The 45,312-nt window shown below is 63.2% G+C and carries 39 protein-coding genes and 1 pseudogene (1 of these 40 cut by a window edge); 23 read left to right on the forward strand and 17 right to left on the reverse strand.

What is annotated here, in order from left to right:
- Positions 1-126: the final stretch of a glutamate--tRNA ligase gene (gltX, locus tag NKH03_RS18840; RefSeq protein ID WP_352969754.1), read on the forward strand. The gene continues 1,248 nt to the left of window position 1, outside the view; 126 of the gene's 1,374 nt are visible here — the last part of the coding sequence; its start codon lies beyond the left edge, outside the window; the stop codon is at positions 124-126.
- On the opposite strand, the gene NKH03_RS18845 is transcribed toward gltX, so the two are convergent.
- The 3 genes from NKH03_RS18845 to NKH03_RS18855 form a co-directional block, all read right to left on the reverse strand.
- A complete protein-coding gene (locus tag NKH03_RS18845) occupies positions 44-1,252 on the reverse strand; it encodes a DUF2865 domain-containing protein (RefSeq protein WP_352969755.1) in 1,209 nt (402 codons plus the stop codon). The two genes, gltX and NKH03_RS18845, sit on opposite strands and share 83 nt — an antisense overlap.
- A gap of 90 nt (positions 1,253-1,342) precedes the next feature.
- On the reverse strand, positions 1,343-3,667 hold the full coding sequence (locus tag NKH03_RS18850; RefSeq protein WP_352969757.1) for an NADP-dependent malic enzyme: 2,325 nt from the start codon (positions 3,665-3,667) through the stop codon (positions 1,343-1,345).
- A 177-nt stretch (positions 3,668-3,844) separates the two neighbouring features.
- Positions 3,845-4,624 (reverse strand): SDR family oxidoreductase, encoded by a 780-nt coding sequence (locus NKH03_RS18855; protein WP_352870872.1) that lies wholly within the window; start codon positions 4,622-4,624, stop codon positions 3,845-3,847.
- A 122-nt stretch (positions 4,625-4,746) separates the two neighbouring features.
- On the opposite strand from NKH03_RS18855, the gene NKH03_RS18860 reads away from it, so the two are divergent.
- Positions 4,747-5,562 (forward strand): UDP-2,3-diacylglucosamine diphosphatase, encoded by an 816-nt coding sequence (locus NKH03_RS18860; protein ID WP_352969758.1) that lies wholly within the window; start codon positions 4,747-4,749, stop codon positions 5,560-5,562.
- A 125-nt stretch (positions 5,563-5,687) separates the two neighbouring features.
- On the forward strand, positions 5,688-6,902 hold the full coding sequence (locus NKH03_RS18865; RefSeq protein WP_352969759.1) for an MFS transporter: 1,215 nt from the start codon (positions 5,688-5,690) through the stop codon (positions 6,900-6,902).
- Here NKH03_RS18865 and dgcA read toward each other — a convergent pair.
- On the reverse strand, positions 6,873-7,856 hold the full coding sequence (gene dgcA, locus NKH03_RS18870; protein ID WP_352969761.1) for an N-acetyl-D-Glu racemase DgcA: 984 nt from the start codon (positions 7,854-7,856) through the stop codon (positions 6,873-6,875). The two genes, NKH03_RS18865 and dgcA, sit on opposite strands and share 30 nt — an antisense overlap.
- A 76-nt stretch (positions 7,857-7,932) precedes the next feature.
- Here dgcA and NKH03_RS18875 point away from each other — a divergent pair, with 76 nt between their 5' ends.
- The 4 genes from NKH03_RS18875 to NKH03_RS18890 all read left to right on the forward strand — a co-directional run bounded on the left by NKH03_RS18875 (position 7,933) and on the right by NKH03_RS18890 (position 12,019).
- Positions 7,933-9,120: an MlaE family ABC transporter permease gene (locus NKH03_RS18875; RefSeq protein ID WP_352870878.1), complete on the forward strand. Its 1,188-nt coding sequence runs from the start codon at positions 7,933-7,935 to the stop codon at positions 9,118-9,120.
- Between the two features lies 1 nt (position 9,121).
- Positions 9,122-9,943 carry an ABC transporter ATP-binding protein gene (locus NKH03_RS18880; RefSeq protein WP_352877798.1) on the forward strand — a complete coding sequence of 274 codons (822 nt, stop codon included), beginning with the start codon at positions 9,122-9,124 and terminating at the stop codon, positions 9,941-9,943.
- A gap of 14 nt (positions 9,944-9,957) precedes the next feature.
- Entirely contained in the window at positions 9,958-11,331 is a 1,374-nt protein-coding gene (locus NKH03_RS18885) for an MlaD family protein (protein WP_352969762.1), read from the forward strand.
- Positions 11,332-11,425: 94 nt separating this feature from the next.
- On the forward strand, positions 11,426-12,019 hold the full coding sequence (locus NKH03_RS18890) for an ABC-type transport auxiliary lipoprotein family protein (protein WP_502913527.1): 594 nt from the start codon (positions 11,426-11,428) through the stop codon (positions 12,017-12,019).
- A 35-nt stretch (positions 12,020-12,054) separates the two neighbouring features.
- Here the strand turns inward: NKH03_RS18890 and NKH03_RS18895 are convergent, their stop codons facing one another.
- On the reverse strand, positions 12,055-12,669 hold the full coding sequence (locus NKH03_RS18895) for a 3'-5' exonuclease (RefSeq protein WP_352969763.1): 615 nt from the start codon (positions 12,667-12,669) through the stop codon (positions 12,055-12,057).
- Between the two features lie 158 nt (positions 12,670-12,827).
- Positions 12,828-19,130 carry a kinesin gene (locus NKH03_RS18900; protein ID WP_352969764.1) on the reverse strand — a complete coding sequence of 2,101 codons (6,303 nt, stop codon included), beginning with the start codon at positions 19,128-19,130 and terminating at the stop codon, positions 12,828-12,830.
- Between the two features lie 272 nt (positions 19,131-19,402).
- Here NKH03_RS18900 and NKH03_RS18905 point away from each other — a divergent pair, with 272 nt between their 5' ends.
- The 3 genes from NKH03_RS18905 to NKH03_RS18915 all read left to right on the forward strand — a co-directional run bounded on the left by NKH03_RS18905 (position 19,403) and on the right by NKH03_RS18915 (position 21,335).
- Positions 19,403-19,771: an Hpt domain-containing protein gene (locus tag NKH03_RS18905; RefSeq protein WP_352870886.1), complete on the forward strand. Its 369-nt coding sequence runs from the start codon at positions 19,403-19,405 to the stop codon at positions 19,769-19,771.
- Between the two features lie 112 nt (positions 19,772-19,883).
- A complete protein-coding gene (locus NKH03_RS18910; RefSeq protein ID WP_023674833.1) occupies positions 19,884-20,204 on the forward strand; it encodes a 2Fe-2S iron-sulfur cluster-binding protein in 321 nt (106 codons plus the stop codon).
- Positions 20,205-20,300: 96 nt separating this feature from the next.
- Entirely contained in the window at positions 20,301-21,335 is a 1,035-nt protein-coding gene (locus tag NKH03_RS18915; RefSeq protein WP_352969765.1) for an NAD(P)/FAD-dependent oxidoreductase, read from the forward strand.
- Between the two features lie 51 nt (positions 21,336-21,386).
- On the opposite strand, the gene NKH03_RS18920 is transcribed toward NKH03_RS18915, so the two are convergent.
- Together NKH03_RS18920 and NKH03_RS18925 are read right to left on the reverse strand one after the other, a co-directional pair.
- Complete coding sequence (locus NKH03_RS18920; RefSeq protein ID WP_352969766.1) at positions 21,387-22,862, reverse strand: MDR family MFS transporter; 1,476 nt, start codon at positions 22,860-22,862, stop codon at positions 21,387-21,389.
- 217 nt (positions 22,863-23,079) lie between these two features.
- Complete coding sequence (locus NKH03_RS18925) at positions 23,080-23,715, reverse strand: DUF922 domain-containing Zn-dependent protease (protein WP_502913528.1); 636 nt, start codon at positions 23,713-23,715, stop codon at positions 23,080-23,082.
- Between the two features lie 103 nt (positions 23,716-23,818).
- Between NKH03_RS18925 and folP the strand changes: the two genes are divergently transcribed.
- From folP to folK, 3 genes are read left to right on the forward strand one after another with little or no spacing between them, the layout of a single operon-like run.
- The gene (gene folP, locus NKH03_RS18930) at positions 23,819-24,670 is read left to right on the forward strand and encodes a dihydropteroate synthase (protein WP_352969767.1); all 852 of its coding nucleotides are present in this window, start codon (positions 23,819-23,821) and stop codon (positions 24,668-24,670) included.
- Positions 24,671-24,673: 3 nt separating this feature from the next.
- Positions 24,674-25,033, forward strand: a complete 360-nt coding sequence (folB, locus tag NKH03_RS18935) for a dihydroneopterin aldolase (protein ID WP_352870891.1) — start codon at positions 24,674-24,676, stop codon at positions 25,031-25,033.
- Positions 25,017-25,529, forward strand: a complete 513-nt coding sequence (gene folK / locus NKH03_RS18940; protein WP_352870892.1) for a 2-amino-4-hydroxy-6-hydroxymethyldihydropteridine diphosphokinase — start codon at positions 25,017-25,019, stop codon at positions 25,527-25,529. The genes folB and folK overlap by 17 nt, the downstream gene beginning before the upstream one ends.
- Positions 25,530-25,556: 27 nt before the next feature.
- Here folK and NKH03_RS18945 read toward each other — a convergent pair whose 3' ends face one another.
- Positions 25,557-26,102: a DUF924 family protein gene (locus NKH03_RS18945; RefSeq protein WP_352870893.1), complete on the reverse strand. Its 546-nt coding sequence runs from the start codon at positions 26,100-26,102 to the stop codon at positions 25,557-25,559.
- 14 nt (positions 26,103-26,116) lie between these two features.
- On the reverse strand, positions 26,117-27,952 hold the full coding sequence (locus NKH03_RS18950; RefSeq protein WP_352969768.1) for a monovalent cation:proton antiporter-2 (CPA2) family protein: 1,836 nt from the start codon (positions 27,950-27,952) through the stop codon (positions 26,117-26,119).
- A gap of 161 nt (positions 27,953-28,113) precedes the next feature.
- On the opposite strand from NKH03_RS18950, the gene NKH03_RS18955 reads away from it, so the two are divergent.
- From NKH03_RS18955 to NKH03_RS18965, 3 genes are all read left to right on the forward strand, one after another.
- Positions 28,114-29,100 (forward strand): AraC family transcriptional regulator, encoded by a 987-nt coding sequence (locus tag NKH03_RS18955; protein ID WP_352969784.1) that lies wholly within the window; start codon positions 28,114-28,116, stop codon positions 29,098-29,100.
- Positions 29,101-29,159: 59 nt separating this feature from the next.
- Positions 29,160-30,368 carry an MFS transporter gene (locus NKH03_RS18960; protein ID WP_352969769.1) on the forward strand — a complete coding sequence of 403 codons (1,209 nt, stop codon included), beginning with the start codon at positions 29,160-29,162 and terminating at the stop codon, positions 30,366-30,368.
- Between the two features lie 91 nt (positions 30,369-30,459).
- Positions 30,460-30,618, forward strand: a complete 159-nt coding sequence (locus NKH03_RS18965; RefSeq protein WP_352969771.1) for a hypothetical protein — start codon at positions 30,460-30,462, stop codon at positions 30,616-30,618.
- 88 nt (positions 30,619-30,706) lie between these two features.
- Here the strand turns inward: NKH03_RS18965 and NKH03_RS18970 are convergent, their stop codons facing one another.
- The 4 genes from NKH03_RS18970 to NKH03_RS18985 all read right to left on the reverse strand — a co-directional run bounded on the left by NKH03_RS18970 (position 30,707) and on the right by NKH03_RS18985 (position 34,563).
- Positions 30,707-31,261, reverse strand: a complete 555-nt coding sequence (locus tag NKH03_RS18970; RefSeq protein ID WP_352969772.1) for a hypothetical protein — start codon at positions 31,259-31,261, stop codon at positions 30,707-30,709.
- A gap of 135 nt (positions 31,262-31,396) precedes the next feature.
- A complete protein-coding gene (locus NKH03_RS18975; protein ID WP_352969773.1) occupies positions 31,397-32,521 on the reverse strand; it encodes a YcjF family protein in 1,125 nt (374 codons plus the stop codon).
- The gene (locus NKH03_RS18980) at positions 32,518-33,996 is read right to left on the reverse strand and encodes a YcjX family GTP-binding protein (RefSeq protein ID WP_352969774.1); all 1,479 of its coding nucleotides are present in this window, start codon (positions 33,994-33,996) and stop codon (positions 32,518-32,520) included. Before NKH03_RS18980 ends, NKH03_RS18975 begins: the two co-directional genes overlap by 4 nt.
- Positions 33,997-34,059: 63 nt before the next feature.
- Entirely contained in the window at positions 34,060-34,563 is a 504-nt protein-coding gene (locus NKH03_RS18985; protein ID WP_352870901.1) for a SixA phosphatase family protein, read from the reverse strand.
- A 332-nt stretch (positions 34,564-34,895) separates the two neighbouring features.
- On the opposite strand from NKH03_RS18985, the gene dksA reads away from it, so the two are divergent.
- The gene (dksA, locus tag NKH03_RS18990; protein WP_013531862.1) at positions 34,896-35,312 is read left to right on the forward strand and encodes an RNA polymerase-binding protein DksA; all 417 of its coding nucleotides are present in this window, start codon (positions 34,896-34,898) and stop codon (positions 35,310-35,312) included.
- A 245-nt stretch (positions 35,313-35,557) separates the two neighbouring features.
- Here dksA and NKH03_RS18995 read toward each other — a convergent pair whose 3' ends face one another.
- A complete protein-coding gene (locus tag NKH03_RS18995; RefSeq protein ID WP_352870903.1) occupies positions 35,558-36,295 on the reverse strand; it encodes a hypothetical protein in 738 nt (245 codons plus the stop codon).
- A gap of 223 nt (positions 36,296-36,518) precedes the next feature.
- Here NKH03_RS18995 and cckA point away from each other — a divergent pair, with 223 nt between their 5' ends.
- Both cckA and NKH03_RS19005 read left to right on the forward strand, forming a co-directional pair.
- Positions 36,519-39,092: a cell cycle histidine kinase CckA gene (gene cckA, locus NKH03_RS19000; protein ID WP_352969776.1), complete on the forward strand. Its 2,574-nt coding sequence runs from the start codon at positions 36,519-36,521 to the stop codon at positions 39,090-39,092.
- Between the two features lie 85 nt (positions 39,093-39,177).
- Entirely contained in the window at positions 39,178-39,888 is a 711-nt protein-coding gene (locus NKH03_RS19005; RefSeq protein WP_352969785.1) for a purine-nucleoside phosphorylase, read from the forward strand.
- Here NKH03_RS19005 and NKH03_RS19010 read toward each other — a convergent pair.
- On the reverse strand, positions 39,885-40,190 hold the full coding sequence (locus NKH03_RS19010; protein WP_352870912.1) for a ribbon-helix-helix domain-containing protein: 306 nt from the start codon (positions 40,188-40,190) through the stop codon (positions 39,885-39,887). The two genes, NKH03_RS19005 and NKH03_RS19010, sit on opposite strands and share 4 nt — an antisense overlap.
- A gap of 225 nt (positions 40,191-40,415) precedes the next feature.
- Between NKH03_RS19010 and NKH03_RS19015 the strand changes: the two genes are divergently transcribed.
- The 3 genes and pseudogenes from NKH03_RS19015 (at position 40,416) to NKH03_RS19025 (ending at position 43,090) form a co-directional block, all read left to right on the forward strand.
- Positions 40,416-40,811: a VOC family protein gene (locus NKH03_RS19015; RefSeq protein ID WP_352969777.1), complete on the forward strand. Its 396-nt coding sequence runs from the start codon at positions 40,416-40,418 to the stop codon at positions 40,809-40,811.
- A gap of 168 nt (positions 40,812-40,979) precedes the next feature.
- Positions 40,980-41,510 (forward strand): gluconate 2-dehydrogenase subunit 3 family protein, encoded by a 531-nt coding sequence (locus tag NKH03_RS19020; RefSeq protein ID WP_352969778.1) that lies wholly within the window; start codon positions 40,980-40,982, stop codon positions 41,508-41,510.
- 46 nt (positions 41,511-41,556) lie between these two features.
- Positions 41,557-43,090, forward strand: a pseudogene (locus tag NKH03_RS19025) (GMC family oxidoreductase).
- A 64-nt stretch (positions 43,091-43,154) separates the two neighbouring features.
- On the opposite strand, the gene NKH03_RS19030 reads toward NKH03_RS19025, so the two are convergent.
- Positions 43,155-43,568: a hypothetical protein gene (locus NKH03_RS19030; RefSeq protein ID WP_352870908.1), complete on the reverse strand. Its 414-nt coding sequence runs from the start codon at positions 43,566-43,568 to the stop codon at positions 43,155-43,157.
- A 313-nt stretch (positions 43,569-43,881) separates the two neighbouring features.
- Here NKH03_RS19030 and urtA point away from each other — a divergent pair, with 313 nt between their 5' ends.
- Positions 43,882-45,192, forward strand: a complete 1,311-nt coding sequence (gene urtA / locus NKH03_RS19035; RefSeq protein ID WP_352870909.1) for an urea ABC transporter substrate-binding protein — start codon at positions 43,882-43,884, stop codon at positions 45,190-45,192.
- Positions 45,193-45,312: the final 120 nt, after the last annotated feature.

Below are 45,312 nucleotides of genomic sequence, written 5' to 3' on the forward strand. Positions count from 1 at the left end.
GGCCGCAAGGGCAAGGCGTTGTTCATGCCGCTCAGAACAGCCCTTACCGGACTGCCCTCGGGGCCGGAGCTTGCAGATCTATTGCCGCTGATGGGTCGGGAAGGAACGTCGGCCCGACGACCCTGACCTTGCGCTGTTCCGGCGGCAGCGCGGACACCGGCGACGTCACCGGCTTGGCGGAAAGCCGTTTGATCGCCTCGCGGTCGAGTCCCCCTGCCAGATTGGCCAGGGTTTCCGGATCAGCGCCCGGGATGGAAACGGGGACTGGGATGAACGGTGCAGCGTCCGTTTCGGGCTGCGATTGCTCCTGATATGGCGGGTTACCGGCGATGATCTGGAAGCCTTGCGCGGCGGCGTTGCAACCGCAAGCCGGTGGCCGCGACATGTCGGGCTGCTTGTAGAGATAGGCGGTCGGCAATTCGCTGTAGGGCCGGCCGGTGACCGATGACGTCATCGAGGCCGAATCGTCATCCATGCCGCGCGAGTAGAAAACCTCCATCTCGGTGCCTGGGCAGCTCGATTCGCAATTCTTCTGGTCGCGTTCGAAATCGCTCGCCGAGGCCGAGTTGGACATCGGGAAGAAGTAGCCGTCGCAGGTGCGCACACAGGAGGTGTGGAATTCACCGCCGACGCTCGGAAAGTCCGGTACGCCGGGCCGGTTGAGCACCCGGCGGACGCTGCGCTCCTCGCCAGGATCGCCAAGCTGGTCAAGTGGATCTGGCGTATCGAGCTGCTGGCTGTTGCCGCCGAAAAGCTGATCGAACAGGTTTGTGCCGCCGCCTTCGCGGTCCGCCTCCTGCAAGGGCGCGCGCCGTGGCGCAACGGTGTCGTCGCGGCAGCCATTGGCATCAAGTGCCGCCACGACGCGCTCGCGGTCACGGCGCGAGCCACCGCCGGCCATCCGCTCGCGCTTGTTTTGCAAGGCGTCGAGATTGGCATTCATGCGGTCGATGGTGGCGTTGAGCCCGGCGCATTGATTGAGGTTGCGGTCAAACAGGGAAAAGCCGCACCCGGCCCGGCTCGCTTGGCCGCGGGCCTTGGAAATCTGCTCATGCTGCCTGGCAATTGCGGAATCGTATTTCCGGATCAGTGCCGGACCGCCGCCACCGCCGCGTGAGGCCGCGGCAAGATCGGCTTCCAACTGGCGGCAGACCCGCGAGGCGGCCCGTGGCTCGGCTACCCCCCATGTTGCGGACAACAGGAGGCCAAGCAGCACGGCAGCATGCGCTTGCTTCCACCCTCCGCTTGCCATCCGCCCAAACTCCGCCTGCCCAAATCCCGCCCGTTGGCCCGCAAGGCTACCGTGTTCGCGGTTAACCGCAGTTTACCGCGAAATCCGCGTTCAGCCCAGATTGACGACCGCCTGCGCCTTGTGAGCGGCTTCGACCACGGCAAGCGCCGTCATGTTGACGACGCCGCGTGAGGTCACCGATGGGGTCAATATGTGCGCCGGCATGTCGGTGCCGAGCAGGATCGGCCCGACATGCAGCGCATCCATCATGGTTCTGAGCGCGGTCAGCGTGATGTTGGCCGAATCGAGGTTGGGGAATACCAGCAGATTGGCTTCGCCCTTCAGCCGAGAATGCGGATAGACGCGCTGACGCAGATGCTCCGACAAGGCGGAATCGGCATGCATCTCGCCGTCGCACTCCAGTTCGGGTGCAATACGCGCCAGGATCGCCGCCGCTTGCCGCATCTTGAGCGCGCTGGGTGAATCGCGCGAGCCGAAATCGGAATGCGACAGGAGTGCTGCCTTCGGCTCGATGCCGAAGCGCTGGATTTCTTCCGCCGCCAGCACCGTCATCTCGGCGATCTCCTCGGCCGTGGGATCGACGGAGACATGCGTGTCGGTCAGGAAGATGATGCCGCGCTGCGAGATCAGCATCGACAGCGTCGAGAGGTCGCGATCCCTGACGCCGGTGCGCGGACCGATGATCAGGGTGACGTTGCGCAGATGCCGCTCGAAGCGGCCTTCGAGGCCGCAGACCATGGCATCGGCATCGCCGCGCTTCAGCGCAAGTGCTGCGATCACCGTGTTGTCGGTGCGCACCATGGTGCGCGCGGCCTCCGTCGTCACGCCGCGCCGGCCGGCGAGTTCGATCAGCAGGTCGACATAGTGGCGATAGCGCGGATCGTCTTCCGGATTGATCAGGCCGAAATCGACACCGGGCTTGATGCGCAGCCCGTAGCGCTTCAGGCGCACTTCGATGACATGTGGGCGGCCGATCAGAATCGGTTCTGCGATGCCTTCCTCGAGCACCACCTGGGCGGCGCGCAGCACGCGCTCGTCCTCGCCGTCGGCATAGATGACGCGCTTGGCGGTCGATGCCTTGGCCGACGAGAACACCGGCTTCATCACCAGGCCGGAGCGGAAGACGAAGCGATTGAGCTTGTCGATATAGGCGGCGGAGTCGGTGATCGGCCTTGTCGCGACACCGGTGTCGCAGGCGGCCTTGGCGACCGCCGGGGCGATGCGCAGGATCAGGCGCGGATCGAAGGGCGAGGGGATCAGGAACTCGGGGCCGAAGATCGGCGTCTCGCCGGAATAGGCGCGGGCCGCGACATCGGAAGGTTCTTCACGAGCGAGCGCTGCGATGGCCCGCACCGCGGCCATTTTCATCTCCTCGTTGATGGCGCTGGCGCCACAGTCGAGCGCACCGCGAAAAATGTAAGGAAAACACAGTACGTTGTTGACTTGATTAGGAAAATCGGAGCGGCCGGTGCAGATCATCGCATCGGGACGCGCCGCACGCGCCACTTCCGGCATGATCTCCGGATTGGGGTTGGCCAGCGCCAGGATCAGTGGCTTCGGCGCCATGTGCTGGAGCAGTTCCGGCTTCAGCACGCCTGCCGCCGACAAGCCGAGGAAGACGTCGGCGCCTGATATGACATCGGCCAGCGTGCGCGCCTCTGTGTCTTTCACATAGGGGTCCTTCCAGCGGTCCATCTCGTCGACGCGGCCCTTGTAGGCGACGCCGAAACGGTCGGTGACCCAGATGTTTTCGACCCGCGCGCCGAGCGAGACCAGCAGGTTGAGGCAGGCAAGGGCGGCAGCGCCGGCGCCTGAAGTGACGATCTTGATGTCCGATATGGTCTTGCCGGCGAATTCCAGCCCGTTGAGTACGGCGGCAGCGACGATGATCGCGGTGCCGTGCTGGTCGTCGTGGAACACCGGTATGCCCATGCGGGCCTTCAACTGCTCCTCGACCTCGAAGCACTCCGGCGCCTTGATGTCTTCGAGGTTGATGCCGCCGAAGGTCGGCTCGAGCGCCGAGATCGTCTCCACCATGCGCTCGATGCCGGGCGCGTCGATCTCGATGTCGAAGACGTCGATGCCGGCGAATTTCTTGAACAGGACAGCCTTGCCCTCCATCACCGGCTTGGAGGCCAGCGGGCCGATATTGCCGAGGCCGAGCACCGCCGACCCGTTGGAGACGACACCAACCAGATTGGCGCGCGCCGTATAGTCGGCGGCGGTCGCCGGATCGTCACGGATTTCCAGGCAAGGGGCGGCGACACCAGGCGAATAGGCGAGCGCGAGGTCGCGCTGATTGCCGAGCGGCTTGGTCGCCTGGATCTCGAGTTTTCCCGGCCTTGGGTGCTTGTGGAAGTAGAGGGCGGCTTCGTCGAGGTCCGAACGTGCCGTCTTTTTGCTCTCGCCTTCCATGCGGCCGCTCCTCCGAAATCTGCCTGGAGATTCCCTTTTAGCATGCAGCCGACGTTTTTCGCGACGCTAATTGACGCGCTGGCGGCTTTACCCTGCGGCGCTTCGAAAGTCATTATCTATCAAGCGCTTATGCCGACTTGGCAGCAAATGATTGCTGCTGGTTGGCAGGCGCGTCGATCAAAAGGCGCTGACGTAGAGACCGCCATCGACCGGTATGTTCTGCCCGGTCAGATAGCCCGCATGGACCGAGCACAGGAAGGCGCAGATCTGGCCGAATTCCTCCGGTGTGCCGAGACGCTTGGCCGGAACATCGGCACTGATGCGTGTCTTGCGGGCCGCCGCGGCGGCGGGATCCTCTGACGTGCCGGCCTCGTGCGGCCCGCGCAGCCGGTCGGTGTCGAGCTTGCCCGGCAAAAGACTGTTGATGGTCACGTTGCGATCGACCACCGTTCGCGCCACGCCGGCCAGGAACGAGGTCAGGCCGGCGCGTGCGCCGGACGACAGGTCCAGGCCGGGGATCGGAACATAGACCGACAGCGAGGTGATGTTGACGATGCGGCCGAAGCCGCGCGCCGCCATGCCGTCGAGGACAGCCTGCACCAGTTCGATCGGCGTCACCATATTCTGGGTGACGCCTTCGAGAATCTTTTCGCGGTCGAGCGTGCGGAAATCGCGAAGCGGCGGTCCGCCATTGTTGTTGACGAGGATATCCGGTTCCGGGCAGGCCGCGAGCAGCGCCTTCTGCACCTCGGGCCTCGAGACGTCGCCAACGACTTCCGTCACCGTGACGCCATAGCGCTGGCGCAGTTCCGCAGCGGTTTTCGCCACCAGTTCGGCATTGCGCCCGTTGACGACGACGTCGCAGCCGGCTTCCGCCAGCGCCATGGCACAACCGCGCCCAAGTCCCTTGCTCGAAGCGCAGACAATGGCCTTCTTCCCGCTGATACCGAGATCCATGATGATTTCTCCTTGTGAGCCGGCGGCAAGCTAGTCCTTCGGCTGGACCAATCGCAACCGTCATACGTTTGTTGCATGAATCGGGGCATAGGCTCTCGCGAAGGCAACGGTGAAAAATCGCGATGTCCGGCCAAGAGCCCCGCACTTTCCGCAGCATGTTCATTTCCGACGTCCATTTGGGCTCGAAGGCGGCCAAGGCCGAATTCCTGATCGATTTCCTTAGACATCACGACGCCGACATCATCTATCTGGTCGGGGACATCGTCGACGGCTGGCGGCTGCGGCGGAACTGGCACTGGCCGCAAAGCCACAACGACGTCGTGCAGAAATTGCTGCGCAAGGCGCGCAAGGGCGCCAACATCACCTACATCGCCGGCAACCATGACGAATTCGCCCGCCAGTTCCAGGGCGTGCATTTCGGCGGCATCGTCGTGGCCGACCGTGCCATCCACGAGACCGCCGACGGCAAGCGCCTGCTCGTCATCCATGGCGACCAGTTCGACACCGTCGTCCACAATGCGCGCTGGCTGGCCTATCTTGGTGATCACGCCTATGACGCGGCCATGCTGGTCAACCGCGTGGTGACGCGGCTGCGCCAGCTGCTCGGACTGCCTTATTGGTCGTTCTCCTCCTGGGCCAAGGTCAACGTCAAGAAAGCGGTCAACTTCATCGGCTCGTTCCAGACGATGCTTGCCGAAGAGGCGCGCCGCTCGCATGTCGACGGCGTCGTCTGCGGCCACATCCATCATGCCGTCATCGAGAATTTTGGCGATGTCCAGTACATCAACACCGGCGACTGGGTGGAAAGCTGCACGGCGGTGGTCGAGCATTTTGATGGCCGGATGGAAATCCTGACCTGGGCACAGGTGCTGCCCGAGGCGCCGGACGAGCCCTTTATCCCGTTGCTCATCGAAGACCGGGTAGGGCAGGCGGCATAGCGCCGGCGTTCCTTCCCGCTCCGGCGGCAATCGATTGGTCCAACCGGTTTCGCCCGGTTTTCGCGCATGTTAAGGGATCGACACGCGTTGCCGTCCGGCCAAGTGCAGCGTGATTGGATCGATTCATGTCCCTGCCGCCGCTTTCGCCCGAACAACTCGTCAAGCCGCGTCATTTCGAACTGCGCATGAGCTTGATCTTCGCGACGCTGTTCGTGCCGCTCGGAACGCATCTGCCGTATTTCCCGCTGTGGCTGCAGGCCAAGGGTTTTCATGCCGAGCAGATCGCCGTCATCCTGGCGGCCCCCATGTTCCTGCGCGTGGTGACGACGCCGTTGCTGACCGCGCTGGCCGACCGTGCCAGGGACCGCGCCGATGTCTACGTCGCGCTGGTGGCTGCGTCGCTGCTTTTGTCGGCCGGTTATTTCCTGACGCCGACCTACGCGATGGTGCTGGCGGTGTCGCTGGCGCTGACCATCGTCTGGACGCCGCATTCGCCGATCGCCGATTCGCTGGCGCTTTCAGGCGTGCGCCGCTTCGGATCGAACTATACGAGCATGCGCAAATGGGGCTCGATCTCCTATCTGCTCGCCAATGTCGCCGGTGGCTTCATCCTGTCGGCAACCGGCTCGCGGGCGGTTCCGGTGATCATTCTCGTGGCGTTTGTCGCGGCCCTTGCCGCCGGGCTGCTGGCGCCGCGTCTTGGCCGTCCGCGGCGCGCTTCGCCGCTGTCGGCCACCGACATCCAGCATTCAGCACCGAAGCTTCTCAACCCGTATTTCCTGTATTTTTCCATCGGCGTCGGCGTCATCACCGCCAGCCACGCATTTCTCTACGGCTTCGTCTCCATCTACTGGAAATCGATCGGCATCAGCGATTCGGTTGTGGGCTTTTTGTGGGCGTGGGGCGTGGTTTCGGAAGTCTGCATGTTCATGATGTTCACCCGCTTTTTCGACCGGTTCTCCGTCGTGTCGATCATGGTGATGGCAGGGATCGGCTCGATCGTGCGCTGGATCGCCTTTCCGCTGGTCTGGCCGCTCGGCCTCGGCGTTGCCGGATTTTTCGGCGTCCAGACGCTGCACTCGGTCTCTGTGGCGCTGGTGCTGATCGGCCTGCAGAAGATGATCGGTGAAACGGTGTCCGAAGAGCGGACAGGTGCCGCGCAAGGCATCGCCTATTTCTCCAACGGCTTCTTCATGGCGGTGGCGACGTTGGCGTCCGGCCCGCTATACGAGCGTTTCGGCGTCGACGGCTTTTTTGCCATGATTCCGATCGCCTTGATCGGCCTGGTGCTGATCGGGCTTGCGGCGCGCTCAGCCCCACAGCGCCTTATCAGGCGGTGACACCAGCGAGCCCTGGTAGACAAGGCCGGGCACACGGTCGCGAGCAAGCAGCAGCGGACCGTCGAGGTCGACGAAATCGGCATCCTGAGCAAGCAGCACCGCCGGCGCCATCGCCAGCGACGTACCGACCATGCAACCGACCATCACGCCGAAACCGAGTTCGCGGGCGCGATCGCGCAACACAAGGGCAGCTGTCAGGCCGCCCGACTTGTCGAGCTTGATGTTGATGGCGTCGTAAAGGCCGATAAGAGCTCCGAGATTCTTCACCTCGTGCACGCTTTCATCGGCGCAGATCGGCACCGGATGCGCAATATGGCGCAGGATCTCGTCATGGCCGGCCGGCAGCGGCTGTTCGATCAGCGCGATGCCTTGCTCGGCGGCAAAAGCGAGGTTTGCCACGATATTATCGTCGGTCCAGCCCTCATTGGCGTCGAGGACGATGCGGCTGTCGGGCGCCGCTTGGCTGACCGCGCGGATGCGGGCGATGTCGTTGTCGCCGCCGATCTTGACCTTGAGCAGGGGTCGCGCCGCATTGGCGCGGGCCTGCGCCGCCATCGCTTCCGGTTCGCCGAGCGACAGCGTGTAGGCGGTTTCGAGCGCCCGTAGTGGAGCGGCACCGATGCTGGATGCCACCGGTTTGCCGCTCAGCTTGGCTTCGAGGTCCCACAGCGCGCAGTCGATAGCGTTGCGGGCGGCTCCGGCCGGCATGGCCGTGAGCAAGGCGGTTCGGCTGATGCCGCCGGCGATCCGGTCGCGCATGGCTTCGATCGCCTCGAGCACGCCGTCCATCGTCTCGCCATAGCGCTTGTAGGGAACGCATTCGCCGCGGCCGGCGTTGCCGCCGTCGCTGATCGTGCAGGAGATCACTTCGGCTTCGGTCTTGGAACCGCGCGAAATCGTAAAGGTTCCGGCGATTGGAAAACGCTCGGCCTCGACCGAAATGACACGCGCCATATTTTTCTGCTCCTGCTATGCGACAAGCGTTGTCGGCAAATCGACAGGTCAGACCCGTCAGGCTAAACAGGACGCCATGTTGACCATTGGCAAGCGCGACGCAAGCGGCACGACCGCGGGGGAGGCTGACCACGAACCGCGCGTGGCAATCGGCGAGGAGGACGGCGTTCTCGGCTGCGCCTTCTCCGGAATCTGGACGACACGGACCGTCGCGCTGATCGACGCCGACATGCGCAAGATCGAAAAACGAAGCGGCTTCAAAACTTTGGCGCTCGATCTTTCCAAGATCGAGAAGATGGACACCGCCGGCGCCTGGCTGATCGACCGGCTGGTAAGCGCCTTCGAGAAGAAGGGCGTCGAGATCCAGATGCAAGGCCAGAGCGAGATCGCTTCGATCCTGCTCGACGCTGTGGGCGAGGCCGTGCGACGCGAACCCGAATCCGGCGCCGCCGGTCCGCCCAATATCGTCATCCGCGCGCTGGAGGCGGTCGGCCGCCGCGTCTACGAGATGCGCGACGACTTCCTCGCCTCGATGAACATCCTCGGCGCCACCATCCGCGGCGCGCAGATGAAGCTCGGTCGTGGTCATGCCGTCAATCCGGCGGCGATCTTCAACCAGATCGACCGCATGGGCGTCGGCGCCATTCCGGTGGTGGTGCTGATGTCGGCGATCGTCGGCGCCATCGTCGCCCAGCAAGGCGCCTATCAGCTCAGCTATTTCGGTGCCGATATATTCGTCGTCGACCTGGTCGGCGTGCTGATCCTGCGCGAACTCGGCGTGCTGATGACGGCGATCATGATCGCCGGCCGCTCCGGCAGCGCGATCACCGCCGAGATCGGCTCGATGAAGATGCGCGAGGAGGTCGACGCGCTGAAGGTCATCGGGCTCAACCCGATCGGCGTCCTGGTCTTTCCACGGCTCGTGGCGCTGGTCATCGCCTTGCCGTGCCTGACGATCATCGCCAATTTCGCCGCTCTCGGCGGCGGCATACTGGCTGCCTGGCTCTATTCCGACATCGCGCCGGCCGCCTTCATCGACCGGCTGCGCGTCGCCATCGATCTCAGCACGATTTTCGCCGGCCTGATCAAGGCGCCGTTCATGGCCATGATCATCGGCACGATTGCCTCGGTCGAAGGCATGAAGGTTGGCGGCAGCGCGGAATCGCTCGGCCAGCACGTGACAGCCTCGGTGGTGAAGTCGATTTTCGTCGTCATCATCCTCGACGGGCTTTTCGCCATGTTCTACGCAGCGATCGAGTTTTGAGATGAAGCTGCGAGACCGGAAAAAGGCAAGTGCGCTGACTGACGACACGGGCGAGGGCGACATCGTGCTTTCCGCGCACGACATCAGCGTGTCCTTCGCCGACAAGCTCATCCTCGACAAACTGTCGCTCGATATCAGGCGCGGCGAGATCCTTGGCTTTGTCGGCGCCTCGGGCGCCGGCAAGTCAGTTCTGCTGCGAACCATTCTCGGCCTGACGCGCAAGCAGTCGGGAACGATCAAGCTGTTCGGCGTCGATGTCGAGAAGATCAGCGAAGTGGAGCGTCTGCGCATCGACATGCGGCTTGGCGTGCTGTTCCAGCACGGCGCCCTGTTTTCGGCATTGACGGTACAGGAAAACGTCCAGGTGCCGATGCGCGAATATCTCGACCTGCCCAAAAAGCTGATGGATGAGCTGGCGCTGCTCAAGATCGAACTGGTCGGATTGCCGCCTGACGCGGCACAGAAATTCCCTTCCGAACTTTCCGGCGGCATGATCAAGCGCGCCGCGCTGGCGCGGGCGCTGGCACTCGACCCCGATATCGTCTTCCTCGACGAGCCGACATCCGGCCTCGATCCGATCAGCGCGGCCGAATTCGACGAACTGGTGGTCAAGCTGCGCGATACGATGGATCTGACCGTTTATATGGTGACGCATGATCTCGACACGCTTTTCACGGCGTGTGACCGGGTGGCCGTGCTCGGCAAGAAGAAAGTGCTGGTCGAAGGCACCATCGACGACATGCTGAAGAGCGAGGAACCGTGGGTAAAGTCCTATTTCCGCGGAAAACGCGCCCGGCAACTTGATCTTGCGGCGCGCGCATAGCCATAAGTGGGACAATGGAAACCAGAGCCAACTACGTCATTGTCGGCATTTTCACGCTGGCCGCGATCCTGGCGGCGTTCGCCTTCGTCTACTGGACGGCTGCGATCGGCGACAAGGGCGAGACGACGGTGCTGCGCGTGCGCATTCCGGGTTCGGCGTCCGGACTAGGCCGCGGCAGTTTCGTGCTGTTCAACGGCGTCAAGGTCGGGGATGTCAGGCGCGTCTATATCGACGTCGACAATCCGACCGTCGCCATCGCCGATACCGAGATCGATCGCCTGACGCCGATCACCAAGTCGACGCAGGCCGATATCGGTCTTGCCGGCCTCACCGGACAGGCCAACATCGAGCTCAAGGGCGCCGATCCCAAGGAAGTGAAACTCCTCGACCAGGCGGAAAAGGAAGGCAAGGTCGCCGAGATCGTCGCCAATCCCTCTGCCGTGACCAACCTCCTGCAGACAGCGCAGAACATCTTCACTCGCGCCGACAAGGTGCTCACGGAGCTCGAAGGCTTCACCAAGGACGTTCGTGGGCCGCTGACGCAGACCGTGCAGAACGTGCGGACCTTCTCCGACGCGCTGGCCAAGAATTCCGACGGCATCGACAAGTTCCTGTCCGCCGCCAGTGCGCTGTCCGATGAGCTGAAAGGCGTTTCCGGCAAGCTCGACGGCACGCTGAAGGCAGCCGAAGGCCTGCTCAACGCCGTCGACAAGGACAAGATCAAGAGCATTGTCGCCAACGTCGATACGGTGACAGGCAACCTCAAGGAGACTTCGAAACAGCTCGACGGCGTGATCAAGAACGTCGACACGGCGGTCGGGTCGGTCAACGATTTCGCCAAGCAGACGCAAGGCACGCTGGCCAAGGTCGACGGCGTGCTCGACGGCATCGATCCGGCGCAGGTGCGCACGGCGCTTGCCAACATCCAGAAGGCCAGCGAAAACGCCAACAAGGCCGCCGCCGACATCGCGGAGGTGACCGAGAAGTTCGCCAACCGCGCCGACGACATCAACCAGACGATCAAGGACGCCAAGCAACTGGCGCAACGCCTCAACGACGCCTCGGTGCGTGTCGACGGCATTCTCGCCAGGGTCGACCACTTGCTCGGTTCAGGGCAGGCCGATGGGGTGATGGCCGACGCCAGGGCCACACTGAAATCGTTCAAGCAGGTTGCCGACACGCTGAATGCCCGCCTTGGCGTCATAACCGACAATCTGACGCGTTTCTCGGGCCAGGGGCTGTCGAATGTCGAAGCACTGGTGCAGGACAGCCGCCGCTCGATCAGCCGCATCGAGGAGGCGGTGACCGATCTCAGCCGCAATCCGCAGCGCATCCTTTCGGGTGGCGAGGGCGAGGTTCGGCAGTTCAATGGCAGGGCGCGGCGTTGACTTCGGCGTCGGCGCGCCGCAAGAACATGAGCCGCGAAAGCGGGTTGATCTTACGATCCGGGGACAACGGGGATCGCGTGTGAAGTCTGTGTGGGTGAGAACGGGCGGGTTGACATCGGCTGCGGCTCTGCTTGCCCTAACGCTGGCCGGCTGCGCGGTGTTGGGCGGCAAGCCTGCGCCACTCGACACCTTTGAGCTGTCGGCGCCTTCGGTCGATGCGCATGGCCACAGCCGCCGTCAGATCCTGATCGCGCAGCCATCGGCGCTCAAGGCGCTGGACAGCCAGAACATCGTCATCAAGCCGTCGGATCGCTCGATCCAGTATCTCAAGGGCGCGCAATGGGCCGACCGGCTGCCGCTGATCGTGCAGGCGCGGCTGGCCGAGACGTTCCAGCGCTCAGGCAGCTTTGCCGGCGTCGGCAAGCCGGGCGAGGGCCTGGCCATCGACTATCAGGTGATCGTCGAGATACGTTCGTTCGAGGTGCGCGTCGACGGCGGCGAGCATGCCGAGGTCGACCTGTTCGTGCGCATTCTGAACGACCGCAATGGCGAGGTGCGTGCCTCGAAGAGCTTCACCGCATCCGCGCCGGTTTCGGGCAGCGGCAATCCAGCCTATGTCAACGCGCTCGACAACGCGTTCGGCGATGCCGCCAGGCAGATCGTGCGCTGGACGGATTCGGTCATCTGAGCGCGAGGCGCCGGAATCCCATCAAACTCTTCTACCTACAAGCGGTCGAAGATGTCCGGCCGGAGCTTTCCAGTCTTCATCACGTGCTGCAGGGTGTAGGCCACAGACAGCGCGTCATCGAGCGCGTCGTGCCCCTGCAATGGCGGGTGTTCGATACCATAGTAGTCCGCAAGCTTGTTGCTCGGCGTTCTCGCCAGATCCTCGGTCGGCATCCCAGCCTCGACCAGCAGCCTGACGGCGTTGTCGAACCGGGTGGCCGGGATCGAAGCTTGAATGCCCGCGATATAGCAACTGATGGCGACCATGTTCAGTTCGTCCTTGCCCCAGGACCAGAACCGCGCTCCATCGGAAAAGCGATCGACGTCCGCGAGGGCTTCCCCGAGGTCTACCCCTTCGGTCTCCAAGTCTTCCTCGGTGATGCCGGTCAGCTTGGTGAAGAACGGGTCGAGGGCGTATCTGTTGCCAAACCGGTCGACCGGTCTGATATAGGCCTTGTGCGTGCCCAACAGGGGAAAGTCGTCCCCGAGTCCTAGTCTGACGGCGCCGATCTGCACGATCACCGGGTCGGGGTCGTGGGCCGCACACCAGAATCGACGTTGCGAACCTTCGAGGCAAAAAAACTCGCAGTCGAATATGATTGCCGTCTTCACGATCACATCCTTTGAGCGTAGGCGGAGCTTTGCCAGTGGACTTGGTGCCGTTGGGAATCGGACTTTGGACGATTCCCGAACGCATCCAGGTTCAGCGCGTGCTGGATGTTAAGGCAGTCACAGGCGGGACCCATGGCCCCGCCTATTCAATTGCTGTCTTAGTGCAGGCGGCCGCTGGCGTGGGCCAGCATGGTGTAGACCTTGCCGGTGTCCGACGTCAGGTAGGTCTGCGCCATGATGTTGTCGCGGTCGTTGCGCGAGACATCCTTGAGCAGCTTCTCGAAATCGTCGCAGTAACGGTCGACGGCGGCGCGGAACTCGGCCTCCGCCTGATACTTGCGACGGATCTCGTCGAACGTCTGCTGACCCTTCAGCGTGTAGAGCCGCCGCGTGAACACGTCACGCTCGCCGCGCCGGTAGCGGTTCCACAACTCGATCGACGCTTCGTGATCGATGGCCCGCGCGATATCGACGGAGAGCGAGTTCAGCGATTCCACGACATGCAGGGGCGAGCGCTGGGCAGGGGCCGCGCGCGGCCCTTCCGAGGGTGCCGCGGGCCTCAGGTCCTCGTCGTTCGACGCCGCGGTCAGGAGATCGCGCACCCAGCCGCCTTGCGGCGTGCGGGCACTGGCGTCCGAACGCTGGCGCGGCGCCGCCTCGGCCGGACGCTCAAGGTCGAGCGTGCCGCGCAATGCAGGGCCGCCCAAGGGCGCCTGAGGCGTGCGCAGCTCCGGCTGCGGTGCTGCCGGTGCGCGACGCGGTGGTTCGGCGGCGCGTGCGGTCGGCGCTTGCGGCGCCGGGCGCAGATTGCGTGGCTCGGACCCGTCACCATTGCGGCCAGATTTCGCAACGATCTCGGAAAGCTCTTTCAGCGCATTGATCTGCTCGGAAACGGCGCGGCGGATTGCCGAGGTCGATTCCTTGGCCTCCTCCGGCATTTCGATGACGCCCTTCTTGAGCTCGGCGCGGGTGAGGTCGAGCTCGCTCTTGATCGAGCCAGCGGTGCGCCGCATCTCCTCGGTCGCATCGGCGAAGCGCTTGGTAGCCGAATCGACGACGTCGGTGATGGCGTTGCGGATCTTGTCGGCCGACTCCATCGTCTTGCCCTCGGCGTTCTGCAGCGTCTGGCCGACGAGGTTTTCGAACGAGCGCATCACCCTTTCGAGATCTTCGGACTTCTTGACCAGGCCGACCGCGAGATCCTCGAGCGACGATTGCCGTTCGAGCGTGTGTTCGAGGTTGCTCTGGGCCGAGCTCAACAGGTCCGAAGCGCTGGACAGCAGGCGGCTATGTTCGTCGAACTTGGTGGCGATCGACGCGACCTCGCGCAAGGTGGACGACGACAGTTCCGTCAGCCTTGTCGTGTTCGAATCGACCAGTCGCGCCGAGCTGGCGAAGGTCTGAGCGGCCTTCTCCGTGGTGGCGGCGAAGCTTTGCGTGCTGCCGCTGAGGCGTTCATCGACCTGGCCGAGATTGACCGCGGCCTGCTCGATCAGCTGACCGAGCTGCGAGCTGGACTTGGTCATGCGGCCGATGAGATCGGCGACGCTGTCGGACAGCGACGAGCGAGCGCCTTCGACCGCCGACAAGGTCTCGGCGGTACGGCTGGCGAGCGCGTCGACAAGGGCGGCATTCTCGCTGCGCAGCTTCTCGGTGGCGCGTTCGGTGACCTCTGCCATGCTCTTTTGCAGTTCCGAGCCGCCCTGGGCAAAGCGCTCGACCAAAGGCCGCGCGGTTTCGTCGAGGATCTTCGACATTTCGGCCGAACGCGCCGCGAGCATGGTGTTGAGTTCGCGGGTGTTGGCGCCGATCGTCTTGGCGGCATCGTTGGTGCTCTGACCGATATGCTGGCCGACCGCGGTGAACGTTTCCGCGATGACATTGGCGCGCGAGACGAGTTGGGCCTCGGCATTCGACACCTGCTCGTTGAGCTTCTGGCCCATGGTCTTGGCCGTATGGGCGAGGCGGTTCTCGACGCCTGAGACCTGCTCTTCGACACGGGCGGCCGCGGCCGCGGCGCTCGACGCAAGCCGCTCATCGGCGCCGGCAAGCGCCTGTTCGATTTCGCGGGCATGCACGGCCATTTCCTGGCCGGTCCGCCTTGCACGTTCGGCGACCCGTTGCTCGGTGTCGGTAAAGGCGCCGACGATGGTCTCGGCATGCTCGCCGATCGTGGCGGTGCTGCTGGCGATGCGCGACACCAGACGCTGATCCGCGTCGTCGAAGATGCGGCCGATTTCGGAGGCACGGCTCGACAGCGCTTCCGAACCTTCGGCGATGCGCGAGACCAATTGCTGGTCGGCGGCGTCGAAGATGCGGCCGAGGTCCGATGCACGGGAGGCAAGCGCTTCGGCCGATTCGCCAATGCGCATGCCGAGCCGCTGGTCGGCGCCTTCGAAATTGCGCAGGATGTCGCCGGCGCGAGCGGCCAGCGACTGGGCCGTTTCGATGGCGCGGGCGACCAGCTTCTGGTCGGCCGCATCGAACGTGCCGGCGATCTCGCTTGCACGGGCGGCCAGATGATCGGCGGCGTCCTGAGCCCGGGCGGTCAGCTGGTCGGTGGTTTCCTGGGCGCGGGCGGCGAGCTTCTGGTCCGCCATGTCGAAGGCGCCGGCGATCTGGCTTGCACGAGCAGCCAGCTGATCGGCGGATTCATGGGCGCGGGCCAGCAGCGAGCTGGACGTATCTTCCGCGCGGGCGAGCAAGGCGTTCGACGTATCTTCCGCACGGGCGTGCAGGCGACGGTCGGCGTCCTCGAAAGTGCGGGCGATGTCTTCGGCCCGTGCCAGCAGGGCGGCCGAGGTCTGCTCGGCGCGCTCGGCGATCTTGCGGTCGGCGTCGCTGAAAGCGGCACCGGCCTGCTCGTGCAGCGTGCTGGTGACTTCCAGCACCTTTTCGCGCAGGGCGCCGGCGACAAACACGGCGCTCTTTTCGAGCACGGCGCGGACGTTGTCGACGCCTGTCGAGAGCGCACGCTCCATTGTGCCGGCGCGCTCCTCGATGATGCCGGTCTGGCGGCTGAACGCCTGCTCGATCTTCTCGACATCGCTTGCGATCGCCGCGGAGATATCGGTGCTCCTGGCGGCGATCTGGTCGATATGGCCCGACAGCGAGCGGTCGACGTCCCTGCGGGTCTCGACGAGCTTGCTCAGATCGTCTTCCAGTGCGCGGGTCAGCATATTGCGGCCTTCGGACAGCTTGCCGACATGTCCGGCAATGACATCGTCGATATCGCCGCGGCTTTCGGCCAGCTTCTGCAGGTCAGCTTCGAGGGCGCGTTTGAGAATATCGCGGCCTTCGGCCAGTTTCTCCACCTGACCAGCGACCAAACCGTCGATGCTGGAGCGGCTCTCGGCCAGCTTGGCAAGGTCGGCTTCCAGCGCGCGCTTGAGAACATCGCGGCCTTCGGCGAGTTTCTCGACCTGGCCGGCGACAAGGCCATCGATGCTGGAGCGGCTCTCGGCGAGCTTGGCCAGGTCGTCTTCAAGCGCCTTCGACAGGGTCGAGCGTTCCTGGACAAGCCTTTCCGCGTGGCTGTCGACCAGGCCGGCGACGTTGTCGAGGTCGGCCTCAAGTGATCTCGACAGGGTCGAACGATCCTGGGCGAGCCGTTCGGAATGGCTGTTGACGAGGCCGTTGACGCTTTCGAGATCAGCCTCGAGCGCCCGGGCGAACTGTGCCCGGTCATCGACCAGTTTCTGCGACTGGTCGGCAATGGTGCCCTTGATCGCATTAAGGTCGGATTCCAGGGCGCGCCGCAGGATATCTCTGCCTTCCGCCAGCTTCTCGACTTGACCGGCGACCAGCCCGTCGATGCTGGAGCGGCTCTCCGCCAGCTTGGCGAGATCGTCCTCAAGGGCCTTGGACAGGGTCGAACGATCCTGCACCAGCCTGTTCATGTGGTCGGCGATGACGCTGTTCACATTCTGCAGATCGGTTTCCAGCACCCGCGAAAGCTGGCCGCGATCCTCGGCCAACTTTTCCGACTGGCTCGATATGACGCCCTTGATCGTGTTCAGATCGGATTCAAGCGCGCGTTTGAGAATGTCGCGCCCTTCGGCCAGCTTCTCGACCTGGCCGGCGACCAGCCCGTCGATGCTGGAGCGGCTCTCCGCCAGCTTGGCAAGGTCGGCTTCGAGGGTCTGTGACAGCAGGCTGCGGTCTTCGGCCAGCCGTCCCGAATGGCTTTCGATCAGGCCGCGTATGCCGGATAGATCGTCGTCGAGCGAATGGGAAAGCTGCGTGCGGTCTTCCGCCAGCTTGGCGGAATGGGTTTCGATGAGGCTCTTGATGCCGATGATGTCGTTTTCCAACGCCTTGGCGAGCACGGCGCGGCCTTCGGCGATCTTTTCGACCTGACCGGCGACCAGACCGTCGATGTCGGCACGGCTGTCGGACAGTTTGCCGAGATCGGCTTCCAGGGCGCGCGACAGGATGTTACGGCCTTCGGCGAGTTTTCCGACATGGCCGGCAACCATTTCATCAATTATCGTACGGGCTTGCACCAGTTTCCCTGAGTCTTCGTTCAGGGCGGCGGAGAGCCTGTTGCGGCCTTCTTCCAGTCTTTCGAGATGGCTGCCGAGCGATGCGTCGATGGCCGCCCGCGATTCATTGACCTTGCGCAGATCCTCTTCGAGAGCGCGCGAGATCAGGCTGCGGCCCTCGGCCAGCTTCTGCACCTGGTCTGTCACCGCCGCATCGATACCGGCGCGGCTCTCGGCGAACTTCGCCAGATCGGCCTGCATGGCCTCGGCCATGCGCTCGCGGCTTTCGGACAGCTTTCTGCTGTGGTTCTCGACGGCTTCCTCGATGCCGACGCGGGCGTCGGCGAGCCGCTGGATGTCGCTGTCGAACGAACGCGAGACGACGTGACGGGCGGCTTCCATGCGCCCGGCGAAGTCGCTGGCGCGGGCTTCGAGCATGGAGGAGGTCGAGGTGACGATGTCGGCCATATCGGCGCCGATCTGGGTCTTGCCCTGATCGATCATCGCCGACAGCGTGTCCTTGCTCTCGGCAAAGGTATGGGCGATTTCGCGGGCGCGCTCGACCAGTGTCTCGTTGATCTGGCGGGCGCGGGCCTCGAGGGCCGCATTAAGCTTCTGCGTTCCGGTATCCAGCGCCTCGGCGCGGGTCTGGAACTCGCTGATCAGCGCCTGGCCGCGTTCGGCGAGCGTGCGTTCGATGCCGTTGAGGCTGGCCTCGAATTCGGAATTGAGCGTGCGCGCGGCGCCGCCAAGCAGCGACACCATGCCGGTGGTGCGATCGTCGAGCAGATCGGTCAACGACCGTGTCAGGCCGTCCGTGGTGTCCGTCAGCTTGGCGATGCGGGTGTCGAGAAGGCTGGCGAAGGCCTCGCCCGAGGTCGACAGCCGGTCGGTGATCGAATCGAGCCGGCCTTCCACCGAATCGAAGATCGACATCGAGCTTTCGTTGATGCGGTCGATGAGCGTGTCGCCGGAATTGGTGATGGTCATCGACAATTTGGTCGACGCATTGAGGATGCTGTCGCGGATGATGTCGGAGGCGGCGCCGATCTCGTCCTTCAGCGTCTCATGCGCACCGGTGATCGACGCGCGGACGCGCTCTGCGTGGGTGACGACGGCTTCGCGCTCGCTGCCGAGCCCGTCGACCAGCGAACGGATGCGGGATTCATTCTCGGAATAGGAGCGTTCGATCTGGTTGACTTCGCTGTGCACCAGCGTTTCCAGCTCGACGGCGCGGGCAAGCGTGCGTTCGATGCCTTCGCCCATGGCCGCGACCTCGCGACGAACGGCCTGGCCGATCATCATGACGCGATCCTGGGCAAGGTTTTCCGGTTCGGTCAGGCGAAAGGCAACTTCGGTCATAGACTGGGCGGCGATGCGCATTTCCTGGGCGCGGCGGATCATGGCCGCGAAGGCCCAGAACAGGATGACCGGCACGATCGCCGCGACGGCGAGGCCGATCAGTTCCGGACGGGCAAGGAACTGGTCGAGCGTGCGGATACTCCAGATGCTCGGTCCGAAAAGGAGATTGGCCAATCCGCCGGCGCCGGCGAACCAGGCGAGCGAAACGAAGGCAACGACCCAGTAAATGGTGTTCGAGGCACGCCTGTTGAGGCTGTGCAGGAGCGTCTTGTAGTCCTTCTGGCGATCGTCATTGGCCGGGGCGAAGCCCGCGGGCTGGGCACCATTGCGTGTTTCCACGGGGCGCAACTCGGCGGGCTTGGCCCTTGGCGCGGGTTTTGTGGCCTGGCTCTGGGCCTGGCCCTGATTGACCACGGACTCTGGTTTCTGATTGCGTCCCTCGCGTGCCAGCTCGTCGGCGGCCTGGGATATCTGTGCTTCCAGATCCTCCATCGAAGCCGCGATGTCGAGGTCGCCGCTGCCGACGTCATTGCTGAGGTCGATATCAAGCGCCTTCTCCAGTTCCCTGGCCACGTCGCTGTCGAGAGTTCTCGTCGTCGTTGGTTTCTTTGCCATGCCTTCGCTACCCTGTACCTAGCTGCCGCGGGCTTATAATTCTGTTTGTCGTACCACGCGCAGGAGGCTGAAAATGGACCCCTCGTATCGTAATGACACAGGGGGGTAAAGAAAACATGCATTCCGCGGGATACGTAAAACTTTAAATATAAGGTTAACGCAACCGTGATTTCGGCGCCGTTTTCGCAACATTTTTCGGGGCCATCCATTAACCCGTTGTCCACTGGATTCGCCTAGGTTTTGGGGCGATTGAAGAAACGGAGTTCGAGTTCATGCGTGGCGAAAGCGGCATTGCCTTCTCAATGCCCGGGGGCGACGTATCCGGACCGAGGCGGTCGCGGCCGGTCGATTTGGCACACCTTGCCCACCAGACGATGGGCGACCGCGGCCTCGAGCAGGAGGTGCTGGCGCTGTTTGTACAACAGGCTCTGTCGGTGCGCGACCGAATAGTCGACGCCGACATCAAGGACCGGCTTCTGCTCGCCCATGGGCTCAAGGGCTCGGCACGGGGCGTGGGTGCCTTTGCCATTGCCGATTGCGTCACCGAGATCGAGCGCCGGCCGGAAGACAACCAGACGCTCAAGCGGCTCGGCACGCTGATCGACGAAGTGCGCGATTTCATCGCCGCCATCAGTCGCTGAATCCGGCGCTAAAGCCGGTTTGCGGAAAAACGTCACGGGGCGGCGCTTTCGCGCGGCAGTTGACTTGCTCGCCGGAGTGATTATCTCGGCTGCAACTCCCTTCAGGTGACAAATGACCAAGCTGACTTTCATCGCCCATGACGGCACCCATTTCGACGTGGACGCCGAGAACGGCTCGACGGTCATGGAGAACGCGATCCGCAACGCCGTGCCCGGGATCGAGGCGGAATGCGGCGGCGCCTGCGCCTGCGCGACCTGTCACGTCTATGTCGACGAAGCCTGGACGGCTGAGGTCGGCGAGCCGGAAGCGATGGAAGAGGACATGCTGGACTTCGCCTACGAGGTCCAGCCGAACTCACGCCTGTCGTGCCAGATCAAGGTGCGCGACGCGCTTGACGGCCTGGTTGTCCGCGTGCCCGCCCGCCAGGGATAAGCGCAGGATCCTTGCCAACTGATTTTTCCCGCCGCGGCTTGGCAGCGGAGCATTGGTCATGCAGTGTCCTGCTCTCTTCGCAGCGAGGCACATCGCATGACCGAGACCACCAAGACAGACGTGCTTATTATCGGCGCAGGGCCAGTCGGCCTCTTCGCCGTGTTCGAACTCGGCCTGTTCGACATGAAGTGCCACCTGATCGACATCCTCGACCGGCCCGGCGGCCAATGCGCGGAACTTTATCCGGAAAAGCCGATCTACGACATTCCCGGCTGGCCCTCGATCTCGGCGCAGGGGCTGGTTGACAAACTGCTTGAGCAGATCGCGCCGTTCAAGCCTGATTTCACCTACAACCGCATGGTTTCCAGCCTCGAAAAGCTGGAGGACGGCAGTTTTCGCGTCACCACCGACGAGAACGAAGTGTTCGAGGCCAAGGTGGTGGTGATCGCCGCCGGCGGCGGCTCCTTCCAGCCCAAGCGTCCGCCGATCCCGGGCATCGAACCCTATGAAGGCAAGAGTGTCTTCTATTCGGTGCGGCGGATGGAGGATTTTCGCGACCACGACCTCGTCATTGTCGGCGGCGGCGACTCGGCGCTCGACTGGACGCTCAACCTGCAGCCTGTGGCAAAGAGCGTGACGCTGGTGCACCGGCGGCCTGAATTCCGTGCCGCGCCCGACAGCGTCAACAAGATGTATGCCATGCAGGAGATGAAGCAGCTGCATTTCCAGGTCGGGCAGGTGACCGGATTGACCGGCGCCGACGGCCAGCTGTCATCGGCCACCATCAAGGGGCCGGACGGCGATGTCGAGGTGCCTTGTACGCGCATGCTGCCGTTCTTCGGCCTGACCATGAAGCTCGGACCGATCGCGGAGTGGGGGCTCAATCTTCACGAGAACCTCATTCCGGTGGATACCGAGAAGTTCCAGACATCGGTGCCCGGCATCTTCGCGGTCGGCGACATCAACTGGTATCCGGGCAAGTTGAAGCTGATCCTGTCGGGTTTCCACGAGGTGGCGCTGATGGCGCAGGCCGCCAAGCGCGTCATCAGCCCCGGCGAGCGTATCGTGTTCCAGTACACGACCTCGTCGACCAGCCTGCAGAAGAAGCTCGGCGTGGTGGAAGCTTCTTGAAACGCGTCGCTTTGAATAATCAAATGCAGCCGACGCGCTTCACGTCTTTTGTCAGTCAGCCAGCACCGGAGCCTCGGGATGGCCGCGCAGCGGCTTTTCCGGCATCAGCACCAGCGCGACGAGCGCCATGACCAGCATCGCTGCCGCGGTGAAGAAGATCATCACGAATGCCAGTGCCTCGACGGCGGTGCTGGCCGCCTGGGTCCCTTCTCCGGCAAGCGGCAGGCCGTAGCCGAGCGCGACCGCGCCAAGGATGGCGACGCCAAGCGCGCTGCCCAAAGAACGAAGGAAGGTCAGTACGCCGGTGGCGACGCCGAGATGGGCCTGATCGACGGCATTCTGAACCGATACGGTGGCAACCGGAAATGTCGTGCCGCTGCCCAGGCCAATGCAGGTCGTCAGAATCTCGACGATCAGCAGGGAAGCATGTCCCGCCACCAGGCTGAGTATGCCGAGGCACAGGATGGCGAAGGTCACCCCTGCCATCGCGATCCGCTTGTAGTGAGCGAACCGGGGAATCGTGCGGCCGCTGAATGTCGCGCCCGCAACGGTGCCGAGCATGAGCCCAAGCATGGCGGTTCCCGATTCACTGGCCGAAAGCCCGAGGATGGACTGCAAATAGACCGGCAGGTAGACCGCGAGCCCGATATTGGCGGCCTGCAGCAGGAACAATGACAACGTGCCGGCAAGGACGATCGGGTTGCCAAGCACTTCGAGCGAGATCAGCGGTTCGGCCGCACGCAGCAGCCGCAACGCAAAGGCGCTCCAGATGACAGCCGAGCAGGCGAGCAGCCCGAAGATTTCGCGTGACAGCCATGGATATTCGCTGCCACCCCAGTTCAACGCCAGCAACAGCAAGGCGGTGGCCGCGACGAGCAGCAACGCGCCTAGGCCATCGATGCGATGGTGTTTTGCCGCGATCGGCAGCTTTCTCAGCGGCTTGTTGATGATGGCCATGGCGACGAGACCAAGCGGGATGTTGATCCAGAAGATCAGCGACCAGTGGAGATGCTCGGCGAAGGTGCCGCCCAAAAGCGGGCCCGCGATGCTGGCGACCGCCCAGGTTCCCGCGATCCAGGCCGAGTAGCGCGCGCGCTCGCGCGGCGGCACGAGGTCACCGATCACGGTCTGCGCCAGCGCGAACAGGCCGCCGCCGCCGGCGCCCTGGATCGCGCGGCCGACGATCAGGACCAGCATGTTAGGCGCCATGGCGCTAACCAGAGATCCTGCAAGGAAGATGAGGATTGCCGCGTAAATCGTTGGCCGGCGACCATAAACGTCCGATATCTTGCCATAGAGCGGCGCCATCGCGGTGGCGGTCAACAGGTAACCGGTCACGATCCATGGCAGATATTCGGCATGGCCGAGCAAGCGCGCCATGGTCGGCATCGCCGGCGCGACGATGGTCTGGTCAAGCGCTGCCAGAAGCATCGACAGGAGTACGCCACCGATGATTGCGTTCTTTTCGCTTTCGCTGAGAGGCGCGTCGCTCTTCACCGCCGTCCGACTATCGACAGTCTGGTCCATGTCCATTCATCCGTATGCTTGCGGCTGGCCGGCCCCATTCAGCCATTCCAGCGTGTTGATCGCGTTGGCCGCATTGATCTTTCGAAGGTCGCCCTGGCGAACCTGACATATGTCGTCCCGTATAGGCCGATTTCGACCGGTACTCGGAAATTTTTCGAAGCTGGCACTACGCTTCAGCGCAATTGGCCTGCGCCGCCATTCAACGCCTCGGCGGGATTCAGGCTGGCGGCAGTTTACCGTTCCCGATGCGCTCCATCCGGTAGCGCAGCAACCTGAGGATGCGGCTTTGGAAATTGACGCTTTCGACACGGTCGAACTGGACCTGGGCACGGTCATGTCTGGCCAGCACGGCCGCCGTGATGGCGGCGGCCTTGGCCTTGGCGGCGTCGCAGTTCCTTTGCGGGTAGGTGGCTTCCAGCGCCTGTTCGAGCTCGCGGCCATGGTTCTTCGCGATCTCGACGTGGCGCTCCTCATGTCGCTTGATGTCGGCCGAGAGCGTATCCCAGAACAGCCTGACATCGGCATCGGCCTTGCGTGTGCGGCGCCATTCGGGAAGGATCACCTTCACTTTGACGGTCACCACGGCATCGGCGATCCGGCAGGAGCTCGATGTCCGCGCATAGCTGATGCGGGTGGTGAAGGCCATTTGCGTGGCGCCAGGGTGGCGCGTACCCGTGCTTTTCACCTCCGGCCCGCGTTTGAAGAGCTGTGCCTCGATTTCATCGAGCGTGCTGCCGCCAACGGCGAAGTAGCTGTACGTCTTGACGAGATTGGCCGCACCCGCCGGGATCGGGGTCAGGGCGAGCAGCGCGCCAAGCAGGAATTGTTTCATGCCAAGCATGGATGGTTTCATCATGTTGCCTCTTCGACCACCTTGCTTTACGGCCGTTGCCGGCGCAACGGAATTGATCCGCCGGGGATCACACATGATTGATGAACTCCATGGTTGATGAGCAATGACGGCTAGGCGGTGGCAGTTGGCGCATGGGCGCCATCTCGACCTTGGCGATAAGGCCGTGGTCGTCGGCATCCTCAACGTCACGCCCGACAGCTTTTCCGACGGTGGTCTGTTCGACGCCCCCGAAACGGCGCTGACCCAGGCACGGCGCATCATGGCGGAAGGGGCATTGGTCGTCGACATCGGCGGAGAATCGACCCGCCCCGGTGCCGCCGCGGTATCGGCAAGCGAGGAACAGGCCCGCATCCTGCCGGTGATCGAGGCACTGGCGAGCACTGGCGAGGTGCTGATTTCGGTCGACACCTATCGCGCCGACACCGCGCGGCTCGCGGTTGCCGCCGGTGCGCATATCGTCAACGATGTCTGGGGTTTGCAGCGTGAGCCCGACATTGCGCGTGTTGCCGCCGATACCGACGCCGGGCTGGTCATCATGCATACCGGACGAGATCGCAAGAAGCTGCCGGACGTGATTGACGATCAGTTGGCGTTTCTGCGGAAATCGCTGGAGATCGCCCGCCAGAACGGCGTTGCCGACGACCATATCGTGCTCGATCCGGGATTCGGATTTGCCAAGGAGACGGCGGAGGAAAATCTCGACCTGATGGCTCGCTTTTCCGAGCTGCATATACTGGGCTTGCCGCTGATGGCCGGTACGTCGCGAAAACGCTTCATCGGCACGGTCACCGGCCGCGATGCCGCCGACAGAGGGGTTGGAACAGCGGCGACCAGCGTCATCTTGCGGCTCAAGGGCGCCGATCTGTTTCGCGTCCACGATGTCGCATTCAACGTGGACGCATTGGCGCTCGCGGATGCTATGCTGGCGCGTCAAACCGACCGGGCGAGAAACTGAGCGATGTATGTCATCCGCATGAAGAACTGCGCTTTCTTTGCCCGGCACGGCGTGCTGGACGAGGAAGAGAGGCTCGGCCAGCGCTTCTATGTCGATGCCGCGCTCACCGTCGATCCCGGCCGCGCGCTTGTCGAGGATTCCATCGATGACACCGTCAACTATGGCATTGCGTTCACGGTGATCGAAAAGATCATCACCGGGCAGCGCCGTTTCCTGATCGAGTCCCTGGCGCTCGAAGTCGCCCGTGCGCTGACGGCGCGTTTTCCGCAGATCAAGAAAGCCGAGATCACGGTGCGCAAGCCGAACGCCCCGGTGCCCGGCGTGCTCGATTACGTCGAGGTGACCGTTGTCTGGCCCGAATAGCACGGTCTATCTCAGCCTTGGCGGCAATCTTGGCGACCCGGCAAAGTCGATGGGCGCGGCGCTGCGCATGCTGGATGCCGACGCGGACACGCGTGTCACCGGCGTCTCCTCGCTCTATCGCACGCCGCCCTGGGGCAAGCTCGATCAGCCGGATTTTCTCAATGCGGCTGCGGAAATTTCCACCGGGCTAGCGCCGCGTGCCTTGCTCGACCTTTGCCTCGATGCCGAACGCAAGCTGAAGCGGGTGCGCGAGGAGCGCTGGGGGCCACGGTTGATCGACATCGACATTCTGGTGTTCGGCGACCGCGTCATTCACGAGACGGGGCTGGAGGTGCCGCATCCGCGCATGCTGGAGCGTGCCTTCGTGCTGGCGCCGCTGGCCGAGATCGCGCCCAGCCTGGTTGTCAATGGTCGCAGCATCACGGACCGGCTGGTCGCCGTCGACACCTCTGGCATCGAGCGATTGTCGTCCGGCCGGGATTGGTGGCTGGCCTGAAATCCGGACGAGGCGGCGGCCGGACTTTTAGCCCGAGAATCCGCCGCCATCCAGGAACGTCTGCTCCTGTGGGGTGGTTTCGCGGCCAAGCATCCTGTTTCGGTGCGGAAAACGACCGAAATTCTGAATTATATCAAGGTGTTCGACAGCATACTTCAGATAGGGTTCGGCCCTGGCCTGGGTCAGATCGACCGATATGTGCTGGTCGGCGAGCAATTCCGAATGCTCATACGGCAGATAGAGGAAGACGCGGACTTCCTCCTCGAGCGCCAGATCATGGCCAGCCGCGATCGCCTTTGCGGCAAAATATCTGGCGAGCGGGTCGGTCGCGTACATATGGCCGGTGCCGCGAAAGCAGTTCCGCGGAAACTGATCGAGCAGGATCATCAGCGCCAGCGAGCCTTCGGCATGCTCCAGCCAGCCGTCGCATTCACGCCGCGCCGCCGCGTAGTGCAGATCGAGAAAGCGGTCGCGGAAGACGGCATCGAATGCCTCATTCTTCTCGAACCACGCGTCCTCGCCGGCATCGCGCCAGAACTTGGTGACCGACAGGGCTGTGCTGTCCAATTCCATGCCTGATTCCTTGCTCAGTCAGCGGGTTCGGATTTGTGCAGCACGCCGGCCGTCTCTTCGTTGAGCGCCTGACCAGGGCGGCGTGGCGTGGAGAGCGGTGTCGGAATCGGCGTGCCGATATTGCCTTTCAAGAAGCGCTGTCCGGCGCGAATGCCTTCGGCGAGCTGAGTTTCGAAGCGGTCGGTGTCGCGGCGTCTGACATCTTCGATCGTTTCAGCCACGTCTTCCGGATCGACACCCAGCGATTCCAGGGCCGAGCCGCCGAAAACAAGTGCGGATTCGAAGGTTTCACGCAGTTGGTAATCAACGCCGGCGCGAATGAGTTGCAGCGCGGTACCACGATCGAAAGCGCGTGCCAGCACTGTGAGCAAAGGAAACTCAGCCTTGATCAGCTGTGCGATGCGGACGGCGGCATCCGGCTTATCGACGCAGATCAGTACGGCGCGCGCCCGGCCGGCGCCGGCCGCATGCAGGATGTCCAGCCGGGTGCCGTCGCCATAGTAGACCTTGAAGCCGAAATCGGCCGCCGCCTGGATCATCTCCACCTCATTGTCGATGATCGAGACGTCGATGCCGCGCAGCAGCAGCGGCTGGCTGGCGATCTGCCCGAAGCGGCCGAAACCGATGATCAGCACGCTGCCGGTCAGGCCATCGGCGACATCGACCCCGTCGAGCGACTGCTCGTCGCGTGGTGTCAGATACCGCAAGGCGATGATCGCCAGCGGCGTCAGTACCATGGAGATGATGACGATCGCCGTCAGCGTCGCGTTGGCGTTGCCGTCGATGATGCCGACGGCCGCCGCCGCCGAGTAAAGGACAAAGGCGAATTCGCCGCCTTGCGCCATGAAGATCGCGCGCTCCAAGGCTTCGCGATGACCTGACTTCAGGACCCGGGCGACGATGTAGATGCCAAACGCCTTCATCACCATGTAGGCGACGACATAGATGGCGATCAGCCGCCAGTTCGCGGCGACCACATGCAGGTCGAGCGACATGCCGACCGCGAGAAAGAACAGGCCGAGCAGGATGCCGCGGAACGGTTCGATGTCGGCTTCGAGTTGGTGGCGGAAAGTCGATTCGGACAGCAGCACGCCGGCCAGGAAGGCCCCCATCGCCATCGACAGGCCGCTGAGCTGCATGGCGAGCGCGGATCCGAGAACGACCAGAAGCGCCGCCGCCGTCATCACCTCGCGGGCACGGGCATCCGCCAGGATGCGGAAGAACGGATTGAGCAAATAGCGGCCGGCCACCACCAGGCCTACGATCGCGGCGAGGCCGATGCCGACCTCGGTCAGCCGCTCCGACAGGCTGGTGTCGGCTCCACCAGGCGCCAGGAACGCGATCAGGGCCAGCAGCGGCACGATGGCCAGGTCCTCGAGCAGCAGGACCGATACGATGCGCTGGCCTTTCGGCGCGGCGATTTCGCCGCGTTCCTCGAGAAGCTGCATGACGATCGCCGTCGAGGTCAGCACGAAGCCGGCGCCGGCGACGAAGGATTGCGCGATCGGAAATCCTCCCGCCATGCCAATGCCAGTCAGCAGAAGCGCGCAGACGCCGACCTGCAGGGCGCCGAGGCCGAAAATCTCGCGGCGCAGGCCCCACAGCCGCGACGGCTGCATTTCCAACCCGATGATGAACAGGAACATCACCACGCCGAGTTCGGCGACATGAAGAATGGCTTCCGATTCGGAAAAGACGCCGAGGCCGAACGGGCCGATCACCACACCGGCGGCCAGATAGCCGAGAATCGAGCCGAGGCCCATGCGCTTGAAGATCGGAACGGCGACGACGCCGGCCGCAAGCAGCGCCACCACCTGAACCAGATCGCTGCTCGATGCCTCTACCGCCATGCCTCTTTTCCCTGTGTCTGACAGCACTCCTTGCATGCACTGGAAGCGGGAGGCAAGGGCACAAAGCTTGACAGGAAGGGTAGGGTGCCGTTGACGCGATTTCCTTGGTGGAACAACGGTCTCCGCTTGCCTGCCGGACGTTCGGCATCTATATCAGCCATATGCCTGACTATTCGTCCCGCCCGTCGTTGCCGCACATCCCGATGGACGCGCTTAGCGAAGTTCTGCAAGACTTTCGCTTGAGTGGTGTCAACTATGGCCGCTGCGAGCTCCGGCATCCATGGAGCATAGACTTTCCGCAACAAAAGCTGCTTCGTTTCCATTTTGTCGGCCAGGGTCCATGCTGGATTCATACCGAAACGCAAGGCTGGCAGGAGTTGCGCAATGGCGATCTGGTGCTGCTGCCGCAAGGCATCGCCCATCGGTTGGCGAGTGCGCCGGATGTTGCAGGCGACTCGCTCCAGGGTTGCCAGGTGATCAAGTTGGGGGGCAACGTCTGCGAGGTGGTGCGGGAAGGAACGGGCGCGACGAGCACCCTTTTCTGCGGCTCCATGACCTTGGGCTCCTGTGCGCTTAACCCATTGATCTCGTTGATGCCGCCTATCATCAAGGGTTGCGACGTGGCTGGCAATGACCCGGTCGTTGGTCCTTTGCTGGCGGCCATGACGGCGGAGGCCGCACATCCGCAGATGGGCAGCGCCACCATCTTGTCGCGTATGGCGGACTTGCTGACAGCCCGGCTCATCCGCTGCTGGGTCAATTGCTCGGGAGCCTCGACCACGGGTTGGCTCGCAGCCATCCGCGATCCCCATATTGGCCGCGCGCTGGCAGCAATGCACCGAGACCCCGGCCGTAACTGGACGCTGGAAAGCCTCGCCGGCGTGGCAGGCCAATCGCGCTCGATTTTCGCCGAGCGCTTCAGCGCTGTATTGGGGGAGGGTGCTGCACGCTACCTCGCTCGCCTGCGTATGCAGCTTGCCCGCGAGTTGCTGGAGCAAAACGGCTTGTCGGTTGCCGAAGTCGCTACCCGTTTGGGCTATGATTCCGAGGCATCGTTCGCTCGCGCGTTCAAGCGCATCACCAATGTCTCGCCGGGCGTTGTGCGCCGCACAATTCCCGGACGAATAGACATGAATTTCGGATTTTGAGATACATATCATCCGGAGGGACTCGTCTATGAAGATCTCTAAACTTTGGAGATCCTTCAGTGACTGACACAACATTACAGCTTGAAGACGCCGCGATTGGCCTTGATGCCGACGCGCCGGTCGCGTGGAGCGCGGCCACTTGGTTCGCGGTCCTTTCATTGGCGGCCACCAGCTTTGCCCTTGTATCAGCCGAATTCCTGCCGGCAGGTCTGTTGACGCCAATGGCGCGTGATCTCCGCATCAGCGAGGGGACGGCTGGACAGGTCGTCACCGCCACCGCCTCCGTTGGCGCCGTGACGGCCATGTTGAGCAATGTTCTCATCGGCCGATTGAACCGCAAGACGGTGCTGGTTGGCCTCATGGCCTTGGCGGTTGGTTCCAATATTCTTGCAGCGCTGGCGCCCAATTTCTGGCTGTTGTTGCTAGGCAGGGCCGGACTGGGGATTGCTCTCAGCGCTTTCTGGGCACTTTCGGTTGCTGTCGTTGCGAGGCTGGTCGGCGCCAATGCGACAGGTCGAGGCATGGCTATCGTCACCCTCGGGGTCTCGCTCGCCACCATTGCCGCGCCCTCGATGGGTGCGTTGATCAGCGACTGGCTGGGATGGCGCAGCGCCATGGCCATGACGGCGGGGCTGGCCGTGATTGCCATGCTTTTGCAGTTGCTTAGCCTGCCGACCTTGCCTGCAGCAGCAAGCAACAGTCTTGCGGACGTATTTCGGCTGACACGACGGCGTGGTATTCAACTCGGCATGCTTGCCATTGTCTTGCTGATGACAGGGCATTTTGCTGGCTCTGTCTATGTGCGTCCCTTCCTCGAACACGTGACGCTCCTTGCAACCGGGTCAATTGCCCTGGCTCTGCTCGGATTTGGCATCGCCGCCGTGATTGGCAATATTGCCGGCGGCCGCATGGCCGACGCCAATATCCGCATTGCTCTCGTGGTGACCGCCGCGTTGATGGCGTTTGCGGCGCTGGCATTGGTGCTTTGGGGCGTGCACATCGGCGTTGCCTTCGGGTTCGTTACACTTTGGGGCCTCGCCTTCGGCATGGGGCCGGTGGTGCTGCCGACCAATCTGTCGCGTGCGGCGCCTGATGCGCTGGAAGCGGCGGGTAGCCTGATGGTCGTCTCTTTCCAGGTTGCCATCACGATCGGCGCGGTTGTCGGTGGTTATGTCGTGGACACCTATGGTGCCACGGCGCCCTTGACTCTGACCGCTGTCCTTGCGGCGGCGACGGCCCTGCTGGCGCTGCTACAGCCTCGCGGCTGAACCTTGCTCTAGCTGACCTAAACTAGCCGGTTCGGCTTGCTCGAAGGCGCCTGAGTGCACGGCGGAGATCGCAACCAAGAAAGCGCAGGACATGGCCGCCGCGCTGCAGGAGGCGATCACCAAGGACCCATCCAAGGCGGCCGATCTGACCGCCAAGGTCCAGGCGGTGACAACCAAGTATCAGGGCACCACGACACTGGCCGACGCCTGCAAGGCTTATGACGAGGTGGCGGCCGCGATCAAGGGCTAACGCCCTGATTCGAGATCAAGGGCTAAGCGCCTGATTCGATGATTCAAACGAGGCGGCGACCGCTAGGTCGCCGCCTTTTTTGGATTTTTCAGTTCGGGGCGATGGAGCCGACTTGGACGGCGTCGACGCGCTTCAGGCTCATGCCGATCACCGGCACCAACTGGTCGTCGACGCGCACTGCAATGGTCACCGTCATCGAGTTGTCGTCGGGGATGCGGGCCTGCATGACACCGCGCAACTGGTTGCGGTTGATGGTGAAGACCACCTTGCGGGCATCGACCACGTTGCCGCCGATGATGTCGAGGCCGGAGCCGGTGGCACCACCCATGAAGCTGCCCTTGTAGCCCTCGCGGCCCTTGCGCTCGATCTTGGCCGACATCTGCTGGGTGAACATGCCGACCCGGCAGCCGCCGTCGAGCGACATGCCGACCTTGCCGTCGGGCGTCGAGCCGGTGAAGCTGCAGTTGAATTTGGTGCCCTTGTACTTGCCGGCGACGATTTCGCCGGGGCCGATCCATTTGCCTTCGGCCGACTGGAAGAACTGCTTGTCCGGTTCCGCCGCGGAGGCCGCTGCGGCAATGCCGACGAGAGCTGTGATCACGGTTGCCAGGGGCAGGACGCTGGATAGTACTACGCTTTTCATCGACGACACCCGGCAACAAAGAGGCTGTTTGGAACCCGTCTGACCATGAACAAGATTGGTTAATGCTTCGTCACTACGGGGCCGCCACAAAGCAGTCCGGCAACAATTCCGAAGGTCCAAACGCTCCGGCCCGGCTTACTTGCCAGGCGGGGCTGCTTCACTGTCTTTCCTGGTGGCAAACGATGTCAGCGCGGAGAGGAAATCGCCCAGTCCGGGCCGCTTCGCGGCGCTGAAGGGCAGGGGCCGCGCCGTCTCCATCGCCGCGATGCCGATGCGCGCCGTCATCATGCCGTTGACGACGCCCTCGCCAAGCTTGGCCGAAAGACGCGCCGCCAGGCCGTGGCCGACGATCTGCTGGACGAAACTGTCGCCGATCGCGATCGAGCTGGTAACCGCCAGATGCGCCAGCACGCTGCGCGCCAGGCGGAAGAAACCCAGTGTTCCCGGCCGTCCGCCATAGAGTTCCGACAGGCGGCGGATGAGCCGCCCGGCCTCGAACACGACATAGGCGACATCGACGAGCGCGCGCGGGCTGACCGCCGTCACCAGCGAGACGCGTTTGGCGGCCTCGAGAATCATCACCTTCGCCCTGGCATCGAGGGGGCCGAGAATTTCGGCCTCGGCCAGGCGCACAAGATTGCCGCCGTCGATGATTTCGCCACGCAGTTCAGCCAGCGCGCGCCGGCCGGCCGCGGTCTCGGGTTTGGCCGCGACAAAGGCCGACAGTTCGTCGACGACCGATCGTGCTGCCTTGGGATCGTCACGCGCGATCGCGTCGAGCGCCCGCTTCTGCAGCTTTTCGACCTCGGCGAGGCGGGCAATCGCCAGGAACTCGCGAATCAGGATCACCACAAGCGCCAGCACGGCGATGGCAGCCATGCCCGCGGCCAGCCAGCCCAGCCATTCGGCGCGCGCGAAGAGGTCGCGTATGAGTTGGTCGGTCCACAGGCCGACAGCCAGCGAAACCAGGACACCAAAAGCGCCGAAGAAGATGCTGCCGAGCAGCGAGCGTTTTTTGGGGGCCATTGCTGGCGGCTCCGCGGCAATGATGTCGGGCTCGTCGAAGACATCGACATCCGCCGGTATGACCATCGCGACATCGGTTTTCATCGCACGGGGTTTGCGTTGGGTGTCGGTCTGGGCACGGGTTACGGCCTGGGCACGGGTCTCAGCCTGGTCGTTGCGCGGTCCAGGGGCCGATTGTCTCGATGTGGCTTCCGGCTCGATGCGGAATGCCGCCGGCTTGCGGGGCGCGGTCATGCCAGATGATCTCCGATCAGGAACTGCAAGGCACGATCGAGCCTGATATGCGGCAACGACAGCGTGACACCTTCGGCCGTGCGTTCGAGCTTTGGTGGACGGAAACGGACGAAGCGAATTGCGGGATCCGCGGAGTCCTGCTTATGGTCGGGGCCCGAAACATCGAACACCGCATCAATATTCTCCGGTAAGTCACCGGGAAATATGGCTGTTTCCGTCTTTCCATCAAAGGTTTCGCCGTTGATCCTCTCGTCGGCGATCGGCGTGCCGATGATGACTGGCAACGTCTCTCGACCCTGCTTGACGGTGCCTTCGCGTGTCGCGCGCATCGCCGCCATGGCGACGACATCGACATCCGCGCCGGTGAAATTCGCGCGCGCCACGGCGCGGTCGGCAAGCCGCCGCACGACCGCCTGCAGGCGGTCATGGCTTTCGTGGTGCAGGTGATCGGCCTTGGTCGCGGCAACCAGTATGCGGTCGATGCGCCGCGAGAACAGGTCAGTGAGGAAGCTGCCGCGGCCGGGACGGAAACAACTGAGGATCTCGGTCACCGCGCGCTCCAGGTCGGCCATGGCGCCGGGACCGGCGTTCAGCGCCTGCATGGCGTCGATCAGCACGATCTGGCGATCGAGGCGGGTGATGTGTTCGCGGAAGAACGGTTTCACGACATGCGTCTTGTAGGCCTCGTAACGCCTGTCCATCATGGCGTGCAGCGACCCTGGGCGCGGACGCTTGTCGCCAATCCCAGCCAGAGGCGCGAAGGTCAGTGCTGGCGAGCCTTCGAGATCGCCAGGCATCAGGAAGCGGCCGGGCGGCAAGGTCGAAAGCGCCCGCTCGTCGAGCTTACATGCCTTCAGATAGGCGGCGAAACTTTCGGCCAGGCGGCGCGCCGTCATCTCGTCGGCATCGGCGTTCGGGTCGATCTCCGCCGACAGCGCCCGCCAGGCCTGCGACAGGTCCTCGCGCACCGGCAGAACGGCCATTTCGAATGCTTCGTGCGAAAAATCGGCGAAGGATTTGCCGAGCAGCGGCAGGTCGAGCAGCCATTCGCCGGGATAGTCGACGATATCGACCGACAATCTGCCGGAGGAGAACATGCGGCTCCAGCCGGAGGCCGATTCATATTCGATGGTCAGCCGCAGTTCCGAAATGGCGCGCGTCGAATCGGGCCAGGCGCGGTCGTTGACCAAGGCGGCGATGTGGTCTTCGTACTGGAAGCGCGGCACGGCGTCGTCCGGCTGCTGCTCAAGGAAGGCGCGGGCGATGCGCCCTGATTTCTGTGCCTTGAACAGCGGCAGGCGCCCGCCATGGATCAAGTTGTGGACAAGGGCCGATATGAACACCGTCTTGCCCGCGCGGGACAATCCGGTCACGCCGAGGCGCAGCGATGGGGAAAAAAGCCCGGTAGCGCGTCCCGACAGCGTGTCGAGGGCAATCCTCGCCTCGTCGGTGAAGGTGGTCAGCGATGATGCCAAAATGTGCTCTCTTGGGCTTGCCTCCGCCCGATATAGGCTCTGCAACCCGCGTTTGAAATGGCTTCAGAGATTGGCCGGCGTCAGGAACGCTTCGAGATAGCCGGTGCCCTGGGCGGCCTTGGCAAGATCGCCGTCGAAGCGGACGACCGCCAGGCCCGCGGTCGGGAACCCATGGTTGAGTGTTGCCCGCGCCGTCTCGTCGCCATCGCCCGAAACCGCCATGGTGAGATCTTCCGTCATCGGATTGTGGCCGATAACCAGCAATGAGCCCGATCCGCCATTGTCGCGGATGAGATGGAGGTAGCCGGCCGCGTCCGCGCTGTAGAGCGTGTCGAAGAACAGCACCCGACCGGTGTCGGTCTGGCCGGCCAGGCCTTCCAGCGTCTCCTTGGCGCGTTTGGCATTGGAGCACAGCGTCAGGTCCGGAACATAGGAGCGGGAGCGCATGGCGGCGCCCATCATTTCGGCGTCGGCGCGGCCGGATGCATCGAGCGGGCGATCGAAATCGCGCATGCCGGGCAGTGCCCAGCCAGCCTTGGCATGTCGCAACAGATAAAGCCTGCTCACCCAACCTCCGAATGCCGTGGCCTTCCGGGATTAGCCACGAGAACGCGTTGCGCACAATGGCTCGTGTGCCTCGAATACCCGAATCACCCATGATGCGGTGCCGCAAAAGGCGATAGTGCATCGGCCGAAGATCACAGCCGATGTTCCGAAACCATGTTTCACAGGATCCAACGTGTCACAGCGTAGTTTGGTATCAAGACGACCGCGCACCGCTGCAAAGGTGCGCTCCGGCGCACATTAACAATTGCGTGAGACAGCGGCTGATTGCGCTTGTGCAGGCGTCGGACGGCGAATATATAGGCGCCAAATTTGGGGCAGTTTGGGTGAGTCGAATGAACGACATCGTTACCGCCGATTACGTACCCTCCGAAGACGAGCCGTTCATGAACGAGCGGCAGAAATCCTATTTCCGCTCAAAGCTCGTCACCTGGAAGAACGACATATTGCGCGAAGCGCGCGAAACACTGGAAATCCTGCAACAAGAAAACGCCAACCATCCCGATCTGGCCGATCGCGCCTCTTCGGAAACCGACCGCGCCATCGAACTCAGGGCGCGTGACCGTCAGCGCAAGCTCATTGCAAAGATCGATTCCGCGCTGCAGCGCATCGACGAAGGCACTTATGGCTATTGCGAAGAGACCGGCGAGCCGATCGCGCTGAAGCGGCTCGATGCACGTCCGATCGCGACGTTGTCGATCGAAGCGCAGGAGCGGCATGAGCGCCGCGAAAAAGTCTACCGCGACGACTGAGAGTCGACGACTGAGAGTCAAAGCCGGCGGCGCACGACCGGCCGTCATGGCGACGTTGATTTTGAAATGGCCGGTTTTCCGGCCATTTTCATTGGCGCGGCAGACCGGTCAGGGCGCACGAAATCCACAAAACCTTGAAGCATGGGCTCTTGACCCCATGGCCCTTGACGTATGGGCCTTCCGAAAGGTGGTTCGGCAGCCAAACCGGTTACGATTTTCGCTTGGGATAGCTAATCAGGGGCCGCTCATCGCTTCTGGCTGGAGAGTTCGCCGAGAAGCTTGGTCATTTCATCGTCGAGCGACTGTGGTGTCTTGGCCGCCGGCTTGCCCGCCGGGCTGCCGGAGCGGGGCTGGTCGAGCGACACTTCGAGTTCCCTCATCAGCGTGTCGTCGATGCTCTCCTGTCTCGGCGGCGGCAGTGGTGCAGGCCGGACGACATTGGCATTCGCGGAGCCGTAGGCGGGCAGCGGCGTGACATTGGTCGGCTGGTAGCTTTGCGCCGCGGTTGGCGGTGCCGGTGCTGTTTGGCGCGGGCGAGCGGGCGGCGCTGTGTTCGCCGGCTGCGGAGCCGGTGCCTGTCTTGGCGGCGGTGGAGCGGGTTGCGGCGGACGCGGCCTTGCCGCCGGGGCCGCGGCGGCCGGCACCGGCTGCAAGCCGCCGTCTCCGGTCAATGCCGGCCGCCGCGGCGCCGAAAGACGGATATCGCGCTCGACGACGAGGTCGGTCGGGCCGCCGATCAGAAGCAGATGCTCGATGTCATCGCGGCGCACCAGCACCAGCCGGCGATGGCTGTCGACGGCGGTGGCGTCCATGACGGCCAGCCGTGTCTTGCGGTTCCTGCCGCCGGCAACGAAGGTTCCGAACGTCAGATTGCGCACCAGTTTCACGATGATGAGAACGATGACCAGCAGGACAAGTGCTGCAAACGTCCACAACAGTGCCGCGGCATAACCAGGACCCGCCACGCTATCCAGCCATTGCATCGGTTTCCCCTGATTGCCCTTGGAAGTGACGCGACACTAGACCGTTGCGGCGGGCCACCGCAAGTTGCGTTTCACGCTGGTGAACAGCTAGAAAAACTCCGAAGGCTTGAAGACATCATTTTTATCCGACATTTGCCGCCAAGGCCTTTTCCGGACTAGGAGAATGTGATTCAACCCGCTAGGGGCGGATGTCGGAACACCGGAATTCACGAGCAGGGGGCATATGGCCAAGGAAGCGCGCGGCGATTTCTATCCGGTACCGATCGTCGACCAGAACACGCGACCGGGCGCGGTCACCCGGCTCATCATTTTCATCGTCGTTCTGACGGGGGCGGCGATCGTCTTCGGCCTTTTCCGCGAGCGCCTCGGCGATCCTTTCCTGCTCGGCATGCTCGGCGTGCTGGCGATGATCGGCGTCGGCTTCCTGTTTGCCACGGCGATCGGCTTCGTGCAGGTCACGCCGCGCTCGACAGGCGACGAACTGTCGAAATCCTTCGTCGATTCGATGTCGCAGGGCCTTCTCGTCACCGACACCAAGGGCCGTGTCGTCTACGCCAATCGCGCCTATGCCGATATGACCGGAGCGTCGTCGGCGGCCGACCTGAAGACGGTCGAGGGGTTGCTCTCGGATGTCCCCGAAGCGTCGGTGACGATCTATCGCCTGGCGTCCGGCCTGCGCGACGGCCAGCCGGGCGATGGCGAGTTTCGGCTCGCGCAATCCATTCGGCCCGGTGCCGAGCCCGGCGCCCGCTGGTACCGGGCGCGCGCCCGCACCTTCAGCGTTCCGGGCCAGCGGCTGCCCATGCTCGCTTGGCAGCTTGCCGACATCTCGCAGGAGCGGGCCGAGCAGGAGCGGTTCTTTCTAGATTTGCAGCAGGCGATCGATCATCTCGACCACGCGCCGGCCGGCTTCTTTTCGGCCGATCAGGAGGGCCGCGTCACCTACATCAATGCCACGCTCGCCGAATGGCTGGGCATCGACCTCACCAGCTTCACGCCCGGTGCGGTCTCCCTGGCCGAGATCGTGGCCGGCGACGGCATGGCGCTGGTCCGTTCGGTCAAGGCCGATCCCGGCACGACGCGCAACGCGGTCATCGATCTCGACTTGACGACGATGACGGGCGAGGCGCTGCCGGTGCGCTTCATGCATCGCGTGTCGGCCAGCCGCGAAGGCCTCAACGGGCCGACACGCACGATCGTGCTCAACCGTACGCAAGGCGAGGACTCCTCTGCCGATTTGCGGGCCTCGGAAGTGCGCTTCACCCGCTTCTTCAACTCGACACCGATGGCGATAGCCGGCGTCGACCACGACGGGCGCATCCTGCGCACCAATGCGCCGTTCCTGTCGCTGTTTTCATCCGTCGTCGACCGCGACGCCGTCGATCGCCGTGTGCGGCTCGACACGGTCATCCATGAACGCGACCGGCCGGCCTTCGCGGCTGCTTTCGAAAAGGCGCAGCAGCGGCAGGCCGACATCGAGCCGATCGATACGCTTCTGCCCGGCAATGACGAGCGGCACATCCGTTTCTACGTCAACGCTGTCGCCGACGGTACCGGCGGCGAGGGCGCCGAGGAGTCCGCCATCGTCTACGCCGTCGAGACGACGGAGCAGAAAGCGCTCGAAGGGCAGATGGCGCAAAGCCAGAAGATGCAGGCGGTAGGCCAGCTTGCCGGCGGCATCGCGCATGATTTCAACAATGTGCTGACCGCCATCATCATGGCGTCCGACCTTTTGTTGACCAACCACCGTCCGTCGGACCCGTCCTTCCCCGACATCATGAACATCAAGCAGAATGCCAACCGGGCGGCCTCGCTGGTGCGGCAGTTGCTGGCCTTCTCGCGCAAGCAGACGTTGCGGCCGGAAGTGCTCAACCTGACCGACGTGCTCGCCGATCTCAGGATGCTGCTGGCCCGCCTGGTCGGCAACGACATCAAGCTGAAGGTCGACCATGGCCGCGACCTGTGGCCGGTCAAGGTCGATATCGGGCAGTTCGAGCAGGTGGTGGTCAACCTCGCGGTCAACGCGCGCGACGCCATGCCGGGGGGTGGTGATCTCACCGTGCGCACCCGCAATGTGACCGCCGAGGAATGCAAGGCCTTTTCCTATCGTGAACTCACCCCGGCCGACTATGTCGTGGTCGAAGTCGAGGACACCGGCAGCGGTATCGCGCCCGACGTGCTGAAGAAGATTTTCGAGCCCTTCTTCACCACCAAGGAAGTCGGCAAGGGCACCGGCCTTGGCCTGTCGATGGTCTACGGCATCATCAAGCAGACCGGCGGCTTCATCTACTGCGATTCCGAGGTCGGCAAAGGGTCGACTTTCCGCATTTTCCTGCCACGTCATATCGCGGAGCTGAAAAAAGCGGGCGAGCCCGACGATGTGCCGGCGGCACCGGTGAAGGTGGCCGATGCGGCCAAGGACCTGTCTGGCTCGGCCACGGTGCTGCTCGTCGAGGACGAGGATGCCGTGCGCATGGGCGGCATGCGCGCGCTGGTGTCGCGTGGCTACACCGTGCATGAGGCGTCTTCGGGCGTCGAGGCGCTGGAAGTGTTCGAGGCGCTGGGCGGCAAGGTCGACATCGTCGTTTCCGACGTGGTGATGCCGGAAATGGATGGACCGACCCTGCTTGGTGAGTTGCGCAAGCGCCAGCCGGACATCAAGTTTGTCTTCGTGTCCGGTTATGCCGAGGACGCATTCGCCAGAAACCTGCCGGCCGACGCGCATTTCGGCTTCCTGCCAAAGCCGTTTTCGCTCAAGCAGCTGGCGACGATCGTCAAGGACATGCTGGAGTCTTAGAACTCCTCTATTTTCTTCCCTTGCACAACGCTGTGACAACGCCATGATCGCGGGTGAAACGGCAAGCGGGCTTGGGGAGCAGCGATTGACGCCGCACAACGAAGCGGACAAGGACGACTACGCCGACACGGTGCTGTTGCCGGGCGATCCGCAGCGCGCCGATTGGATGGCGCAAACCTTCCTGGAAGTGCCGCGCTGCATCAATCGCCGACGCGGCGCGCTTGGCTTTACCGGACTGTTTCGCGGCAAGCCCGTCAGCATCCAGTCGACCGGCATCGGCGTCTCGTCGTTTCTGATCTATGTGCATGAATTGCTTGACTATTATGGCGCCCGGACGCTGATCCGCACCGGCACCTGCGGCAGCCTGACCGCCAAGGCAAAGCTGCGCAGCTTGGTCATCTCGCAATCGGCACAAGCGGAAAGCGCGCAGAGTGGTCAGGTCTTCGGCCTTTATGAACCCGCCGGCCCGGATCCGGCGCTTCTCGCCTGTGCGCTTGCCAAGGCGGCCGAACTTGGCATCGACCATTGTACCGGCCCAACGGTGTGCAGTGACATCTTTTATCACCCCGAAGGAGCCGGCCGCTTTGCCGATGCGCGGGCGGCCGGAGCCCTGGCCGTGGATATGGAAACCAGCGCTCTTTATCGCATCGCCGCGCATTTCGGGGCTCGCGCGCTGTCGATCTGCGTCGTGGTCGACGACATCGAGACCGGCGAACAGATCGATTATTCCGAGCGCCAGGAGTTGTTCGCCGACATGACCCGGCTAGCGCTCGCGGTCGCCGTGGAAGCGCCCTAGGCGGCTTCCCGCTTCGGCACCATCCGCTCTTCCATGCTCGGCCGGTGGCCACGCAGGTAGAGCGCGCAGGTGGTGCGCAGCATCGACGCAAAGTTCGGAATGGCTCCGTTGATCTCGATGGCTTCGTCATAAAGCTTGGAGATGAATTTCGGCGTCGTCAAACCCTGGTTTTCAGCGATTTCGTCCAGCAAGGCCCAGAATGTCGCTTCAAGCTGGATGCTGGTCGAGTGGCCGTCGATGCGAATCGACCGGTTGATCTGGCGATAGCCTTCGGGATCCTGGCCCGCAAACACCCTGCACATCCGACAAACCTCCCATGATTGTTGGTCTTGGGTGGACGGGCCTGCGGTTTGATACTGCTTAACCTGTCCCCATGTGCATTCTCGGGCAAAATCGCCGCGACGGCAATCGGACTTTTGTCCCTGTCGGCGATGCAGGACGGTTACGGCCTCGGGCGGGGTAACCGGCTGCCACCACCTTTTGTCCGCGCCGCGCATAATCGCCTGCACACCATCGCGGAGACTGATTTGCCCAAGGCGATCCACAGCATGATCCGGGTCCTCGACGAGGCCCGATCCGTCGACTTCTACAGAAATGCCTTCGGGCTCGATGTCGCCGACAGGCTGGACTTCGAGACTTTCACGCTCGTCTACCTCAGCAATGCCGAGACGGGGTTCGAGCTCGAACTGACCGTGAACAAGGATCGGCAGGAGCCTTACGCACTCGGCGACGGCTACGGTCACCTTGCGGTCTCGGTCGTCGACCTCGACAGCGAGCATGACCGTCTCGGCGCGATCGGCCTCAACCCGAAGAAGATCGTCGAGTTCAACCGCGACGGGTCGCTGATCGCCCGCTTCTTCTTCATCGAGGATCCCGACGGCTACAAGATCGAGGTTCTGCAGCGTGGAGGTCGCTTCCAATAGGAGACATAGCAACCGCACCGGCGGGGGCGGCGCCAGCAACGGCATCCTCAAGCATGTCGCCCAAAAGTGCGCAGCGGTTTTGGGATAACGACATGCACAAACAAGGTCTTGAAGCCCGTCAATTGTGACGTGCTCAAGGGGTGCAAATAGCAAGCAGGGAGGAACAAAATGGTCCCGATCTATGACGCGAAGCCTGGGCTTTCACGTCGCGAGCTTCTCAAACGCGGTGGCATCGGCGCGCTGCTGGTCATCTCCGGCAGTGCGGTCATCAGTCCCGAACATGCCTGGGGGCTCGAGACATCGGCGCTCAAGCCCGAAACCATGGCGACGCTGATCCAGATGGCGCGCGACATCTATCCGCACGATCAGGTCCCCGACAAATATTACGCCATTGCCGTGAAGGGCCATGACGAGGAAGCCGGCAAGGATGCCGCCTACAAGGCGATGATCGAAGACGGTATCGCCGACCTCGACAAGAAGGCCGGTAACGGCGGCTATCGAGGCCTCGGCTGGGAGGACCAGCGCGTCGGTGTGCTGAAGCAGGTCGAGGCGACGCCGTTCTTCCAGGCCATCCGTGGCGGCCTCGTCGTCAGCCTCTACAACCAAAAAGAGGTGTGGCCGATCTTCGGCTACGAGGGCGAATCCTATTCCAAGGGCGGCTACATCGCGCGCGGTTTCGACGACATCGAGTGGCTCTGAGCCCCGTCGTTCCTGAACCCGCAAACAGAAATCATGGGAGGAAACCATGGCAGCTTCATTTGATCTGAACAACGATGGCGTGGTCGTCATCATCGGCTCGGGCGCCGGCGGCGGCACGCTCGGCAACGAACTCGCCCAAAAGGGTGTCGACGTCGTCATCCTGGAAGCCGGCGCGCGCCACGAATACGAGGATTTCATCAACGACGAATGGGGTTCGTTCACCCTGGCGTGTGGCCAAGGATTTTCCGAACCTGCCGGCCTGGATCGTCAAGTCGGTCGGCGGTTCGACCACGCATTGGGCCGGGGCCTCGCTGCGCTTCCAGGAGCATGAGTTCAAGACGCTGTCGACCTACGGAAAATTGGAAGGCGCCAACCTGCTGGACTGGCCGATCACGCTGGCCGAGATGGAGCCCTACTATGCCAAGGCCGAAGCCAAGATGGGCGTCACCGGCACCAATGACTGGCCGAGGCTGCCGGGCAACAACAATTTCAAGGTGTTGAAGGCCGGCGCCGACAAGCTCGGCTACAAGGAATGCCACACCGGCAACATGGCGATCAACTCGATCGAGCGCGACGACCGCATGTCCTGCCAGCAGACCGGCTTCTGCTTCCAGGGCTGCAAATGGGGCGCCAAATGGTCGACGCTCTATACCGAGATCCCCAAGGGCGAGGCGACGGGCCATCTCGAGGTCAGGCCGAACGCCATGGCGATCAAGATAAACCATGACGCCACGGGCAAGGTGACTGGCGTCGTCTATGCCGACAAGGACGGTAAGCTGCAGGAGCAGAAGGCGCGCATCGTCGCCGTCGCCGGCAACTCGATCGAAAGCCCGCGCCTGTTGCTCAATTCGGCATCGGGCAAATTCCCCGATGGTCTCGCCAACTCGTCGGGACAGGTGGGCAAGAACTACATGCGGCACACCACCGGCTCGGTCTATGCCATCTTCGACAGACCGGTGCACATGTATCGCGGCACCACCATGGCCGGCATCATCCGCGACGAGGCGCGCCACGATCCGTCGCGTGGTTTCGTCGGTGGCTACGAGTTCGAGACGCTGTCACTTGGCCTGCCGTTCATGGCGGCTTTCCTCGATCCGGGTGCCTGGGGGCGGTCCTTCACCACCGCGCTCGACCACTACGACCACATGGCAGGCCTGTGGATCGTCGGCGAGGACATGCCGCGCGCGGAGAACCGCATCACGCTGCATGCCGACGAGAAGGACGCGCATGGCATGCCGATCGCCGACGTGCATTTCGACGACCATCCGAACGACACCGCGATGCGCAATCACGCCTACAAGCAGGCTTCGGCGCTTTACGATGCAGTCGGCGCCACGCGCACCTTCCCGACGCCGCCCTATCCGTCGACCCACAATCTCGGCACCAACCGGATGAGCGAGAAAGCGGAAGACGGCGTCGTCAACAAGCATGGCCAGGCGCACGACATCAAGAACCTGTTCGTGTCGGACGGCAGCCAGTTCACGACCGGCGCCGCCGAAAATCCGACGCTGACGATCGTGTCGCTGGCAATCCGCCAGGCCGATTACATCGCCGCGCAGATGTCGGCCAAGACGATCTAGTCACATCCTCCCGACGACCTGACGACGCGGAACCCGCAAGGTTCCGCGTCTTTTTCTTGCCGCCTCATTGCTTGGTGCAGGTCGAGGCGGTGAAGGCGCCGTCGGGCTGCTTCATGATGATGTCGAAGGAGGGCGGGGTCTGACCGTCCAACGTTGCCTGGGTCAGCGACAGCGAGTTGCCGCCGGCGGTATAGCCGCCCAATGGCCCGAGCCAGGAGATCCCGCCGTTTGCATCCATTTGATAATTGTACCCCTGCTGCGCGGTCCCGAAGGTGCCGAGGCCGGTGTAGAATGGGCCAGTGTAGACGTTCCCCTTGATGGTGATGTCGCCGAGGTTGAGGAACATGCCAAGCAGATACACTTCGCAGCGATAGGTGCCGTCTGGCAGCTTGCCGTCGCTGAAGTCGGCTCGCGCGGCTCCGCTTGCCGCCGCCGCAAGCAATATACCCATAAAAATGCGTGAAATGCCTGAAACCATGACGTCGCTCGTTTGAGGCGCGAGCTTGCCCTATTTTTGCACCGTGTCGCAACACCGGTCGTCTGCGACATGCCTATGAAGATCAAAATCTAGGCATTTGATAAGAATGAGCGAAAATTAGGCAGATGCCCCGTGTGCTGCGCAAATTTCTCTCAATCAATTTTTAACCAGCTCTCTTTGTTTCTATAAGCCTGGCATTTCAACACGCTGATAACGCTGGACTATTCGTCTCCATTTGGTGTCGCCAAGGCGATTGGCATGGGGGTTGCTTTGTAGTGTTGCGGTGCAATCAACCAGCTTGGGAGTCTGTAATATGAGGGGTAATTTCTCGACAATAACAAAGATGTTTTCGGCGAGCGTGGTTGCCGCCGGCCTGTTGATGTCCGCACCCGCCAGGGCGGCCGACGACACCATCAAGGTCGGCATTCTCCATTCGCTGTCGGGGACCATGGCGATTTCGGAGACGACGCTGAAGGACGCCATGCTGATGCTCATCGACGAGCAGAACGCCAAGGGCGGCCTGCTCGGCAAGAAGCTCGAGGCGGTCGTCGTCGATCCTGCTTCCAACTGGCCCCTGTTCGCCGAAAAGGCGCGCGAGCTGATCTCCAAGGACAAGGTCGCGGCGGTGTTCGGCTGCTGGACCTCGGTGTCGCGCAAATCGGTGTTGCCGGTGTTCTCCGAGCTCGACAACATCCTGTTCTATCCCGTCCAGTATGAGGGCGAGGAAAGCGAGCGCAACGTGTTCTACACGGGCGCGGCGCCGAACCAGCAGGCCATTCCGGCGGTCGATTATCTGATGAGCGAGGACGGCGGTTCGGTGAAGCGCTGGGTGCTCGAAGGCACCGACTACGTCTATCCGCGCACCACCAACAAGATCCTCGAGGCCTATCTGAAGGCCAAGGGCGTCGCTGCCGAAGACATCATGGTCAACTACACGCCGTTCGGCTTCTCCGACTGGCAGACCGAGGTTTCGGCGATCAAGAAGTTCGGTTCGGCCGGCAAGAAGACCGCCGTCGTCTCGACCGTCAACGGCGATGCCAACGTGCCGTTCTACAAGGAACTCGGCAACCAGGGCGTCAAGGCCGAGGACATCCCGGTCATGGCCTTCTCTGTCGGCGAGGAAGAACTTGCCGGTCTCGACACCGCGCCGCTGGTCGGCCATCTCGCCGCCTGGAACTATTTTGAAAGCATCGACACGCCCGAGAACAAGAAGTTCATCGCCGGCTGGCACAAGTTCATCAAGAACGACAAGCGCACCACCAACGACCCGATGGAGGCCCATTACATCGGCTTCAACATGTGGGTGAAGGCGGTCGAGAAGGCCGGCACCACGGATCCGGACAAGGTCATCGACGCCATGGTCGGTGTTTCGGTGCCTAACCTGACCGGCGGCTATTCGACGATGATGCCGAACCACCACATCACCAAGCCGGTGCTGATCGGTGAAATCCAGGCCGACGGCCAGTTCGAAACCGTCTCGCGCACGCCGGGCCTGGTGATGGGCGACGAGTGGTCCGACTATTTGCCTGATTCCAAGGACCTGATCTCCGATTGGCGCGCGCCTCTGTCCTGCGGCAACTTCAACGTCGCCACGGGCAAGTGCGGCGGCAAGGGAACGAACTGATCCTCCCCGGGCTGATCTAGTCAGACCGCGCGCGTGCCGCCCGGGTGCCACGCCCGGCGGCCCGGCCAAAAAAACCCCGGGAAATTTTAACAAAAACACCCCCCCCCAACCACACGAACA

It is taken from the genome of Mesorhizobium sp. M1406, assembly GCF_040317555.1.
Taxonomy (GTDB): Bacteria; Pseudomonadota; Alphaproteobacteria; order Rhizobiales; family Rhizobiaceae; genus Mesorhizobium.

Excerpts from the sequence above, each read along its gene's own strand:
- NKH03_RS18845 (WP_352969755.1), bottom strand. The coding sequence starts at position 1,252 with ATGGCAAGCGGAGGGTGGAAGCAAGCGCATGCTGCCGTGCTGCTTGGC.
- NKH03_RS18850 (WP_352969757.1), bottom strand. The coding sequence starts at position 3,667 with ATGGAAGGCGAGAGCAAAAAGACGGCACGTTCGGACCTCGACGAAGCC.
- NKH03_RS18855 (WP_352870872.1), bottom strand. The coding sequence starts at position 4,624 with ATGGATCTCGGTATCAGCGGGAAGAAGGCCATTGTCTGCGCTTCGAGC.
- NKH03_RS18860 (WP_352969758.1), top strand. The coding sequence starts at position 4,747 with ATGTCCGGCCAAGAGCCCCGCACTTTCCGCAGCATGTTCATTTCCGAC.
- NKH03_RS18865 (WP_352969759.1), top strand. The coding sequence starts at position 5,688 with ATGTCCCTGCCGCCGCTTTCGCCCGAACAACTCGTCAAGCCGCGTCAT.
- dgcA (WP_352969761.1), bottom strand. The coding sequence starts at position 7,856 with ATGGCGCGTGTCATTTCGGTCGAGGCCGAGCGTTTTCCAATCGCCGGA.
- NKH03_RS18875 (WP_352870878.1), top strand. The coding sequence starts at position 7,933 with ATGTTGACCATTGGCAAGCGCGACGCAAGCGGCACGACCGCGGGGGAG.
- NKH03_RS18880 (WP_352877798.1), top strand. The coding sequence starts at position 9,122 with ATGAAGCTGCGAGACCGGAAAAAGGCAAGTGCGCTGACTGACGACACG.
- NKH03_RS18885 (WP_352969762.1), top strand. The coding sequence starts at position 9,958 with ATGGAAACCAGAGCCAACTACGTCATTGTCGGCATTTTCACGCTGGCC.
- NKH03_RS18900 (WP_352969764.1), bottom strand. The coding sequence starts at position 19,130 with ATGGCAAAGAAACCAACGACGACGAGAACTCTCGACAGCGACGTGGCC.
- NKH03_RS18905 (WP_352870886.1), top strand. The coding sequence starts at position 19,403 with ATGCGTGGCGAAAGCGGCATTGCCTTCTCAATGCCCGGGGGCGACGTA.
- NKH03_RS18910 (WP_023674833.1), top strand. The coding sequence starts at position 19,884 with ATGACCAAGCTGACTTTCATCGCCCATGACGGCACCCATTTCGACGTG.
- NKH03_RS18915 (WP_352969765.1), top strand. The coding sequence starts at position 20,301 with ATGACCGAGACCACCAAGACAGACGTGCTTATTATCGGCGCAGGGCCA.
- NKH03_RS18920 (WP_352969766.1), bottom strand. The coding sequence starts at position 22,862 with ATGGACCAGACTGTCGATAGTCGGACGGCGGTGAAGAGCGACGCGCCT.
- NKH03_RS18925 (WP_502913528.1), bottom strand. The coding sequence starts at position 23,715 with ATGAAACCATCCATGCTTGGCATGAAACAATTCCTGCTTGGCGCGCTG.
- folP (WP_352969767.1), top strand. The coding sequence starts at position 23,819 with ATGACGGCTAGGCGGTGGCAGTTGGCGCATGGGCGCCATCTCGACCTT.
- folB (WP_352870891.1), top strand. The coding sequence starts at position 24,674 with ATGTATGTCATCCGCATGAAGAACTGCGCTTTCTTTGCCCGGCACGGC.
- NKH03_RS18945 (WP_352870893.1), bottom strand. The coding sequence starts at position 26,102 with ATGGAATTGGACAGCACAGCCCTGTCGGTCACCAAGTTCTGGCGCGAT.
- NKH03_RS18950 (WP_352969768.1), bottom strand. The coding sequence starts at position 27,952 with ATGGCGGTAGAGGCATCGAGCAGCGATCTGGTTCAGGTGGTGGCGCTG.
- NKH03_RS18955 (WP_352969784.1), top strand. The coding sequence starts at position 28,114 with ATGCCTGACTATTCGTCCCGCCCGTCGTTGCCGCACATCCCGATGGAC.
- NKH03_RS18965 (WP_352969771.1), top strand. The coding sequence starts at position 30,460 with ATGGCCGCCGCGCTGCAGGAGGCGATCACCAAGGACCCATCCAAGGCG.
- NKH03_RS18970 (WP_352969772.1), bottom strand. The coding sequence starts at position 31,261 with ATGAAAAGCGTAGTACTATCCAGCGTCCTGCCCCTGGCAACCGTGATC.
- NKH03_RS18975 (WP_352969773.1), bottom strand. The coding sequence starts at position 32,521 with ATGACCGCGCCCCGCAAGCCGGCGGCATTCCGCATCGAGCCGGAAGCC.
- dksA (WP_013531862.1), top strand. The coding sequence starts at position 34,896 with ATGAACGACATCGTTACCGCCGATTACGTACCCTCCGAAGACGAGCCG.
- NKH03_RS18995 (WP_352870903.1), bottom strand. The coding sequence starts at position 36,295 with ATGCAATGGCTGGATAGCGTGGCGGGTCCTGGTTATGCCGCGGCACTG.
- cckA (WP_352969776.1), top strand. The coding sequence starts at position 36,519 with ATGGCCAAGGAAGCGCGCGGCGATTTCTATCCGGTACCGATCGTCGAC.
- NKH03_RS19010 (WP_352870912.1), bottom strand. The coding sequence starts at position 40,190 with ATGTGCAGGGTGTTTGCGGGCCAGGATCCCGAAGGCTATCGCCAGATC.
- NKH03_RS19020 (WP_352969778.1), top strand. The coding sequence starts at position 40,980 with ATGGTCCCGATCTATGACGCGAAGCCTGGGCTTTCACGTCGCGAGCTT.
- NKH03_RS19030 (WP_352870908.1), bottom strand. The coding sequence starts at position 43,568 with ATGGTTTCAGGCATTTCACGCATTTTTATGGGTATATTGCTTGCGGCG.
- urtA (WP_352870909.1), top strand. The coding sequence starts at position 43,882 with ATGAGGGGTAATTTCTCGACAATAACAAAGATGTTTTCGGCGAGCGTG.